Genomic DNA, 57671 nt, shown 5'->3' on the forward strand with positions numbered 1-57671 from the left:
CCCCTCCAGTACGCCGACTTCGCCCTCTGGCAGCGCCAGTGGTTGCAGGGGGACGTGCTCCAGGCGGAGCTGGACTGGTGGCGGCAGCAGCTCGCCGATGCACCTGCCGCGCTGGACCTGCCCACCGACAAGCCCCGTCCCGCCGCGCAGTCGTTCCGGGGCGCGTCCCTTCCCGTGGCGCTGTCTGCGGAGCTTTCCGCGTCCGTGAAGGTGCTGGCGTCGCGTGAAGGTGCCACGCCCTTCATGGTGCTGCTCGCGGGCTTCCAGTTGTTGCTCTCGCGCTACGCCGGCCAGGACGACGTCCTCGTGGGCTCCGCCATCGCCAACCGCAACCGCGCGGAAACGGAGGGCCTCATCGGCTTCTTCGTCAACACGCTGGTGCTGCGCGCCCGCATCGACCCTCGCGCTTCGTTCCGCGCGCTGCTGGCGCAGGTGAAGGCGACGACGCTCGCGGCGTATGCGCACCAGGACCTGCCCTTCGAGAAGCTGGTGGAGGGCATGCAGGGGGCTCGGGACCTGAGCCGCTCGCCGCTGTTCCAGGTGGCCTTCACGTTCCAGAACGCGCCCCTGGAGACGCTGGACCTTCCCGGCCTGCGCCTGGAGCTGCGCAGCGGGGAGCTCACCACCGCGAAGTTCGACCTGGACTTCAGCCTCCAGGAACGGGACGGCGCGTTCAGCGGCGACCTCCAGTTCAGCACCGACCTCTTCGAGCCCGCTACCGTCGTCCGGATGATGGCGCACTGGCAGGCGCTGCTCGGGTCGCTCACGGCCCGGCCCGACGTGCCGCTGTCGGGGCACTCCTTGCTGCACGGGGCCGAGCGACAGCAGGTGCTGGTGGACTGGAACGCCACGCACCGGCCGCTCGCGCCCCGCACCGTTCCGGAGCTGTTCGCGGCCCAGGTCGTGCGCACTCCCGACGCCGTGGCCGTGCAACACGAGGGACGGTCGCTCACCTACGCGGCGCTGGAGGCACGGGCGAATCAACTGGCCCGGCACCTGCTGGCCTCCGGGCTGCAGCCGGAGGCTCGCGTCGCGCTGTGCGTGGAGCGGGGGGTGGAGCTGGTGGTGGGGATGCTCGGCGTCCTCAAGGCCGGTGGGTGCTACGTGCCCATGGATCCCGCGTACCCCCGCCCCCGCCTCGCGTTCATGTTCGAGGACGCGGGCATCAGCACGGTGGTGGCGCAGCAGGCCCTCCTGGGAGCGCTTCCCGCGCATGCGCTGCCCACGGTGTGCCTCGACTCCGACGCGGAAGCGCTGGGCCAGCAGTCGACCCGCGCGCCCGAGAACATCGCCGTGGGGCCCGAGCACCTGGCCTATGTGCTCTACACGTCGGGTTCCACGGGCCAGCCCAAGGGCGTGGGCATCACGCACCACTCCATCGTGCACCTGGTGCGGGACACGAACTACGTCCAGCTGGGGCCCAATGACCGCATGGTGCAGGCGGGCACGCCGTCGTTCGACCTGGCCACCTTCGAGGTCTGGGGCGCGCTGCTCCATGGCGCCCGACTGGTCATCCTTCCGCGCGAGGTGACGCTGGCTCCCGCGGGACTGGCGCGGACCCTGCGCGAGGTGGGCGCCACCACCGCGCTGTTCGCCACGGCGCTGTTCCACACGGTGGCCCGCGAGGTTCCGGACGCCTTCGCCACGATGCGCGTGGTGCTGTTCGCCGGTGAGGCCGCGAACGCGGACGCCGCTCGCGCCGTGCTCCGAGCGGGCGCCCCGGGACGGCTGGTGAACCTCTACGGCCCCACGGAGACGACCGTGGGCGTCACCACGCACGACCTCGTGGACCTGCCGGAGCACGCCACGTCGGTGCCCATCGGGAGGCCGATGACGCGGGTCCAGACCTACGTGCTGGATGCGCACGGCCAGCCCGTGCCCGTGGGCGTCCCGGGTGAGCTGTACCTGGGCGGTGACGGCCTGGCGCGCGGCTACCTGGGCCGCCCCGCGCTGACCGCCGAGCGCTTCGTGCCCTCGCCGTTCGGGGATGTGCCCGGAGCCCGGCTCTATCGTACGGGCGACCGGGTCCGCTGGCTGCCGGACGGCACGCTGGACTTCCTGGGCCGCATCGACACGCAGGTGAAGCTGCGCGGCTTCCGCATCGAGTTGAGCGAGGTGGAGGCCATCCTCCGCCAGCACCCGTCGGTGAAGGCCGCCGTGGCGCGGCTGCGGGATGATGGCTCCGGCGACCCGAGGCTGGTGGCGTGGTACGTGCCCGGCGCTCCGGTGGACGCGACCGTGCTGCGCGCCTTCGTCTCCGAACGGCTCCCCGCGCCCCTGGTGCCCTCCGCGTTCGTGTCATTGGACGCCCTGCCGCTCACGCCCGTGGGCAAGGTGGACCACAAGGCCCTGCCGTCGCCGGATGCGCGGGCGGTCGCCGCCGGCCCCCCGGCTCCGGAGCGGATGACGCGCTTCCAGCAGCGCATCGCCACGCTGTTCCAGGACCTCCTCCGGTTGGAGCAGGTGGGACTGCACGACGACTTCTTCGTCATCGGGGGGCACTCGTTGCTCGCCACGCAGCTCGTCTCACGGCTGCGAACCACGTTCGGTGTGGAGCTGCCGCTGCGTGCCCTCTTCGATGCACCCACCGTCGCGCGGCTCACCGACCGGGTGGAGGCGCAGCTGCTCTCCCGCGTCGCGGGCCCCGGCATTCCGGCACTCGTCCCCGCATCGCGCGAGCGGGACCTGCCACTGTCCTTCGCGCAGCAGCGGCTGTGGGTGGTGGAACAGCTCCGTCCCGGCGGCAGTCACTACAACATCGCCACGGCGCTGCGCCTGGAAGGCCCCCTGGACACCGAGGCGCTGCGTCGCGCCCTGGAGCAGGTGGTCGCCCGCCATGAAGCCCTGCGGTCCACCTTCGCGATGAAGGACGGTCAGCCTGCTCAAACGGTGCACGCGGCTTCCGCCTGGGAGCTGCCCGTCACCGACCTGACGACCGTGGACGCGGGGACTCGCGAGGACGAAGCCCATCGGTCCTCCGAGGAAGAGGCCGCGCGGCCGTTCGACCTGGGCCGTGGGCCGCTGCTGCGCACGCGCCTCCTGCGACTGGGAGCGACGGAGCACCTGCTGCTGCTGTGCATGCACCACATCGTCTCCGACGGTTGGTCGCTGGGGGTGTTGGTGCGGGAGGTGGCCGCGGGCTACGAGGCCTTCGCTTCGGGCCGGACACCCGTGCTGCCCGCGCTGCCCGTGCAGTACGCGGACTTCGCCGTGTGGCAGCGCTCCTGGCTCCAGGGCGACGTGCTGGCCGAGCAGGTGGCGTGGTGGAAGCAACACCTCGCCGGGGCGCCCCAGGTGCTGGAGCTGCCCACCGACAAGGCCCGCCCCGCGCTCCAGTCCACGCAGGGCGCGCTCCTTCCCGTGCACCTGCCGCTGGAGGCGGTGGAGCGGCTGGTAGCGTTGGGCCGGAAGGAGGGCGCGACGCCGTACATGGCGCTGCTCGCGGTGTGGCAGGTGCTCCTGTCGCGCTACGCACGGCAGGAGGAGCTGCTGGTGGGCTCGCCCATCGCGGGCCGCAACCAGGGGGAGCTGGAAGGACTGGTCGGCTTCTTCGTGAACACGCTGGTGCTGCGTGGACGCGTGCGCCCGGGTGACACGTTCCGGACGCTGCTCGCCCAGGTTCGCACCACCACGCTCTCCGCGTTCGAACACCAGGACCTGCCCTTCGAGAAGCTCGTCGAGGAGCTCCAGGTGCCGCGCGACTTGAGCCGCAATCCGTTGGTGCAGGCCGTCTTCGCGCTGCAGAACGCGCCCACGGGGGAGCTGAAGGCGCCGGGCCTCACGCTGCGCCCGGTGCCGGTGGACAACGCCACGGCGCGCTTCGACCTGGGCCTGTTGCTGCACGAGGCGCCGGACGGCCTGCGCGGCGTCCTGGAGTACAGCACCGACCTCTTCGAACGCTCCACGGTGGAGCGGCTGGTCGGCCACCTGCGCACGTTGCTGGAGGGGGTCGTCGCCGCTCCGGACGTGGCCCTGTCCCGGCTGGAGTGGCTCACGCCCGAGGAGCGTCGACAGGTGCTCACGACGTGGAACGCCACCGGGGGGGACTACCCTCGCGATTCGAACATCGCCGCACGCTTCGCGCACCAGGCGGCCCTGCGTCCGGACGCCGTCGCGCTGGAGTTCGGCGACACGCGCCTCACGTACGCGCAGCTGGATGCGCGCGCCAATGCGATGGCCCACCTGCTGGGCGCGCACGGTGTGGGCCCGGATGCACTTGTGGCCGTGTGCCTGGAGCGCTCCGTCGAATTGATCATCACGCTCCTGGCCATCCTCAAGGCGGGCGGGGCCTACGTGCCGTGGGATGCCGCGTATCCGGCGCGGCGACTGAGCCTCATGCTGGAGGACGCACCGCCCCGGCTGCTCGTCACCACGCGCGCGCTGCGCTCCACGCTGCCGGTCTCGGACGAAGTGCCGTGTGTCTTCGTGGAGGAGCTGCGCCTGGAGGGACAGCCGACCACCGCTCCGGACGTGACGATCTCCGCGCGGAACCTCGCCTATGTGGACTTCACCTCCGGCAGTACGGGCCGTCCCAAGGGCGTCGCCGTGGAGCACCGGGGCGTGCTGCGCCTGCTGCACGGCGCCACCTGGGCCCGCTTCAGCCCGGACGAGGCCTTCCTGCTGATCGCGCCGCTGTCATTCGACGCATCGACGCTGGAGCTGTGGGGGCCGCTCTTGTCCGGAGGCCGGCTCGTCGTCTTCCCGCCCCAGCCTCCCACCGACCTGGAGCTGTTGGGGCAGGTCCTTCGCCGGCATGGCGTCACGTCGCTCTACCTGTCCGCGGGCCTGTTCGCGCAGGTGGTGGACGTGAAGCTGGAGGTGCTGCGCGGCCTGCGGCAGCTCTTCGTGGGCGGGGACGTCCTGTCGCCCACGCACACGCGCCGCGTGGTGGAGACGTTGGGGCTCCCCGTGGTCAACGGCTACGGGCCCACCGAGGCCACCGTCTTCACCTGCTGCCTTCGCATGAACAGGCCGGAGGACGTCCGGGACGATGCGATCCCTATCGGTCCGCCCCTGTCGAACACGCGGGTGTACGTGGTGGACGGTGCACTGCGCCCCGTGCCCGTGGGCGTGCCCGGTGAGCTGCTCATCGGCGGGGACGGCCTCGCGCGCGGCTACCTCTCCCGCCCCGACCTCACCGCGGAGCGCTTCCTCCCCAACCCCTTCGCCACCGCGGCCGGTGAGCGCGTGTACCGCACGGGGGACCTGGTGCGCTGGCGCGCGGACGGGAGCCTGGACTTCCTGGGCCGCATCGACAGCCAGGTGAAGGTGCGCGGCTACCGCATCGAGCTGTCCGAGGTCGAAGCTGCCCTCAAGTCCTGGCGGCCCGCCATCGCGGATGCCGCCGTGCTCGTGCGCGAGGACGCTCCGGGCGACAAGCGGCTCGTGGCCTACGGGGTGCCTGGCGAGGCCGGGGTCCTGGACGTCCAGGCCCTGCGCGAACACCTGCGGCAGCGGCTGCCCGAGTACATGGTGCCGACGGCGTTCGTCACCCTGCCCGCCCTGCCGCTCAACGCCAACGGGAAGCTGGACCGCCGCGCCCTCCCCGCGCCCGACGCCGCGTCCACCGCGCGCAAGGGCCGCTTCGTGGAGCCCGGCGATCCGCTGGAGGAACAGCTCTCCGCCCTCTGGGCTCGCGAGCTGGGAGCCCGGCGCGTCGGAGTCCACGACCATTTCTTCGAGGACCTGGGGGGCACGTCGCTCACCGTGGTCCGCGTCGCCAGCCGGTTGCGCGAGGAGCTCCAGCGCGACGTGCCTGTCGTCTGGTTGTTCGAGCACCCCACCGTCCATGCGCTCGCCCAGCGACTGGAGCGCGAGGGTGGGAAGGCGGATGCGTCGAAGCGGGAGAAGCATGCCCTGAGCGCAACGTCCACGGCAGCGATCCTACCTGTGTCATCTCCGTCCGCGTCAGTCGCCGTGACCACGATTTCTGCAGCGCCGCCGACGCCAGCACCCACGTCTTCTGTGTCCACGCCCACGCCCGCGCTGCCACCGGGAGCCATCGCCATCATCGGCATGTCCGGGCGCTTCCCCGGCGCGGCTTCCGTGGAGGACTTCTGGCGCAACCTTCGCGAAGGCGTTGAGTCCATCTCCCGCTTCACCCCGGAGGAGCTGGAGCACCTTCCCGGCCTGCCCGCGGGTGTGGAGCTGTGGCAGCACCCGGGCTTCGTGCCCGCCCACGGTGTGCTCGCGGACATCGATCAATTCGATCCCGCGTTCTTCGACATGTCGCTGCGCGAAGCGCAGTGGACCGACCCGCAGCAGCGGATGTTCCTCCAGTGCGCGTGGGCCGCGCTGGAGGACGCGGGCGTCGACCCCGCGCGCTTCCCCGGTGTCATCTCGCTGTTCGCGGGAGCGAACGAGTCGGGCTACGCGAACGAGGTCCAGCAGCACATGCCGTTGGATTCGGCGGCGTACTTCGAGCTGTTCGGCACCGCGACGTACCAGAGCCTGCCGACGAAGGTGTCCTACAAGCTGGGGCTCACCGGCGAGAGCATGCTCGTGTACACCGCGTGCTCCACGGGACTCGTGGCCGTGCACGTCGCGTGTCAGAACCTGCTGTCCGGCCTGTCGGACGTGGCGCTCGCGGGCGCGACACGGCTGTCGGTGCCACAGCGCACGGGCTACGTGCACCAGGAGGGGATGATCTACTCCCCGGATGGTCACTGCCGCGCCTTCGATGCGAAGGGCCAGGGCACCGTCTCCGGCAGCGGCGTGGCCGCCGTGGTGCTCAAGCGGCTGGAGGACGCGGTGCGCGATGGAGACCCCATCCACGCCGTCATCCGAGCCACCGCCGTCAACAACGACGGGCGCGACAAGTCCGGCTTCACCGCCCCCGGCGTACAGGGGCAGGCGGCCGTCATCACCCAGGCGCTGAAGCGCTCCGGCGTGGCGCCCCAGGACATCGGCTACGTGGAGGCGCACGGCACCGCGACCCCGCTGGGAGACCCCATCGAAGTGGCGGCGCTCCAGCGCGCCTACGGCCTGGGGCCCGAGCACCGGGGCACCATCCCGCTGGCCTCACTGAAGACGAACGTGGGCCACCTGGACACGGTCGCGGGGCTCGCGGGGCTCATCAAGGTCGCGCTGTCGCTGCGCGAGGAGGAGATTCCTCCCAGCCTCCACTTCGAAAACCCGAACCCCCAGATCGACTTCGACGCGGGGCCCTTCTTCGTCAACACCCGCTTGCGGCCGTGGCCCCGGGGAGCGACGCCCCGGCGCGCGGCGGTGAGCTCCTTCGGCGTGGGAGGGACCAACGCGCACGCGGTGCTGGAGGAGGCGCCCGTCATCCGGAGCGGCCCCTCGTCGCGCTCGCACCAGCTCTTCGTGCTGTCGGCGCGTTCGCCCGAGGCGCTGGAGGCGGCTTCGCTGAGGCTTGCCTCGCACGTGCTGGCCGACCGGTCTCCGGAGGCGCTGGAGGCAGCGTCGTCGAAGCTCGCCAACGCGGTGCTTTCGGCGCGCTCTCCCGAGGCGTTGGAGGCGGCGGCGAAGCAGCTTGCGCTGCACGTGCTGTCCGCGCGCTCGCCCGAGGCACTGGACGCGTTGTCGGCCCGGTTCTCCGTCGACGTGCCGGAAGCACGGACGGCGCTCGCCGACCTGGCGTACACGCAGGCCGTTGGACGACAGGCGTTCGAGTACCGGCGCACGGTGGTGGCGCGCGACGCGGCGGACCTCGCGAAGCAGCTTCGCAAGGCGGTCACCCCGGTACGGCTGAAGGACGTGGAAGGGGCCCGCCGCGAGCGCGTGGCCTTCGTCTTCTCCGGGCAGGGCACCCAGCAGGTGGGCATGGGACGGGAGCTGGATGAGACCGTCCCCTCGTTCCGCGCCCACGTGGACGCGTGCCTCGCGCTGTTGGATGCGTCGCTGCGTGCGCGGGTGGAAGGGCTCCTGCGTCCGGGGCCGGGCCGGGAGGCGGAAACGGCCAGCGCGCTCACGGACACCCGCGTCGCCCTGCCCGCCCTCTTCACGGTGCAGGTGGCGCTGGCGCGGCTGTGGCAGGACTGGGGCATCGTCCCCTACGCCGTGCTGGGACACAGCTTTGGCGAATATGCCGCGGCCTGTGTCGCGGGCGTGCTCTCCCTGCCAGAGGCCCTGCGTCTGGCCGTGGCCCGAGGCGAGCTGATGCACCGGCTGCCTCCGGGCGCGATGCTCGGCGTGGCCCTGTCGGCGGCGGAGGTCCAGCCGTGGCTCTCCGGTCGGCTGACGCTCGCCGCGCTCAATGCGCCGGACCGGTGCGTCGTCTCCGGGCCCGTGGTGGAGGTGGAGCGCTTCCAGGCCCTGTTGCGACAGCGGAAGGCCGGCGCGGTGCGCATGCCTTCACTCCACGCGTTCCACTCCGCGGACGTGGAGCCCCTGATGGGCGAACTGGCGCGCGTGGTGGCCTCGCTCCAGCGCGGTGAGCCTTCGGTGCGCTACGTCTCCAGCCTCACCGGCGCCCTGGCGCTCCCGGGCGAGCTGGCATCACCTGACTACTGGGCCACGCAGATGCGCCAGCCCGTGCGCTTCACCGACGCGGTGGGCGCGCTGCTGGAAGAGGGTTGCAGCGTGCTGCTGGAGGTGGGGCCCGGCCAGGACCTCACCCCACTGATGCGCGCCTGCCTGGGCGAGGACAAGGAGCGCGTGAAGGCGTTCGCTTCGCTGCGGCGCAATGGCACCACGACGGAGCAGGCCGGGCTTCTGCAATGCGTGGGAGACCTGTGGTCGGCGGGCCTGGAGGTGGACTGGGAGGCCTTCTACGCTCACGAGCAGCGCCGCCGCGTGCATCTGCCCACCTACGCGTTCCTGCGCAAGCGCTGCTGGGTGGAGCCGCGCGCCCGGGACAGCGCACCCTCCGTGGCCGAGGCCACCACCGGACGGCCCCTCCCGCCGCCGGCCAGCGTGACACCGCCGCGCGAGGTTCAGGACTCGCGACCCGCTATCGCCGATGGCCGCGAGGACGCACCGCGCGGTGATACCGAAGCCCGGATCGCCGCGCTCTGGCGCGAGCGGTTGGGCATGGACTTCGTCGGGCGCGACGACAACTTCCTGGAGCTGGGCGGCAACTCGCTCATGGCCGCGCAGCTCCTCAACCAGCTCCGCGATGCCTTCAACGTCCAGGTGCCGCTGGCCGCGCTCTTCGAAGCACCCACCGTCGCCGGCCTCGCCTCCCGCATCGAGCCCCTCCTCGGCAACGCCCCCGCCGCCGAACCCACGCGCGAGCTGCCACTCGTACCCCTCCCGCGCACCGGGCCCCTGCCCCTGTCCTTCGTCCAGGAGCGCGTCTGGCGCCTGGAGCAGTACCTGCCCGGTCTGTCCGCCTACACCATTCCCTTCGTCCTGCGCCTGGAGGGCCCCGCCGACGTCGCCACCCTGGAGCGCGCCATCCAGGAAGTCGTCCAGCGACATGAGGCCCTGCGCACCACCTACGACGCGGTGGACGGCAGGCCCGTGCAGCGCTTCCACGCCCACGTGCGCATCCCCCTTCCCGTCGTCGAAGTGGAAGGCACGCCCGAGGAGCGCGAGGAGGCCGCCCTCCAGCTCGCCCGCGAGGACGCGGCGCGGCCCTTCGACCTGGTGCGCGGCCCCGTCCTGCGCACCACGCTCGTGCGTCTGCGCGCGGACCTGCACCTGTTGGTCTGCGCCATCCACCACATCGTCTGCGACACGCTCTCCACGTCCCTCTTCCTCCAGGAGGTCGGACAGCTCTACGCCGCCTTCGTCCAGGGCAGACCGTCCCCGCTGGCGCCCCTGCCGGTGCAGTACGCGGACTTCGGTGCGTGGCAGCGGCAGTCACTCGCGGAGACCCGCTTCCCCGAGCAGGAGCAGTGGTGGCGACAGCGGCTGGCCGGCATGCCCCGGCAGCTCGGCATCCCCACGGATCGGCCCCGGCCCGCGAACTGTCCGCTGACCTCCGAGCGCAGGGTGTTGGACTTCCCGCCCGCGCTCGCGCGGGAGCTGGTCGCCTTCAGCAAGCGCGAAGGCTTCACGTCGTACATGACGGTGCTCGCCGCGTGGAACGCGCTGCTGCACCGCTACACCGGTCAGACGGACCTCATCGTCGGCACGCCCATCGGCAACCGCACGCGGCCGGAGCTGCTGCCCCTCATCGGCTACGTGGCGCACTCGGCTGCGTTCCGCACGCACGTCGGAGATGATCCGAGCTTCCGCGAGCTGCTGCACCGCGTGCGGCGCGAGGTCACCGACGTGCAGTCGCGTCCGGACGTCCCGTTCGAGCTGCTCGTCGAACAGCTCGTCCCGGGCAAGGACATCGGCCGGGACCGCATGGCGGACACGGTCTTCGTCTACCACTCGAACCTGGAGATGGGCGGCGATGCGCTGGCCGCCGTCGGGGCCCGCGGCACGTTCATCGAAGTACCGGGCACGCCCGTGCAATGGGGCGCCACGCTGTCCGACCTGACGCTCATCCTCACCGAGGAGCCCGGGCGCGTGCACGGCGCGCTGGAGTACGCGACGGAGCTGTTCGACGCCTCCACCGCGTGGCGCATGCTGGAGCACCTCCAGGTGTTGCTCGGCGCGGCGATGGCCCGGCCCGAGGAAGCCCTCTCCCGCCTGCCGCTGGCCACCGAGGCTGAACGCCTTGCCTGGCCCGAACCCCGCTCCCTCCCCGACGCGCCTTCCCTGATCACGCGGCTCCGGGAACACGCACGGCTCCAGCCGGAAGCTGTCGCCCTCGGTCAGGGCGAGCGGACCTGGACCTGGAGCGAGCTGGCCTCCCGTGCACGTCGACTCGCGACGCGACTGGTGGACCAGGGGCTCCAGCCGGGAGAGCCCGTGGCGCTCTGCCTCCGCGCGTCGCCGGAGAAGCTGGCCGCGCTGTGGGGCGTGCTCGAAGCCGGCGGCGCTCCGGTGACGCTCGGGCCCACGGACCTGGACTCGCTGCCCCTCTATGCGTTGGAGGGCAGCCTCGTGCCCCGCCTCATCACGTGGCGGGGACTGGTCACTTCCGCCCGCCTGGACGCCACGCGCGTGCTCCAGGTCGAGGAGGTGCTGGACGGTGCGTCTCCGCTCACGGAAGCACGTGCGCTCCCGCTGGCGTCACCCGAAACGCTGGCGTGGCTGCTGCCCATGGGTGCGGGCCAGCCCGCGTGGGCGCTGAGTCACGCATCGCTGAGGGGCTTCTTCGCCGGCCTCGATGCGCGCCTGCGTCCGACACCGGGGACCACCTGGCTCGCCGCCTCCGAGCCCGCTCCCGAGAAGCCCGAGCTCGAAGCGCTCTGGGCACTCTCGCGCGGCCTGCGCGTCCTCTTCCCTTCCGAGGCCATCGCCTCGCGCCTCTCCCATGCGGATGGAGGCGCCTCCCGTCCGCTGCAACTGAGCCTCTCCTACTTCGCCAACGACGAGGACTCGCTCACCGGACCCAAGTACGAGCTGCTGATGGAGGGCGCGAAGTTCGCGGACGCGAATGGCTTCTCCGCCATCTGGACGCCCGAGCGCCACTTCCACTCGTTCGGCGGCATCTACCCGCAGCCGGCCGTGGTCTCCGCCGCGCTCGCCTCCGTCACGCGCAACCTGCGCCTGCGCTCCGGCAGCGTCGTGCTGCCCCTGCACGACCCGCTCCTCATCGCCGAGCAGTGGGCCGTCGTCGACAACCTCTCGCAAGGGCGGGTCGACGTGTCGGTGGCCACCGGCTGGCACGTGCAGGACTTCACCTTCGCGCCCCAGAACTACGCGAACCGGCGCAACATCCTGCTGCGCCACCTGGAGACCCTGCGAGCCCTGTGGCGCGGCGAGCGCAGCGTGCGTCCCGGCGGCAACGGCGTCACCGTGGAGGTGGGCCTGCGCCCCAGGCCCGTGCAGAAGGAGCTGCCCGTGTGGCTCACCGCCACCGCGAACCCGGAGACCTTCCGTCTCGCGGGGGAGCTGGGCGCGGGCGTCCTCACGGGCCTGTTCGCCCACTCGCTGGAGGAGCTGAAGCCCAAGGTGGCCCTCTACCGCGAGGCGTGGCGCCGCAACGGTCACCCGGGCCGGGGACACATCACGTGCATGCTGCACACGTTCCTCGGTGAGGACGAAGCCGAGGTCCTCCGTCAGGTGCGCAAGCCGCTGCTGGCGTACTTCCGCAGCTCCGCGGACATCACCGCCTCGCTCCTCGCGGCCCAGGGGCACCAGGGCGAGCTCGACAAGGTCTCGAAGGAGGACATCGACGCGCTGCTGGAGCACACCTTCGAGCACCACGCGAAGGGCACGGGCCTCATCGGCACGGTGGAGAGCGGGCTCAAGCGGCTGCGCGACGTGCGGGCCTCGGACGTGGACGAGGTGACGTGCCTCATCGACTTCGGGCTGGAGACGCCCGTCGTGTTGCAGGGGCTCCGCCGGCTGGCCACGCTGCGTGAAGCGCTGGTGTCGGACGAGTCCTCGCGGCAGCACCGTGTGCGCGGCGAAGGCGCGGCGGGCATCGAGGAGCTCCTGACCCTGGCCCGACAGGCCGGCGCGGTGTGGGTGAACACCACCGCCCGGCTCGCCCGCACGCTGACGGCGGCACCGGGCGCCCGCGAGGCCCTGGCGCCGGTGGGCACGTGGGTCCTGGAGGGCGCATCGGTGGAGCTCGCGACGGCGCTCCAGCGCACCGCCGGGGGAGCCGTGCTGCTCGCGGGAGAGGCCCATGAGGCGGGACTCCTGCCACGGGCTCCTGGGGAGAAGCTGCCTTCAGGCCTCCAGGCCTGGGTGCTCGACGCGGCCGGTGCGCCGGTGCCCGCGGGTGTCGTGGGAGAGCTGGCGCTGGATGGCGCGGGGCTCCCCGCTGCGCTCTGGAAGGTGTCGGGAGAGGAGGCGCACCGACTCGTGCCGCATCCCCGGCACGCCTCCGCGCGCCTGTACCGCACCGGCCGTCCCGTGCGCCTGCGCGCCGACGGCCATGTCGAGCCCGTGTCGCTCCCGGCCTTCAAGCCCTTCGCGCAGCGTCCGGTGACGGGCTCCGCGGCCGGAGCGCCTGGGGTCGTCACCGCGCAGCCGGCTCCGCCACTGGGAGTCGCGCGACCGACCGCGAGCACCGCGTCCGGCGCACCTCACCTTCCTGCCGCTGAAGCCCCGCTCAGCCTGTCCACCGCCGCGACACGGACCTCCGGAGCCGCGCAGGCCATCCCGCGAGTGCCGCGCGATCGACCCCTGCCGCTGTCCTTCGCCCAGCAACGCCTCTGGTACCTCCAGCAACTGGAGCCGGACAGCACCGCCTACAACAACGCGATCATCTTCCGGCTCACGGGCTCGCTGGACGTGCGGGCGCTGCAGACGGCGCTCGACGCACTCGTGGAGCGCCACGAGGTCCTGCGCACCACCTACGCCCTGGCGAACGCGGGCGCCGTGCAGGTCATCCACGCCACGGGCTCGCTCCCGTTGGACCGGGAAGACGTCCCTGGTGACACGGCCGAAGCACGCGAGACCGCCATGCTTCGCCGCTGCCAGGCGTACACCGCCACGCCCTTCCAGTTGGACACGGGCCCCGTCGCGCGCGCCCTGCTCCTGCGGCTGTCCCCGGACACGCACGTCCTCCACCTGCTGCTGCATCACGTCGTCTCCGATGCCTGGTGCGCGCTGGTCCTCAGCCGCGAGCTGCCCGTCCTCTACGCCTGCGCCAGCGCGGGCGTGCCGTCCGTCCTGCCGCCCCTGCCGGTGCAGTACGCCGACTACGCCGTCTGGCAGCGCCGGGAGCTGGAGGGCGCGGTGCTGGACGACCAGGTGCGGTGGTGGAAGGCGCTGCTCCAGGGCACCCCGCCGCTGGAGCTGCCCACCGACCGGCCCCGCCCCGCCGTGCAGTCCTACGCGGGCGCGGCCCACCGCTTCCACCTGCCGCGCGAGCTGTCGGAGCCCCTGCTCGCCGTGGGTCGCCGCGAAGGCGCCACGTCCTTCATGGTGCTGATGGCGCTCTTCCAGGCGCTGCTCTCGCGCTACTCCGGCCAGGACGACTTCGCGGTGGGCACGCCCATCGCAGGCCGCACCCGCCCGGAGGTGGAGGGCCTGCTGGGCTGCTTCGTCAACACGCTCGCCTTCCGCGCGAAGCTCGACGGAGCCCCGGGCTTCCGGGAGCTGATCTCCCGCGTGAAGCAACAGGCCCTGGGCGGCTATGCGCGCCAGGACATGCCCTTCGAGCGACTGGTGGACGTGCTCCAGGTACCGCGCGACCTGAGCCGCACGCCCGTGTTCCAGGCGATCCTCAACGTCATCAACGTGCCGGAGGCCCAGACGACCGGCGGACAGGGGCTCCAGATTGGCGGCGTGGACGTGCCGGTGACGACGTCCAAGTTCGACCTGACGCTGGAGGTCTGGGAGGAGCGCGACGGACTGCGCTGCCGCCTGGAGTACGCCACCGCCCTCTTCGACGAGGAGACGCTGGCCCGGATGGCGGAGCACCTCACGGTGCTGGCGAAGGCCGTCATCGCCGCTCCGGACGCGCCGGTCGCGGCGCTGCCACTGCTCTCCGCCGACGCGCGCGAACAGGTGCTGCGAGCCTGGAACGACACCCGCGTGGACTTCCCGCGCGGCACGAGTCTCCACCAGCTCTTCGAGTCCCAGGCCGAGCGCGACCCGGACGCCATCGCGCTCCAGTTCGAGGAGCGGCGGCTCACCTACGCCGGGCTCGAAGCCCGCGCCAACCAGCTCGCGCATCACCTGCGCGCACGAGGGGCCGGTCCGGAGACGCTGGTCGGCGTCTGCCTGGAGCGCTCCCTGGAGCTGGTCGTGGCCCTGCTGGGCGTCCTCAAGTCCGGCGCCGCCTACGTGCCGTTGGATCCCAGCACTCCGAGCGAGCGGCTCGCCGGGATGCTGGAGGACACCGCCGCGCCCGTCCTCCTCATCCAGGAGCGGTTCCGGGACGCGCTGCCTGCTCACTCCGCGCACGTCATCGCGTTGGACTCGGGCTGGGACGCCATCGCCCGCGAGCCGACGCACCGGCCCCGTCCACTGGCCGGAGACGATGCCCTCGCCTACGTCATCTTCACGTCCGGCAGCACGGGCCGACCCAAGGGCGCGATGAACGCGCATGCGGGCGTCGTCAACCGCCTGCGCTGGATGCAGGGGCGGTATGCGCTGACGGCCGGGGACACGGTGTTGCAGAAGACGCCGTTCAGCTTCGACGTGTCCGTGTGGGAGTTCTTCTGGCCCCTGATGACGGGGGCGCGGCTCGTGCTCGCGAGGCCCGGAGGCCACCAGGAGCCGGACTACCTCACGGCGTTGATGGCGAGGGAGGGCGTGACGACGGCGCACTTCGTGCCGTCCATGCTGCGGGCCTTCGTCGAGGAGCCGGGCCTGGAGGGCCTGACGCGGCTGCGTCAGGTGATGTGCAGCGGCGAAGCCCTGCCCGCGGACCTGGTGCACAAGACGCAGGCCCGCCTGCCCCACGTCACGCTGCACAACCTCTACGGCCCCACCGAGGCCGCGGTGGACGTGACGTCCTGGGAGTGCCCGCGCGACGAAGCGCTGCGCGTCGTGCCCATCGGTCGCCCAGTGGCGAACACACGGATGTACGTCCTGGACCGGAGGAATCAGCCCGTGCCGGTGGGCAGCCCGGGCGAGCTGTTCATCGGCGGCGTGCAGGTGGGCCGGGGCTACTGGCGCCGTCCCGCGCTCACCGCCGAGCGCTTCGTTCCCGATGCCTTCAGCGACGCCCCCGGAGCCCGCCTCTACCGCACCGGAGACATCGCGCGGTGGCGCGCCGATGGCACGCTGGAGTACCTGGGCCGCGCCGACTTCCAGGTGAAGCTGCGCGGCTTCCGCATCGAACTGGGAGAGATTGAAGCCGCGCTCCAGGCCTGGACGGAGATCCGCGAAGCCGTGGCCGTCGTGCGCCAGGAGCACGCGGGAGACCCGCGCCTCATCGCCTATGTCACCGTCGAAGGAGGGAGGCTGGACACCGCCGCCCTGCGAGCGTTCCTGCACGCGCGGCTGCCCGAGTACATGGTGCCCGCCGCCTTCGTCACCCTGGAGGCGCTGCCCCTGACCTCCAGCGGCAAGGTGGACCGCAAGGCCCTGCCCGCGCCCGAGGCCCCCACCACCGCACGCGGTGAAGCCATCACCCCGCGAGACGAGACGGAGCGCACGCTGGCGGAGATCTTCGCGCAGGTGCTCGGCCTTGAACGGGTCGGGGTGAGGGACAGCTTCTTCGAGCTGGGAGGCCACTCGTTGCTGGCGACCCAGGTGGCCGCACGGGTCCGTGCGCGCCTGGGACAGAGCGTGCCCCTGCGAATGCTCTTCGAGGCCCCAACGGTGGAGGCGCTCGCCCGACGCCTCTCCGGCGATGTCTCGCCCGGGGCGGAGTCCGCGCGGGCGCTTCCGTCGCCCGTCGAGCAGCAGCGCTCGAAGCAGGAGCAGGCCCCCTCCGAAAGCATCGCGCGCTCCTCCCAGGCCCTCACGCGGCTGACGCGCCTGGAGCGGCCCGCGGTGCTGCCGTTGTCCTTCGCCCAGCAGCGGCTGTGGTTCATCCACCAGCTCGGCGTCGCGGACTCGGCGTATCACGTCCCGTTCGCGCTGAAGCTGGAGGGCACGCTCGACCTCCTCGCGCTCCAGCGGAGCTTCGACGAACTGATGCGCCGTCACGAAGCCCTGCGCACCACGTTCCGCGCACATGACGGAGCCCCGGAGCAGGTCATCCACCCGTCCCTGCCCCTGCCAGTCCAGCACGTGGACCTCACGGGCATGACCGACCCGGAGCAGCGTCGCGCCGAGGCATCGAAGCTCGCCCTCGAAGAGACCCGGAGCCCGTTCGACCTGGAGCAGGGCCCGCTCATCCGGGCCCTCCTGATCAAGCTGTCCCCCACCGAGCACGTGCTGGTGCTGAACCAGCACCACATCATCTCCGATGGCTGGTCCACCGGCGTCCTCGTGCGCGAGATGGGCACCCTCTACACGGCCTTCGCCCGAGGCCTCCCGTCCCCCCTGCCTGAGCTGCCCGTGCAGTACGCCGACCACGCGCTGTGGCAGCGCGGCTGGTTGCAGGGCGCGGTGCTCGACCACCAGCTCACGTGGTGGCGCCAGCAGCTCGAAGGCGCGCCGTCCCACCTGGAGCTGCCCACGGATCATCCGCGTCCGCCCCGGCAGACCTTCCACGGTGCGCTGATGCCGTTCACCCTGCCGCGCGCCTCCAGCGAGGCGCTGGAGGCCCTGGCGAAGCGCGAGGGCATGACGCCCTTCATGGTGCTGCTGGCGGCCTTCCAGGTGCTCCTGGGTCGCTACGCCGGCCAGGACGACGTGCTCGTGGGCTCGCCCATCGCGGGGCGCCAGCACGCCGAGTCCGAAGCGCTCATCGGCTACTTCGCCAACACCGTCGTCCTGCGCACGCGGCTGCGCGCAGAGGACACCTTCCTCACGTTGCTGACCCGCGTGCGTGACACCACCCTGGGCGCCTACGAGCACCAGGACGTCCCCTTCGAGAAGCTCGTCGAGGAGCTGCACCCCGCCCGGGACCTGGCCCGCACGCCGTTCTTCCAGGTCACCTTCACGCTGCAGAACGCGCCCCTGCCGAAGCTGGGTCTGCCCGGCCTGTCGCTCCAGCCGATGAACATCGACCCGGGAGCGATCCGCTTCGACCTGGAGTGGCTGCTGCACCGCGCGCCGGAGGGCTTCGCGGGCGGCCTCAACTTCAACACCGCCCTGTTCACGCCACGGACCGTGGCCGGCATGGCGCGGCACCTGCGCGTGCTGCTCGACGCCGCGGTGGCCTCGCCCGCGACCCCACTGTCACGCCTGCCGCTGCTCACCGCCGAGGAGCGCAGGCAGGTGCTGGAGACCTGGAACGACACCGCCACGGAGTACCCGCGCGAAGCCTCCGTGCCCGCGCTGTTCGCGGAGCAGGCCGCGCGCACCCCTGACGCGATCGCCGTGCGGATGCCCCCGGACACCGGGGCCTTCCTGCTGGACGCGGCTCCGGTGGCGGCGCGCGAGCTCACCTATGCAGCGCTGGACCGCCAGTCGAACCAGCTCGCGCACCACCTGCGGCGCATGGGCGTGCGCCCGGGAGACAGGGTGGGCCTGTGCGTGGAGCGCTCGCCGGAGCTCCTCGTCGGCATGCTCGGCATCCTCAAGGCCGGCGCGGCCTACGTGCCCGTGGAGGCGAAGTCCCCGTCCGGACGCATCACCTGGATCCTCCAGGAAGCGGGCGTCAGCGTGCTCGTCACGCAGGAGGCGCTGGCGGATGAGCTGCCGGCGGAGGCCGGGCTCCTCGTCCTCCTGGACGCGGAAGCCGACCGCCTCGCGAAGCTGCCCGTCACGCCGCTGGACGTGCGGGTGCCGGCCGAAGCACTGGCCTACGTGATGTTCACGTCGGGAAGCACCGGCCGCCCCAAGGGCGTCACCGTGCCGCACCGGGGCATCGTGCGACTCGTCCGCGGCTCCCGCTTCATCCACGCCGGTCCGGAGGAGGTGTTCCTCCAGGTGGCCCCGGTCGCCTTCGACGCGTCCACGCTGGAGGTCTGGGGCGCGCTGCTGAACGGCGCGAAGCTGGTGCTGGCGCCACCGCGTGCGCTCTCGCTGTCGGAGCTGGGCACGCTGTTGACGGCGGAAGGCATCACCACGCTCTGGCTCACCGCCGCGCTGTTCGAGCAGATGGTCCTGCACGAAGGCGCGGCGCTCGCGCGGGTGCGGCAGGTGCTGGCGGGCGGTGACGTGCTGCCCGTGCCCCGGGTGCGCGAGCACCTCTCGCGGATGGCCCCGGACGCCGTGCTCGTGAACGGGTACGGGCCCACGGAAAACACCACCTTCTCCGCCACGCACACGCTGCGCGCCGGGGACACCGTGGTGCGCACGGTGCCCATCGGCCGGCCCCTGGCGAACTCCACCGCGTGGGTGTTGGACGCCGCGCTCCAGCCCGTTCCGCCGGGAGTCCCCGGGGAGCTGTACGTCGGAGGCGACGGCCTCGCGTGGGGCTACCTCCAGCGGCCCGACCTCACCGCCGAGCGGTTCATCCCCCACCCCTTCGCCACCACACCGGGCGCCCGCCTGTACCGCACCGGAGACAAGACCCGCTGGCGCGAGGACGGGACGTTGGAGTTCCTGGGCCGCACCGACTTCCAGGTGAAGATCCGCGGCTTCCGCATCGAGCCCGGCGAAGTGGAGGCCGTGCTGCGCCAGGCCCCCGACGTCCGGGAGGCCGTGGTGCTGCCACGCGAGGACGTGCCCGGGGAGAAGCGGCTCGTGGCCTACGTGGTGCTCGGTGAAGCCGGAGCCGGCTCCGGCGCCGACCGCGTGAAGGCATACGCGCAGCAGCAGCTTCCCGACTACCTGGTGCCCTCCGCGTGGGTGGAGCTGCCGACCCTGCCGCTGTCCCCGAATGGCAAGGTGGACCGCAAGGCCCTGCCCGTGCCCGAAGCACCGAAGCCCACCGAGGCGACCCGCGAGGCCCCGCGCGACGCCAGGGAGGAACAGCTCGCGGCCATCTGGGCGGAGGTGCTGCACCTGGACGCGGTGGGCATCCACGATGACTTCTTCGAGCTGGGAGGCCACTCGCTCCTGGCCACGCAGGTGGTGTCCCGGATCCGCTCGGTGCTCGGCGTGGAGCTGCCCCTGGGCGAGCTGTTCAACGCGCCCACCGTGGCCGCGCTCGCGGAGCGTCTGTCCACCTTCGCGAGCACGTCCCAGGTGCCACCGCTCACGCGCACGCGAAGGCCGGCCGTGTTGCCGCTGTCGTTCGCGCAGCAGCGACTGTGGTTCATCGATCAGCTCGAACCGGGCAGCAGCCTGTACAACATGCCGTTCGCCCTGACGCTCCTCGGCACGCTGGACGAAGGCGCGCTGCGAGGAAGCCTGGACGCATTGATGGCGCGGCACGAATCGCTGCGCACCACCTTCCGCACGGAGGCGGGCCAGCCCGTGCAGCACCTCCACGCGGAGGCCACCGTTCCCCTGGAGCGCGTGGACCTGACGCCGCTGGAAGACCCTGCCCAAAGACAGCAGGAGGCGGAGCGGCGGGCGACGGCGGAGTCCCAGCGCCCGTTCGATCTGGAGCAGGGGCCGGTGATCCGCGCCCTGCTCCTGAAGCTCGGCGCGGAGGAGCATGTCCTGGTGCTCCACCTGCACCACATCGTGTCCGACGGCTGGTCGCTGGGCGTGCTGGTGCGTGAGCTCACCGCCCTCTACGAGGCGCTTCGCGAAGGCCGGACGCCCGCGCTCCCGGAGCTGCCCGTGCAGTACGCCGACTTCGCCCTCTGGCAGCGCGGCTGGCTCCAGGGCGAGGCGCTGGAGGCGCAGCTCGACTGGTGGAAGCAACAGCTCGCCGGAGCACCGAGGGCCCTGGAGCTGCCCACGGACAAGCCCCGGCCCGCCATCTCCACCCAGCGCGGCGACACCGTGCCGGTGCACCTGCCACGGGCCCTGGCCGAACAGGTGGAGGCCCTGGCGCAGCAGGAGGGCGTGACGCCCTTCATGGTGTTGCTCGCGGCGTTCCAGACCGTGCTGCACCGGTACTCCGGGCAGGACGACGTGCTCGTGGGTTCGCCCATCGCGAACCGGCGTCACGCGGAGACCGAAGGGCTCATCGGCTTCTTCGTCAACACGCTGGTGCTGCGCGGTAGCTTCGGGGCCCGGACGACGTTCCGGGAGCTGCTGGCCCAGGTGCGCGCCACGACCCTGGGCGCCTACGAACACCAGGACATCCCGTTCGAACGACTGGTGGAGTCGCTGCACGCGACACGAGACCTGGGCCGCATGCCGCTCTTCCAGGTGATGTTCGCGCTCCAGAACGCGCCGGTGCCGGAGCTGTCGGTGCCCGGGCTCACCGTGCGCCCGGCGCGCATCGGTGACCGCACCACGTCCCAGTTCGACTTGAGCCTGGACCTGAACCGTCAGGAGGACGGGTTCCGGGGCACGCTCGAATACGCCACGGATCTGTTCGAGCGCTCCACACCGACGCGGCTCCTCACGCACCTGCGCGTGCTGCTGGAGTCCGCGCTCGCCCGGCCGGATGCGCCGCTGCGCGAGCTGTCGTTCGTCTCCGCGGAGGAGCGGGCTCGGCTGCTGGGCCCGTGGAGCGGCGGCGTCACGGACTTCGACCGTGACGGCACGCTGCACGGTCGCATCGAGGAACAGGTGGAGCGGACCCCGGACGCGGACGCCGTGGTGTTCGAGGAGACGACACTGTCCTTCCAGCAGCTCAACACCCGCGCCAACCAGCTCGCCTGGGACCTGCGGGCCCGGGGAGTCGGACCGGAGGTCCCGGTGGGGCTGTGCCTGGAGCGCTCGGCGGACGTCATCGTCGCGCTGCTCGCGGTGCTCAAGGCCGGGGGCGCCTTCGTCCCCCTGGATCCGGCGGCGCCTTCCGCGCGCAAGTCGCTGCTCCTGCGCGACTGCGGCGCCTCCGTGCTGCTGACCTCACGAGCCCTGGCCGAGGCGTGGCGACCGGAGGTGCCTCACGTGGTGCGGCTCGACGTCGAACGCGAGCGGCTGTCCACCCTGCCCCGCGAAAACCCGCCGCCGTCAGCAAGCGCCGGCAACCTCGCCTACGTCATCTACACGTCCGGCTCCACAGGCACGCCCAAGGGCGTGATGGTGCGACACCGCTCGCTGCTCCACCTGCACCGGTCCCTCCTTCGCACCGTCTACGCGGGGCAGCCGCCGAGGCTGCGCATCGGCGTCAACGCGCCCCTGTTCTTCGACGCGTCCATGGATCAGATCCTCTGGCTCCTCGACGGCCACTGCCTGTGTCCCGTCCCCGAGGACACGCGCCTGGATCCGGAGCGGATGCTGCCGTGGTTGGAGGCGACGCAGGTGGACACGATGGATTGCACGCCCGCGCAGCTCAAGCTCCTGCTGGATGCGGGGATGCTGGAGCGCGCCCGGATACCGTCGCTGCTGCTCGTGGGCGGCGAGGCGCTGGACGAGGTGCTCTGGCGGCAACTCGCCGCGACGACGCGCACGCGGGCCTTCAACACCTATGGCCCCACCGAGTGCACCGTGGACGCCACGGCCTGGAACATCCAGGGCACGCCCCACGCGATGCCCGTCATCGGAAGGCCGCTGGACAACCTGCGTGCGTACATCCTCGACGAGCGCCAGGAGCTGACGCCCTTCGGCCTGCCGGGAGAGCTGTGCTTCGCCGGAGAGGGCGTCGCCCGGGGCTACCTGGGCCGGCCGCACCTGACGGCGGAGCGCTTCATGCCGGATCCCTTCGGCACCGAGCCCGGAGCGCGCCTGTACCGCACGGGCGACAAGGCGCGCTGGCGCGAGGACGGCACCCTCGACTTCATGGGCCGCCTCGACTTCCAGGTGAAGCTGCGCGGCTACCGCATCGAGCTGGGCGAAATCGAAGCCACCCTGCGCACGCACCCGGGAGTCCGGGACGCGGTGGCCCTGGTGCGAGACGCGAGCCTCGTGGCCTACGTCACGCCCGACCTGGACACCGCGCCGCTGCGGGAGCACCTGCGCCAGCACCTGCCCGACTACATGGTGCCCGCGGCCCTCATCGCCCTGCCCGTCCTGCCCCTGACGCCGAACGGCAAGCTGGACCGCAAGGCGCTGCCCGCGCCGGATGCGTCGCACCTCCCCGAGCGCACCTACGAAGCCCCGGCGACGCCCACGGAGGAGCGCCTCGCCGCCCTCTGGAGCACGTTGCTGCGCGTGCCCGCCGTGGGACGCCACGACAACTTCTTCGAGCTGGGAGGCCACTCGCTGCTGGCCACGCAGGTGGTGGCCCGCGTGCGTGCGGGCTTCGGCGTGGAGCTCGCGGTCCGGGCCCTCTTCGAGTCCCCCACGGTGGCGGCCCTCGCGCAGCGTCTACCGACCGCCGCGACCGTCAACGCCCTGCCGCCCCTGACCCGCGCCACGGTGGAGGGCCTGCCGCCGCTGTCCTTCGCGCAGCAGCGGCTGTGGTTCATTGATCAGCTCGAACCCGGCAGCCCGCTCTACTCCATGCCCTTCGCGCTGCGCCTGTCCGGCACGGTGGACGTGCCCGCGCTCCAGGAGGCCGTCGACGCGCTGGTGCGAAGGCATGAGACGCTGCGCACCACGTACGAGGCCCGGGACGGAGAGCCCCGCCAGCGCATCCACCCGGCCCTGCCCGGGACGTTGCGCGTGGAGGACCTGGGCCACCTGCCCGCGGAAGAGCGCGAAGCCGAGGCCGCAAGACGCGCGGAAGCAGAGGCGCAGCGTCCCTTCGAGCTGGGCACGGGCCCCCTGGCGCGCTTCACGCTCCTGAGGCTGGAGGAGCGCGAGCACATGCTCCTCCTGTGCCTGCACCACACCATCTCCGACGGCTGGTCCTTCGACGTGCTCGTGCGCGAGCTGGTGGCGCTCTACGAGGCCTTCCGCCAGGGCCAACCGTCCCCGCTGCCCGACCTGCCCGTGCAGTACGCGGACTACGCTGTCTGGCAGCGAGCGTGGCTGGAGGGCCAGGTGCTGAACACGCAGCTCGACTGGTGGCGGCAACAGCTCGCCGGGGCACCGCACGCCCTGGCGCTGCCCACCGACAGGCCCCGTCCGCCGAAGAGCTCCGCCCGGGGCGCCCTGCTGCCGGTGTACCTGTCCCCCGCGTTGAGCGGCGCGGTGGAGTCCCTGGCGAAGCGCGAGGGCGCCACGCCCTTCATGGTGTTGATGGCCGCGTTCCAGACGCTGCTGTCCCGGTACACCGGGCAGGACGACGTGCTGGTGGGCACGCCCATCGCGAACCGCCGTCACGCGGAGACGGAAGGACTCATCGGCTTCTTCGTCAACACGCTGGTGCTGCGCGCCCGCTTCGACGCGAGCACGTCGTTCCGGAAGCTCCTCGCGGAGGTGCGCGCCCGCACGCTGGGCGCGTATGAACACCAGGATCTCCCCTTCGAGCGACTGGTGGAGGCGCTCCAACCGGAACGCGACCTGGGACGCACGCCGCTCTTCCAGGCCCTCTTCGCGCTGCACAACATGCCCGCGTCGGAGGTGAGCCTGCCCGGCCTGACGCTGAAGCCGGTGCAGGAGGCCTTCCCGACGGCGAAGTTCGACCTGGACCTGGCGCTGACCCGACTGCCCGAAGGCTTCCAGGGAGCGCTGACCTACAGCACGGACTTCTTCGAAGCGGCCACGGTCGAGCGGCTGATGGAGCAGTGGGCCCGGCTGCTGGAAGACGTCCTCGCGGCGCCAGACGCCCCCCTGGACAGGACGCCCCTGCTCACCGCCGATGAGCTGCGCCACAAGGTCGTCCCGGAGAAGCCCCGGGGGCCGGACGCGCTGGCAGGCCCGGAGCCTTTCATCGCGCCGCGAGATGCATTGGAGCGGGAGCTGGTGGCCCTCTGGGAGGAGCTGCTGGGCACCCGACCCATTGGCGTCACGCGTCCGTTCTTCGACCTGGGCGGACACTCACTGCTCGCAGTGAAGCTGATGGCGCGCATCCGGGAGCGGCTGCACCGCGACCTGCCGCTGGCCGCGCTGTTCCAGGCGCCCACGGTGGAGCAGCTGGCCCGGCTGCTGCGTCAGGCGCCTACGGCCTTCTCACCGCTCGTGCCCATCCAGCGCGAGGGCACGCAGCGGCCCTTCTTCTGCGTCCACCCGGTGGGAGGCAACGTGCTGGCGTACGCGGAGCTGGCGAAGCAGCTCGGGCCGGACCAGCCGTTCTACGGCCTCCAGTCCCAGGGGCTCGATGGCACCCTTCCGCCGCTGGACACGGTGGAGGCGATGGCGGCGCTCTACGTGGCCGCCCTCCGGACCGTCCAACCGACAGGCCCCTACCGCCTGGGAGGCTGGTCCATGGGAGGCGTGGTGGCCTTCGAGATGGCCCGCCAGCTCCAGGCCCGGGGAGACACGGTGGAGCTCCTGGCCCTCATCGACCCCAGCCCGGCGACGGATGACCGGGTGCCGCAGGACGTGGACGACGCGCGGCAGGTCGCCACGTTGTTCGAGCTCGACCACGGACAGCTCGCGGCACCGGAAGCGGAGCAGGCCCAGGGGCGCACGCTCCTGCGTGTCTTCACCCACAACCTGCGAGCCTTGAAGCACTACCGCCCCGGGCTGTTCACGGGGCGCGTCCTGCTGCTGCAAGCCACCGGAGGCAGGGACGAAGGCTGGGGCGCCGTCATCCGAGGCGAGCTGCTGCGTGAGGAGCTGCCCGGCAACCACTACACGCTGCTGCGAGCCCCGAACGTCCAGGGGCTCGCAGAGCGGCTGGCGGCGTGGCTCCGGGCCCTGCCGCGTTAGGGCGAGGGCTCCAGGCCCGCGCCGTGCTTCACCAGCACGGCGCGGGCGTAGGCCATCAGGAAGCCCATGCGCATGGCATTGCGCTCGGTGGGGATGCCGGGCCCGGACATGATGGCCGCCACGTCGCTGCCCAGCTCCACGGCGCGTGCCAGCCGGGCGGCAATCAACGCCTGTTGGATGCCGCGTCGGCGCCACGCGGGCAGCACCGACGTGCCGAACAGGGACGTGAGCCCGTCGCTCGTCTCGCAGCCTCCCGCCCCGACCGGGACGCCGTCGAGCCATGCCACGAACGCATCCGTCCCCGGGGTGCGAGCGCCCTTGATGCCCATCGCCAGGAATCCCTCCGACAGCGTCTCGCCCTCGGGGACGAAGCCGCTGCCGGAGACCTGGGCGAACCTGAGCACCGCCGCGTCGTCGGAGGGGTCGATGCGCTCGATGGTCAGTGCCGGGGGCGTGCCCTGGCTCAGCTTCCGCAGGTCCTCGGTCTCGCGAAGCGGCCGGTACAGCACGGTCTCGAACTCACGCAGCACGAACCCGCGCTCCGCCAGGGCGTGGAGCAGCGGCACGGGCGTGTACGGACTCAGCTCCGCCTTCGGCTCGACCCCGCGCGAGGAGAAGAAGTCCACCAGCGCATCCAGCTGCGCCCCGGTGACCTCCTGGCCGAGTCCATACCCGCACGACTTGTTCACGTAGGAGCCCACACCCCCGAAGGCCATCCACCCGTCCGCCAGCGGCGCGGATTCCGTGGCCAGGCCCACCGCGACCTGCGCCTGCTTGCGCTCGAACCGCCGCGCGATCTCCACCAGGTTCACATCGTTCATTCCGCCTCTCTACACCGTAAGTGTGGGTTCAGGGGACAGGTCGGCCAGCCGGCTGCTTGTGCACGCGGCCTGTGCCCTGGCGGGTCGCATGCCCGGGGGTGACGCCACGAGAGCCCCCTTTCGGGAAGCGCCAGCACGTCGGCCTCGAACGCGTGGCACGCAGCCGGCCAGCCGCGCGCCCGCCCATGCCTGCCGTGGACGCAGTGCGCACGCTGTGCCGGGTAGCGCTCAATTCCGACGCGCCTGAAGAGCTCAAGGGACGCCAATGCAAGCACTCACGTACGAAGGACCGTGGCGGGTGGCGGTCAAGGAGAAGCCGGACCCGCGCATCGAGCACCCGCAGGACGGCATCGTCCGGGTGGAGACCGCCGCCATCTGTGGCTCGGACTTCCACATCATGCACGGCCTCATCCCCGACACCCGCATCGGCTCCACGTTCGGCCATGAGTTCGTGGGCATCGTGGAGGAGGTGGGCCGGGGCGTCACGGGCGTGAAGCGCGGCGACCGGGTGGCGCTGCCATTCCAGATCTTCTGCGGCAGCTGCTACTACTGCCAGCATGGCCTGACGTCGTGCTGCCTGAACACCAACCCCGGCACGGACGCGGCGACAGGCATGTATGGCTATTCGCACACGATGGGCGGCTACGACGGCGGCCAGGCCCAGTACGTGCGCGTGCCCTTCATCGGCGTGGACGCGGAGCACGTGCCCGAGGACGTCTCCAGCCTGGACGCGCTGCCCATCACCGACGCCTTCCCGACGGGCTACCAGGCCGCCGAGATGTGCAACATCCGCGGCGGGGAGACGGTGCTCGTGCTCGGCTGCGGGCCGGTGGGCCTGTTCGCCATGTGGTCGCTCTGGGCCATGGGCGCCGGCCGCGTCATCGCGGTGGACCACGTGGACTACAAGCTCGACTTCGCGCGCCGGTGGCTGGGCGTGGAGACGCTCAACTTCCGCGACGTGGACCTGGTCACGATCATCAAGGGCATGACCGAGGATCTCGGCGCGGACGCGACCATCGACGCGGTGGGCGCCGAGGCCGCCGGCAGCCCCACGCACCGCGCGCTCGGCATCTACGCGAAGCTCGAGGCGGGCAGCCCGCAGGCGCTCAACACCGCCATCCACGCCACGAAGAAGGGCGGCACCCTCTCCGTCATCGGCGCGTACGGCCCGCCGTTCACGGGCGTGGACATCGGCACGTTCATGAACAAGGCGCAGACCATGCGCACGGGCCAGGCGAGCGTGAAGCGCTACATGCCGCACCTGTTCGAGCACATCCGGGCCGGCCGCATCCGCCCGTCGGAGGTGTTCACGCACCGGGGTCCGCTGGAGAAGGCCCCGGAGTTCTACCGCACGATGGCCCGGAAGCAGGACGGGTGCATCAAGTGCGCCCTCTTCCCCAACGGCCCCATCGTCCACTGACCCGGAGACGACCCACATGGAAACGACCAACACGACACGGGAGCCCCGGTTGAGCAGCGCCGAGGACATCCAGCACCACTCTGGCTACAAGGCCGTGCAGGCCCCGCGGCGCCCGTCCTGGTGGGGCGTGGACCAGGACCTGTCGCGCCGCCCCGGCGTGCCGATGATGCGGACGCCCGAGCCCTGGCCGAATGCGCGCATGGACATGGAGCGCATGGATCCCGCGCGCTCGGCCGTGTTCAAGCACGGCCGCCCCAACCGGGAGTGGCCGCCCGTCTTCGGCACCGCCTGCCCTCCCAAGGGGCTCTCAGGTCTCATCCGCAAGTGGGCCGCGAGCATGCCGGACCACAAGCCCCAGTTCTGGCTGCTGAAGCTGCTGGCCGACCGCGTGGACAGCGCCGAGCACCGCCTCAAGAAGCTCGCGCCCGTGGCCCTGCCGCTCGCCGCCGTGGGGTTGCTGGGCAGCATGTACCTGCGCGATGAGCGCGGCGACACGAGGCGCAGCAGCACCGCGCACCTGCGCAACGCGTACGGGCATTAGGTCCTGGAGCTCAACCCGCTCACGTGGAGGGAGGCATCCATCATGAGCCGGGTGAGTTGGCAGGGGCTCGTCGCCCCTGTCAGCGTCTCGCGACCTGTGGAAGGGACGGGAGCCCCCCATGCAACTCCACGTGTGCTCTTCCGCTCGAAGGCGATGGCGCCCTTGCTGGCTCTGGGATCCACCACGAACTTGAAGTATCCGAGCAAAGGGAGCCCATCGATGGAGATCAAACCCCAGGCCATGGTCATACCCAGGTCGACCGAGCACCTCGAAAGGGGGAAGTACGGTCCGATTTTTCCGAAGACGCCTGCCTGTTATGGCTTCACGATCGTCGCCAACGTCAAGCCGGGGCGCGCCGATACGATGCGCGGCTACGGCCAGAGGTTGGCCGAAGCGCTCAAGGCCGACTCCGAATTTCTCGCGCCGCTCAAGCTCCATTACCTCCGCTGGGTGCTCTTCGATGACGACACCCGGTTCATGTATCAGGGCATCTTCGACACCGATTTCGACAAATACACCGAGGACGCGGTCGTTCTCTTCACCAGGTCCGGAATCAACACCGCCTTCGAGAACCTCGAGGGTTTTCCCATGGACTGGAAGACCAATGCGCCTGCGTTCGTCAAGTTCCTCCGAGACCACCAGTGCAATAGCTTTCTTGAGTATGGCGAATACCCGTACTTCACGAGCGATGAGATCAAGAAGGCTCTGAAGATCAAGGCCGCGCTCACCGAGATGCTCGAGCAGATGCAGTAGGAGCCAGTCATGAGCGAAGCGTTCGGGCGGACGTACAACCAGAACCACACGCCGAGGAAATACTCGAGGGGGCACCGGCGGGTCAGTGTCTACACGTCCTGGAGCTACCCCGGAGAAGCCAATCGAACTCCTGACGAAATGGACAATCGTTTTTCCACGATGGCCGAGGTCCGCCGGGTACTCTGGCCCGACTACGAGTCCCCCCAGTGGGCGGACCCACGGAGGTTCCAGCAGGGAATCGCGGGCTCCCTGGAGCTCTTCTTCTGGGCGTGGGTGAAGTTCCAGCAGGTGATGGAGGAGGTCACCGGGAACAAGGTCCCCATGTTTCAGCGGGTCGACCAGGCGGGCTTCACCCTGCCGCTCGACGAGAGGGTCCTCGCCGATGCGGACACCCTGCTCATCTTCGGTCTGGACCACAACGTCACCGAGCAGGAGGCTGCCCCGGAGGAGATAGAAGCGGTCCGCGCATTCCTCGAGCGCGAAGGAACCTGTCTGGTGATGGGCCCGCACCACGACGTCGGGCACTCGCCGGACCTGAAGGAGCGCGCCCAGGAATACGCCCACCATGGCGACGCGCTGGTGCCTCGTCAGCAACGCTTCGGCGGCTATACGCGCTCGCTGATGAAGGGGCTGGGAATCCCTGTCGAGAATCGCTGGGGTCTCCGCCCCGCCGTCGTCGAAGGAACGAACCGGAGCGCCCCATTGACGGTGATGGGAGAGCTGGACACGCGCGGCTGGCTCACCGGAGTCCAGAACTTCAACTTCCACATGCACCTGCCGCACTACGCGGTCACGACGGAGGATTCCCGTTCGGTCCGCGTCCTGGCGAAGCAGCCGATCGACCGGACCCGGCCCCACCCCTTCACGGACGCGGGAAACACCGAGTTCAATGCGTTGGTGTGGCTGCCGCCGGGCAACGGCAGGGCTGGGGATGTGCTGGTGGCCGACTCCACCATCTTCAGCACCTTGTTCGGGGCGGACGAGAGCCTCGTGCGCTTCTGGAAGAACCTCGCCACGGCCCATTGAGATGCTCGAACTTGACGACATCCAGAGCGGAGTGCTGCGGCCCCGGCCTTCTCCGTACGTCGCGACCTACATCCTCCTCCGCATCGACGACCGGAGCGCGGGACGGGAGTTGATGCGGCGGCTCGGCTCGGCGGTGACCGCGGCCGCCCATCCGAACAGCCCGACCTCCAATTGCTCGCTCAGCGTCGCGCTCACGTATCACGGGCTCGAGGCGCTGGGCGTACCGCGGGACTCCCTGGACACCTTCGCGTGGGAGTTCCGGCAGGGAATGGCCCCCCGGGCGAAGGCGCTGGGAGACGACGGCGAGAGCAGCCCCGAACATTGGGAACCGCCGCTGGGAACGAGCGACGTCCACGTCGTGCTGACGGCGCTTTCGCCGGATCAGGTTCAGCTCGAAGCCGCGCTGGAGCGCGCGCGCAATGCCCTGAGCGAGCTTGGCGGCATCACGGCGATCTGGCGTCAGGACTGCCACGCCCTGAGCACCGGCAAGGAGCCGTTCGGATTCAAGGACGGCATCAGCCATCCGGCCGTCGAAGGGAGCGGCATTCCAGGAAGCAATCCCCACGAGGAACCGCTCAAGGCAGGCGAGTTCGTCCTCGGCTACCCCGACGAGACGGGCGGCGTGTCCCCGATGCCACAGCCCGACGTCCTGGGGCGCAATGGGACGTACGTCGCCTTCCGCAAGCTTCATCAACGGGTGGCCGCGTTCAGGCAGTACCTGAAGAACACCGCGAGCAGCCCGGAGGACGAAGGGCTCCTGGCCGCGAAGATGATGGGGCGGTGGCGGAGCGGCGCGCCGCTGGCGCTGTGCCCTCGCCACGACGCTCCCGACCTGGGCGCCGATTCGTCGCGCAACAATGACTTCCACTTCGCGGATGACCCGACCGGCTACAAGACGCCTCCCGCGTCGCACGTCCGGCGAGCGAACCCCCGCGATGCGTCCGTCGCCGGCGTGGTCAGGCTCCATCGGATGATCCGGCGCGGAACCGCCTACGGGCCCGAGCTGCCCGAGGGAGTCCTCGAGGACGATGGCGCCGACCGGGGGTTGATGTTCGCCTTCATCGGCGCGCACCTCGGACGGCAGTTCGAGTTCGTGCAATCCGAGTGGGTCAACGGTGGTGATTTTCTCGGGTTGGGCGATGCGAAGGACCCCCTCGCCGGCGCGAACGACGGGACGGGCGTGTTCTCATTCCCGAAGCGGCCCATCCCCAGGCGTCTGCAAGGCCTTCCGCGGTTCGTGGTCACGCGCGGAGGCGAGTACTGCTTCATGCCCGGGCTGAGAGCGCTGCGGTGGCTGGCGGAGCTGCGGACATGAAAGGCCCGGTGAGCATGGACGTCGTGGTCATCGGTGCCGGCCCCGCGGGACTGCTCGCGGCGCTCCGCGCCGGCGACCTGGGCGCCCGGACCGCCCTCGTCACTCGCGACGAGTTCGGCGGCATGGCGGCCCACGACGGACCGGTACCGGTGAGGACGCTGGCGCAGGCGGCACGGTTGCTCCGCGACGCCCGGCAACTGGGGCGCTATGGCATCTCGGTGACCGAGCCTGTGCTGGACTACGCGCGACTGCTCACCCGCGTGCGCGAGGTGGCCGGCGACGTTCGCGATCAGGCGGCCCTGCGCGAACAGATTGCCGCGGCGGGGGTCACCGTGCACGAGCACGCAGGCGCGGCGCGCTTCGTGGACCCCCACACCGTCGAGACCCAGGGCGGGCTGCGATTTCGAGCGGAGAAGTTCATCCTCTGCTCCGGCGGCGTGAGCCGGCGCCTCCCGATCCCGGGATTCGAGCTCACGGCGACCCACAGCGATGCGTGGAGCCTGACCGCCGTTCCGCCGACGATGGTGGTCGTCGGCGGTGGCGCCACGGGAGCCCAGGTCGCGTCGATCTTCACTGCGTTCGGCACGCGGGTACAGCTCTTCGAGGCGGGAGCGCGCATCCTGGCGACCGAGGACGAAGATGTGTCCACCGCTGTCGCGGAGTCCTTTCGTCAGGCCGGCATGGTGGTGCGCGAGGCCTTCGGTTCGATTGAGCGCTTTGAAAGGACGCCAGGGGGTGTGCGGATGGTCTTCTCCCGGGACGGCGTGCGAGACAGCGCCGAGGCTGCGCTCGTCGTCGTCGCGGTGGGCTGGACGGCCAACACCTCCGCGCTCAACCTCGCGGCCGCGGGCGTCGAGACCGACGCGCGAGGTTTCGTGCGCGTCGACGCCCATCTGCGAACCTCCGCGCCGCACATCTTCGCCGCGGGAGACGTGACCGGGCGCATGATGTTGGTCCCCCAGGCGTTGCAGGACGGGTTCGTCGCAGGATCCAACACGGCGAACACGCCGATGTTCGCCGTCACGGACGCGGTGTCTCCGATTGGCAGCTTTACCGATCCCGAATACGCGCAAGCGGGCCTGACTGAAGCGAAGGCGCGTCAAACGCACGACGTCGTCGTGGCGGTGGTGCGCTTCGACTCGACGACGCGGACCCTCATCGATGGTCGGACGAACGGGTTCTGCAAGCTCATCGTCGACCGCGCCACGCGGACGATCCTCGGTTGCCACGTGGTGGGTGAGCGGGCGGTCGACCTGGTCCAGACGGCGGCGATCGCCATCGCGGCGGGGATGCGGGTGGATGAGCTGGCCCGCGTTCCGCTCTCGTTCCCCACCTATACCGGGGTCCTGGGGCGTGCAGCGGCCATCGCTGCCCGCCAGCTCCAGGTCGATGTGGATCGAGCACGCCTCGCGGAGCTTCTTTGAAGTGACCTTCCAGGGCCTCCACCGACGCCGCGACGTGCGAGGCCGCCAGGGGCAGCGGGTCGACCTGGAAAAGGCGCGGCTGCGTCCGGCCAGAAAACGCAGCGGATACCACCCGCAGGCAATGCCAGGTGCATCGCGGACATCCAGCCGATGGGGAGCTCGAACCCGACCTCGTTCCTGCGGATTGGCACCCGCATCTTCTTCGTCGCCAACGGAGGGCCCCCGGGCAACGCCCTGTGGTCCATGCCCGCCAACGTCACCTGCCCCGATCCCGGGGGCGGCTCCTGCCTCCCCGCTGCTAAAGGCGGCTCACTTGCCTCTTCCGGCTTCGGCTCTGCCCACGCTTGAGGGAGGGAACAACCGCTGTGTGCCTTGCGTCGCGAAGTGGCGGCGGATGCGGTGGGGGCCGTGCGGTGGGTGCTGGCCTCTACTTGAGCAGCAGATTCTGCAAGACGGCCGGCGTGCCATCGATGAAGGCCTTCGCCTTGTATGTCGTAGGGCGGAGCTTGCCTGGCGCCTCGTACTTCACCTCGAAGTCATTGCTCAGCACGACTCCCTTCTCGACCATGAGGCTGATGGCCTTCATCAAGCCGTCCACCTGCGGCTGGTAATGACCGCTGCAGTTGCTGATGTAGAGCAGCTTTCCATTCTTGATGGCGATGAACCCGGCGCAGATGACATCCGCGCCCGCGAGGATGGACGAGTGGTGGACCTTCAAGCTGCCGTTTGAGCCACCCATCCCCTTCGTGTAGACAAAGAAGTTTCCTTTGACGTCCACCGCGAAGAGATGCGCGACCTGCATCTGGGGACTGGACTCGTTGGGCATGCCCGACGTGAAGGGCTGGCCCCCCAGCAGGAACCTGCCGTTGTCGATGGTCAACTTGACCTGGCCGCGCTCTTCCTCGGAGAGGTATTTGACGCCGCTGTTTTTGTCCTCCCCTTTGTATTTGGGCAGCATGTAGAAGACACGGGACTTGACGTAGTCCTCGGCCTCTTCCTTGGCGCCGTTGTCCAGGAGGCGCACGCCGTTGAGGATGCTGTCCAGGTCCAGGAACGGCAGGACGAACTTCCAGAGCTCTTTCGGAAACATCGGCCACCGTCCTCGTCAGTGAATCAGCTGGCCGGTGAGTATAGGGGATCGCGCCGGACTACTTCTTCGGCATCCGGATGCTGGGATTCGCCGCGACGCGGGGCGCGCTCTTCGCCTTGAAGCTGCCACCGGCCGCGGCCTTCATCGTGGGCCCCTTGGCCGCGGTTCCCAGTTGGGCCCTGGCTGTGTCCGTCCTGGGCTGCTGCGACGGCGCGATGGCCTTGTTCATGGCGGGCAGAGTGGGCCTATCCCGGCTGCGTGTACTCGTAGTGATCGCGCGATTGCGTGAGCAGGACGTGCCGGATGGGGCGGTCCTGCGGGCCCGTCTGCTCGACGGCGCCATAGTGCTGGGGGCTCGTCGCCCCGTAGAAGACCAGCGTGAAGTTGTTCGCGATGGAGAGCCGGATGAGGTCGAGGTGCTGAAGGTAGTAGCCCTGTGTTTCGGTGCACCTCGCGTAGGCGTCGAAGACCTCCACGGCCGAGCGTTCGATGAAGGTTGTGAGAGGATGCTGATTCGCAAGCCCGACCGCACGACGGTAGGCGGGCTCGATTCTGGAGACGTCGACTCCTGACCCTGTCAGTGCCTCCCACACCTGCCCGAGATGGGCTCTGAGGTTGTTGAGCGCATAAAGGGGGACCTGTCTGAACCGCTCGCGGAGCAGCCGCCGCTTCTCTCCGGCGAGGCCCGCCGCGCTCGCGCCCCGCATCCCCGCCGTCATGGTCGCCGCGGCGAATGCAGTGCGGACATCCTGGTCCGTGGCGGATGGCGCACGGGCGCCTTCAATCTGAAGAACGAGGACGTCTATCGCGGCATCGCAGGGGGTCACGTACGGCAGCAGCGCAGGGACCAGCTCGCGCATGGCGGCGGTTGCCTGGGCTTCCACCTCACGGTGCATCCCGATGGCTTTCCATGCCTGACTTGCGAGCGAGAGGCCGAGGTTCTTCCAGAGTGGGTTGTCTTTCGCCGCATCCGCGAGCCGGAGGCGCTCAGCGATCATCTGGACGTAGGCCGCTCCCATGCGACCGCGCATGCCTTCTGGATCCCTGGACAGGGCGCGAATGGAGGCGCCGATGGTCTTCCGGTGCCTCGCCACGTCCTCGGCCGGGCAGCCGTACTCGCCCGACGGCTGCGGCTTCCCGTAGATCGCGTGGATCCCGCAGTCGCCATGGCCGGTGGTCGTGTAGCTGACGATGGGATTCCTTCCGCTCCGGTCGGTACGCCGGGTCGCCACCGGCGCCACGGGAGAGGACGACCCGAAGGCCCCCAGCCCCTTGGCGAACGACGGCGACATGGAACTGGAGGAGAAACCCGGGGGCATGGCTCCGAAGCCCGACATGGGTGCAGCCGAGGCGGAGGGCACGGCTTTCTTCGCGGCACTGAGCGTCACGTTGAATGCGACGGGCGCGTGGTCGGACATCGTCGCGCGCAGCGCGCCGTAGGTCCTGGGCGTCTGCTCCAGGGGATGCGCCGACGTGACGTTGTACCCCAACACCGGGCTGGCGCCGGTCGCGGACCAGAGATAGTCGAGCGTCGACCACTCCTTGAGGTCCGCTGCGCTCTCCTTCGAGGGGCAGTGGGTCACCACACCGGGATGCCAGGCCCGCCAGCGGATGGGGCCGTGCTGCTCGCTCCAGAAGGAGTGCTCACGAACGGCCGAGAAACCGGCGGGGGCGATGCGCGGGTCTGGCGGCTCGGTGTTGAAGTCGCCAATGGCGAGCGCCAGTGAGGTGAGGCTCCCATCCGCGAGCCTCCAGTGCTCGGTGCACTCGGAGAGCAGGAGGGCGAGATCCGCCTGGGTCTCGTGGCTGCCACCGGACTTGGCGTGGCATCCGAAGATGACCACGGGAAGTCCGGTGGGAACGGCCATCTTGATGCCGCGCACGGCCTTCTTCGCCAGAGACATGAACGTGAAGCGCCGCACCCGGGCGACCGCCATGATGCTGCAATGTCCGCTGTCGTCGTCCCACGTACTGTGGACGAGATCGCTGGCGGCATGGGCCGTGAGCAGCTTGCCCACCTCGGAGAGCTCCCCACGAATCTCGGTCAGGAAGACGATATCGACGCCGGGGTTCTGGATGCGGAGCCCATGGGCCGTGAGCTTGCTCTCCGGAGCCTCATCGAAATACCGGTGCGAGGGGAAGGCCAGGTGGCTCACGCCCAGCGTGGGTTGTTGCAAGAGCAGGCCGCTCTCGACGAAGCGACCGCCGAGCGAGTCCTCGGGTGCTCCTCCACTCGACGGCAGCAGGACGAAGGGGCTGGCCGTATTGGACGCGATGTTCGACGCCGCCTCGGCTCCCGCCTTGGCCTTGACGTTGAACCAGTCGAGGACGAACTGGACGATCCGTCCCGCGCGCCCCTTTGCGGCGCCCCCGCGCATGAGGTTCCAGGTGCCGATTCGCAGCGTGATGGGATCCACGGTTCCTCCGCCGAGGCTCGTCCACGAGAAGGTGCCGTGAACGCGCAACTCGCAGGGGCCGTGCCGCACCCACGCCTCATCACGAATCCGCGACTGCTGCACCGGGCCGTGACGTGCGTAGGCAAGAACAACGAAAGCGGAGCCATCCTCCATCGGGATGCAGGTGAGACGCAAGCCGCCGACGCGTGGACGACCGCGCGTCGGTCTGCGGATCTCGTGGCCTACGGCGTGCCGTTCCTCGCCAACCCGGACCTGCCGGAACGCATACGCATAGGGCGAAGAGAAGGCCTGTTGAGGGTGAGGGCTGGTGCAGAGGAGGGACGAATAGGGCCGCGCTCAGCCCCGGGCGCCCCGCTTCGTCTGGAGGTCGTAGGCCTCGCGGAGATAGGGGCGCAGCAGCCGGAACGTCTCGTGGCTGGGATTGAGAACGCTCAGCCAGAACACCCGCGCGTAGGTCGGATGCGGCAGGAGCACGTCCAGGGCCGTGAAGTCCACGTCCAGGTCGGGCTCCGGGAACAGCTTCTGGAAGCTGTCCTTCCCCACGCACAGGTTCAGCCGGAACACGTCGTCGCGGTCCAGCTCCGAGCGGTGGTCCAGCTCGGTGTCCCGGGTGACGATGGTCGCGAAGGGGGACTTCCGCTCGTCCCCCGCGAAGAAGAAGAGGTCCGGTGTGGTGACATCCAGGTGCACGTCCTTGAACGCGTCCCGGATGTACTCCGCCAAGGCTTCCAGGCTGATGGCTCCCGTGATGACGTCCTCCCCCGAAGTCGTACTGGTGGGATCTACCACGCACGGAAACAGCTGGGGTATGACCGCACTCCAACTTTTCCAGAGTTACCCGCAATGCAATTCTTGAACAGGATTGAAGCCGCCTGGATCTGCGTCTACGCCGGTGGCGGTTCCAAGCTGGCGCAATGGCTGCGCCAGAGCACCCGCATGCGCTGGTTCAACCGCGCGGCGGGCAGTGCGTTCGTCGGCGCGGGTATATTGCTGGTCGGCTTCCAGCGCTGACGGGCGAGGGCCCCTTCCCATGATCGTGAATCTCGAAGATCTGCGCCGCCATGCTCGCCGGCGTCTCCCCCGAGCCATCTTCGACTTCGTCGATGGAGGCGCCGAGGACGAGTACACGCTGCGGGCCAATCGGCTGAGCTTCGAGAAGTACGCCTTCCGCGCGCGCGCCCTCGTCGACGTGAGCCAGTGCGACCAGTCGACCACGCTGCTCGGCAAGCAGCTCTCCACGCCGGTGCTCCTCGCCCCCGCGGGCCTGACAGGGCTGGTCGCGCCCCGGGGTGAAGTGCTGGCGGCGCGGGCCGCCGCGAACAAGGGCACGCTCTTCACGCTGAGCACGATGTCGGTGTGCTCGATTGAAGAGGTGGGCGCGGCGGTTCCCGGCTCCTCGCTCTGGTTCCAGCTCTACGTCTGGAAGGATCGCGGCATCACCCGGGCGCTGATGGAACGGGCGAAGGCGGCCGGCTACCACGCGCTCTGCCTGACGGTGGACGTGCCGGCCATGGGCCGCCGTGAACGCGACAGCCGCAACGGCTTCACCGTCCCTCCCCGGATCACGCTCTTCAACCTGCTGGACGCCCTGATGCACCTGCGGTGGGGGCTCTGGATGTTGTCGGCCCCACGTCCCACGTTCGGCAACTTCGTCGGGACCGGGAAGGTGGAGAAGGAGGACGCCATCTCCGTGGCGAGCTTCACCAACAAGCAGTTCGACCCGAGCGTGACCTGGGCCGACCTGGAGTGGATCCGCTCGCTCTGGTCGGGGCCGCTGCTCCTCAAGGGCATCTCCTGCGGCGAGGATGCGCGGCTGGCCGTCCAGCACGGGGTGGAGGGCCTCATCGTCTCCAACCACGGGGGCCGGCAGCTCGACTTCCTCCCGGCGGCGTTGGACCTGCTGCCCGAGATCGTCGACGCGGTCGAGGGGCGCGCCGAGATCATCTTCGATGGTGGCATCCGGCGCGGCTCCGACGTGGTGAAGGCGATTGCCCTGGGGGCACGCGCTTGCATGGTCGGACGCCCCTTCCTCTACGCACTCGCCAGCCAGGGTCAGGCGGGGGTGGAGCTGATGCTGGACCTGCTCCGCGTGGAGATTGATCGCACCCTGGCCTTGATCGGGCGCCCCAGGCTGAGCCAGCTGGACCGCTCGGCGCTCCGGTTCGAGGAGCGTCCACGGGCGGCCGAGAAGGGCCTGGAGCTCCTGGCCGCCAATCACATGAAGTGACACACGAACCGTCGCGGGTCCTTCCCTTCAAACGACCAGGCAGGGCAGGCCAGTCCGTTCGGGCCACAGGCGTTGCGCTTCATGCAGCCCGCGGGCAATGCCAGGTGCTCCAGAATGGCGTGTACTTCACCGGGGGCCGTCAGGTATGCCAGCACCCGCCTGCGGCCTCCACAGCGGCAGAGCGCAGGGCGAGTGACGGTTCCAGGGGCCAGGGGTGTTCATCATCCCGATACGGCCCCACGGGCGACCGCCGTCACTCCGCCATGAAAGGGGGACCCCTGTGTTTCCTGGATTCGGGCTCAGCCACCTCACTGCCGTCGCCCTGACGACCGTCGCGACCCTGGCCTCCGCGGCCGGGGCGCCCCTCCCCTCGCAGTCCGCCTTCTTCCTGTCCCGGAGCGAGAACCGGAACCAGGTCCACTACGCCCTGCGCCTGGACGAGACCTGCCGCCCCGTGGGGACGCGTCCCGTGCAGGTGTACTGGCGGATGTTGGAGCGCGGGGCGTCGGAGGTGGAGGAGCTGCTGGAGGTCGAGCAACCCGCGTATGGGCTGGAGGACCCGCAACCGGTCGACGCCACCGCGGATGGCTGGCGGGTGCGGGTGCGCCTGCGGGCCTTTCCCTCGCGCCTCATCGACATCACCACCGCGCGGGTCGACGGAAAATGCCAGGTCCAGGCGTGGACGAAGCTGGGCAACAGCGTCTGCCGACTGGAGCATGTCTTCGTGAAGACGTCCTGGCCCTTCTCGGTCGACTTCGTGCGGCTGGATGGCGTGGGACCGGATGGGCAGCCAGTCAATGAGCTGATTCGCGAGTGAGGGGTGGCCTGGCCACCCCCTGCACACGCCGATGCGTTGGGGCGCATGCCGTCAGGTCGTGAGGAAGGAAGGGAGCGGACTCCCTTCCTTCCCAGGACTTCAGCGACTACGGGCTGAACATGCCGGTCAGCACGCTGGCGCGGCCTCGAGGCAGCGAGCGCTTGAACGGGCTCGTCGCGAGGTCAGAGCCGGGCTGGTACCAGCTCTGGATCTCCGCGAAGTACGTCTGGCCCGCCTGCAGCACGCCCGGGGGCAGGTACACGCTCTGGAGGTCCGTGTGCAGCACCGCCACCCGCGTCGCGGTGGTGGCACCGTTGCTCGTGCCCAGCCGGTAGATGTTCACCACGTAGTTCGTGGCCGTGCCGACCAGCGGCTTCGACCAGCGCAGCGAGGCGTCAGCCCCCACGCCCGTGAGGTCCTGGAACGCGCCGCGCGTGTTCACCTGGGGCGCCTGCACCGGCCCGACGAGGGGCTGCACCGGCGCGGCGGTGAACGCGCTCGCCTCCTGATCCACGCGGATGTCCACCCCCATGGTGTAGGGCGTCGCGGTTCCCAGCTGGTAGCTCTTCGTGAAGCCCGCGGCGGCGAGCGCCACCTTCTGCCACGTCGCCGGGAGCGGGTTGTTGTAGCTCATGCTCCCCGTGACGAGGTCGGTCCGCTGCGTGTCAGGATTGAGCTTCACGAGCAGTGGCTGCCCGCTGATGGACGCGAGCGCCGTGCTCAGCGCGGCCGGCCGGGCGGACATCCATATCTCGTTGTACGTGCTGAGCGCGCCCGGGTTCACCTGGGTGCGCAGGGCCTCGAAGGCCGAGCGTCTCCAGTCCACCGCGAAGGTGCCTGTCGCGACGGGCTGGGTGAAGGTGCCGCTGACGGTGACGGGCTGGCCCTCCACCTGCGTCATGCTCGTGAGGAGCACCTTGTGCATCGCGCGGTAGGGCACTCCATTCGCGCTCGTCTGCAACCGCATCTGCGCCAGGGAGAACAGATCCCCGCGGCTGCTGTCGAGCAGCACCGGGTTGAGCATGTCGGCGTAATTGAAGCTCAGCCCGGAGAGCGACGTGGCGCCCGCCAGGGGGAACCCCGTGACGCCGCTGTTGACGTAGCCGAACGCGCCCGCGTTCAACGAATACACCTCCAGGTAGTCCCCCGACTGCCAGGGAGACAGGCCGGTGGCGGACACCGTCACGGGGGTAGGCAGCGAGACGAAGGTGCCATCGCGGCCCCACTCCGTGGAGCCCAAATCGAACGCGCGGCCGGTGCTCACCAGGTAGCGCGAGCCCAGCTTCAGGTAGATGCGGCCGGAAGGGACGTTCGGCACGGAGATGGTGCCGTCCGCGGAGCCCGTGCCCGGATAGGCCGTGAACGCCCCGGTCGTTGAATCCCGCATGTAGGCCACCACCGACGTGGCGGACTGATTGTAGGGCTTCGTCTCGTTGCCCGACATGGCGACGAAGGTGACCGGGCTGGTGCCGGTGACCTGGGTGATAAGGCTCTGGGTGACCTGGGAGGTTGCGTCCGCCGACACGGAGGAGTCCACCGCCTCGGCCTCGTCGAGCCCCCCGCAGCCGACCCCTGCCATGCCGACCAGAAGCCCGAGGGAGATCCATGACTTATGCATTGTGAAGGCAACCCTTTCGACGGCGTCCTGAATGGCGCCGCGCAGGGAGATTCATACCGGGTCGGTCTGACATTTCCGGAAGCGCTTCGATTCCAATTTTCTCTCGGGGCCGTGAAGGTAACCGCGCTTGTATGATGCGGGGCCATGTACCCGACACGCCGTCTTCTGGCCCGTGGACCGTGGTTGTTCGATCTCAGCCCACACCGACTCATCGTCCTCCACGGAGCCGAAGGCGTGCGCCGGGAGGTCAGCGGAGACGTGCTGAATCATCCGTCCGCGCCCGTGATACTCGCCGCGCTCGACGAGGCAAGGGACGTCTGGGTGGGAGGCGGGGATCGGCGTGTCTTCTCCGTGGGGGCCGGCGCGAGCGCTCCCGTCCAGGCCTTTCCGGGGGAGTGCTTCGATCTCACCACCGATGGGAACCGGCTCATCGGAACGAGGGTGGACGGCGCCCTCAAGCTGACCACCCTCTTCACGACCGATGGGTCCGGGCAGCAGTGGAAGCCCATGACCTTGCCCAAGCCCGTGCCCGCCACGCACGGGTACGGGTATTGCGAGGGGCGCCCCCTCCGTCAGTCCCCCGATGGGGCGTTCCTCGACACGAGCCCCTTTGGCATCACCGTCGTGGAGAAGGGCCGGGGCCGCGTCTACGTGCTCCGCGCGGGGGCGGCTCAGCCGGAGGGAGCACTCCAGGTGGAGCCGGGCCATGAGCAGGACACCTGGCGGGCCCTGGCCACGCCCCACGGCGTGCTCCTCCTGCTCATCATCAACTACCGGCAGACGGCGCTCCTCCACTTCGCGCTCGACGGCACCCTGCTCGGCTCCATCCCGGGGAGCGATGAGGATGATGAGGAGGAGGATGATGAGCTGACCTGGGGCGGTACCGGGGTGTGCGTCCTCGACGCGGCCCGGGCGCTCCTCTTCGTACAGGACAAGGTCCTCCTGGTGTCCCTGCCCGGGCTCCAGGTGCTGGAGACGCTCGTGGAGGAGTGGCCTGGCTTCGTGTCCGTGACGCCCGCGGGCTCTGACCGGTGGTGGGTGGGCGCCGAGGACAGTGACGCGCTCTTCCTGCTCACCGCCGAGCCCGGACACCCCTTGCGCCTCCACGCCGCGAACCGTCCGGTGAGCCCGGGCACGCCACTCATGCACATGGGTTACAAGACGCCCGCGATCCACTGGACCGAGTACACCTCGGCGCCGCTGACCGTGTCCGCGCCGGTGGCCGAGACGTGGCGGGCGGTGGTGCGCAATGACGGGACCGCATGTGAGGCGGTGCGGGTCCGGGTGTCCGGGGCGCTCGTCGGCGCTCGCGTGGTGGACGTGAGCGTGCGGTATCGCGGCCAGCCGCTCCCGATGGTGGGTGAGAACCGCGTGAACGTCGTGGGGGATACCGCCGGACTGGAGGGAGGGGCCACTGCGGAGCTGGAGGTGACCTTCACCCCCCGCGGCGAGGGCTCGGGACCGCTGACCCTCACCGTCGAGCCGTGCTCCTGGCAGTTCCAGGGCAAAGAAGAGCCTCGCGTCCTCGCTGTGACGGGCCATCCGGCATCCGCCCGGTTCCCGCTCACGGTGGAGTAGCCCGAACCGCGCCGCCTGTCCTCGAGCAGCTCATGACGGGCGAGGTCACTCGAGGGCGGGCTCCGGAGCGATGACGGTCGGGTCGTCGCTCGCGGTCACTTGCTGGATGAGCCGGGCCACCTGCCGCGGGGTCACCGGCTCCCCCACCGAGAGGATGAACTCCTCCAGGTCCGCCTGGAGCGCGCGGCAGTCCGGGTAACGCTGGTCCCGATCCCTGGCGAGCGTCCGGGCGAGGATGGCTTGCAGGGCACCCGGCAGGTCCGGCCGGAACTGCTCGGCGGGCACCGGCGGCTCGGAGACGACGACCTGAAGCAGGTCCCAGCCGGATGTGGACTCATAGGGCCTGCGCGCGGTGAGCAGCTCGTAGAGCACCAGACCGAGCGCGTATACGTCCACCCGCCGGTCCGCCGACCGGCCCTCTACCTGCTCGGGCGCCATGTACGCGTACTTGCGCAGGTTGGGGGTGAGATGTTCGTGGGTCCATCGGGCCCGGAAGAAGTCGACGCCGAAGTCCACCACCCTCGCCGTCCCCGGGTGCGACAGGAGGATGTTGTACGGCCTGACGCAGCGGTGGATGAGCCTCAGCGGCTTGTTCGTCTGGGGGTCGGTGAGGTCGTGGGCGTAGGCAAGCCCCTCGCAGGCCTGCGAGATGATGCGCGCACACAGTGTCGCCGGAAGGGTCATCCGCTGGGCCGCCATGTGCTTGATCAACCTGCTCAGGCTGGGCCCATCGATGTGCTCCCTGGCGAGGAAGTACGTGCCATCCACCACACCGAAGTCGAAGACCTGCGCGAGGTGCGGGTGCGAGAGCCGGGCGGCCTCCATCGCCATGTCGAGGAACACCTCCCGGAGCTCCACGTCCTCGGCCATGTCCGACCGGAGGCACTGGAGCACCAGCGTCTTCTCGAAGCCCCGCGGGCCGGCGGCCTTGGCCAGATGATCCTCGATGATGCCTTCGGTGAGCAGGCGGATGCGCTGGTATTTGCCGACGTGGGATGTCACGAGGCGTATGAATAGCAGATATCGCCGGTCTCAACGAGCGCGGGGGGGGCGAACTCAAGCAGGAAGCGGTCGAATGAATATGACTCATTTTTCTGCTCCTCAGAGCGTTTGCGCCTTCTCGGAGAAAGCCAAGAACGAGTGCCCGCAGGGCCCCGGCTGATGCACTCCACTCCTCCCTATGTCGGAGTCGACCTGGGTCGAGGACGGAACGCGGCCTTCGACCCGGTCACGATGCATTGCCTGTACTCGCTGCGGCTCCAGTACCCCACGCTCAGCCAGAAGCAGCTGGAGGGCCTCGCGGGCGCCAACATCTACCAGGCGTCGCTCGACAACATGGACTCCCTGAATGGCCAGCGGGACGCGCTCATCCAGCGCATCAACGCCAATGGGGTCCGGTACGATCCGGCCACCGGCTCGCAAGCGAGGCTGACGGCCACGGAGACCCGGCAGCTCAATGCGCTGAACGTAGACATCCTCCAGGAACAGATGCGGGCGCGGCTGTTCTCGTCCGAATCCTACACCGAGCATTCCACCTTCATCGACGTCGTCTCCAACACGCAGCGGGGCAGCGGATTGCCGCTTCCAGCGAATCCTCGACGACCCGGAGCACGGCCTGGGCGAGCTGCTCGCCATGCGCAAGGCCAGCCACCACACGGCGGACACGCTGCCGGCGGGAACGGCCGACACCGCGCAGCAGGCCACCGACGCGCTCGACCGGCAGCTGACGCAGGTGCTCGAGGCGCTGGGCACCGACACCCGCACCCTGCCGTCCACCCACACCCGGGACCTGCTGCTGGCCCTCTGGGTGCAGGCGGCGAAGTAGCGACAGGGGCGGATTCCGCTATCAGTTAGACGTCGAAGCACATGGCAGCTGCCTCATCCCAGGAGCACCCATTCTTGGCGCAGAGCCACCAGGACACGAAGCCTGAGCATCTCACGGCCGCGGTCGTGGACTGCTCCACCTCCCTCTGCTCTTCGGTGCAGGTCTGCGTGGAAGCGGAGAATGCGAAGGACGCGTGGACGGGCTGCTCGCAATAGCCCGCATGGCCCGAACTGGATGCAACCGGGCCGATGGCGCTGCTTGGACTGCAGTGCGTCGTGTCGATACAGATGTCGGAGCACTGGGTCGGCAGCGCGATGGCCGCCGCAGGAGCCAGGGCGAAGACAGCGGTGACGGCCAGCAGGCGATTCCTCAGCACGTTCATGGGAACTCCTTCTGCGAGGGGACAAACCCCACCTTGGGGTGCCACGAGCCTAATGCCTTCTCAGCGTTCAGGGATACCCGCAATGGACATGACACGGGTGAGTGCCGCGCGGGAGCCTGCTTGGCGAAGAACGACCCTCCGGAAGACGGCGAACCGGAGGAGTCCGGCTGCGGCTGCACCACCGGCCCTGGCGCCGCGGGCTGCCAGCCGCGAGCGGTCAAGGCTTCAGGAAGCCAAAGGCCTTGCAGCTCTCATTCCGGACGTACCTGAAGCGCTGGAGGGGCATGCGTCCGATGTTGGAGTGCGGCTCCGGCGAAGCAATGCAAAGCGACCTGGCTCTCAACACCATGCCATCTGCGCAGGCCCCTGCGCCGGGGCGAGTTGCGCCGGCCACGTGGGGAGCTCCAGGTGCTCCAAGATGGCGCGCACCCCGCCGGGTGCCGTCAGATACGCCTGCACCCGGCGCCTGCCTCCACACCTGCCGCACGCGAACACGTCCAGCGCTTCACCCTCGGCGAGCGGCTTGCCCGGCAGCAGGAGGCTGCAGGGGCAATCGACGCGTCAGTCACTGCAGCCTCCGCCGGAGTCTCCACCCTCTCCGCAGTCGCCGCTGCCGTCGCCTGCACTCAAGGAATCGCCGCCTCCCGTCTCAGCAAAGGAATCGAAGCGGTCGCCGAGCCATCCGCGGAAGCCGCCGATCGAGTCCGAGATGAGGATTTCGACGCCGGCTTCTGCGGCGCGCGCCCGGTGGGCGTGCACCCAGCGGAGGAGACGGATGGCGCCCCAGACGGAGGCGAAGAGCGTCAGGGGAACGGCCAGGATGACTGCCAGCTGAAGCGCCCAATTCATGGCCACCTCCGTGCTGCGGTGACTTCACTGTGGGCCTGCTCCGTGACAGGGGTGTGTCCAAGACGTGAACGGAGGGTGACTTCCGCCGCGCGATGCCAGCCCGACCGTACCACGGCCTCTGCCGCACCACGACGCTGGCCATCAGGGTGTAACGGCTCTACGTCGCCTTCACAACGCCGAGCTGGCAGGACCGAACCGTCGCTGCGCCGCGTAGGTGATGCCGGTCAGCACAAGCAGTACGCCAGCGGGCGCACTACTGGCGACGGTGTCACTGGAGGCTACGTGAGAGATGATGGCACCGCTGAGCTCGAAGAACAGGCCCGCGAACGCCCATTCCTTCAAGCGCGGCCAACGCGAGCCGAACACCAGGGTGACCGCGGCGAGCAGCTTCCAGACTCCGAGGATCGTGGCCACGTAGCCGGGGTAGCCCAGACGCGCCAAGACCTGCATCACGTTGGGCTGGTGCGTGACGTTGAAGGTGCCGGACATCAGAAACAGCGCCGCCAGCAAGCCGGTAGGCATCCAGTACAGGAGTTTCGTTCTCATGGCGCTGACCTAAGCCTTCGCGCCGACCTGAGACAACGATGCAAAAATTGGAATGATTGGCTACGATTTGCTCCAAATGGACGACTTACCGGAGACAGCCGAGCTGATCGCCTTCGTGCGTGTGGTCGACACGCACTCGCTCTCGCGCGCCGCGAAAGAGCTGGGCCTGCCACGCTCGACCGTTGGACGGCGCTTGCAACGGCTCGAAGAACGCCTCGGCATACGCCTCCTCAAACGCACGACCCGAAGACAGGCGCTCACCGACGCGGGCGCCGAGTTCTACCAGCACGCGCGCCACTCGGTCGAAGCACTCGAGCGTGCGCGCGCCATCGTGCAGCGACCGAGTGGCAAGGTAGAGGGCCGGGTGCGCATCTCCGTTCCTACCGGAGCTCCCGACTTCCTGGGGGAGCTCTTCGGTCAGTTCTCGTTGCGCCATCCCGACGTTGTACTGGAGGTGGACGCCAGCAATACGCACGTCGATTTGATTCACGGCGGATTTGACCTCGCGCTGCGCGCGGGTCCCGTCGCGTCGACGCCGCTCAACCTGGTGTCACGCAAGTTGGGTGCGAGCACGCTGGTCTGCGTGGCGACGCCTGCGTATCTGGCAAGAGCAGGAACTCCCAAGCGCGCCACGGACCTGCGCAGGCACGCTTGCTTGAGTCCGTTCGTGCGCGGAGAAACGCCCTCGCTGAGCTGGCCGCGCCTCAAGGGGGGCAGCGTGCGCATTCATCCGCGCATGACTTCCAACGACATGTTCGTGCTGCTCGGCGCGGCACGCACCAGCCTTGGCATCGCGCTGCTCCCCGATTTCCTGGCGCAGGCAGAGGTCGCTGCCGGCACTCTGGTGCGGGTTCTCGCCAGGCACATCGGCGCGCAGACGCCCATCTCGATTGTCTACCACGAGCGCGAGCTGATGCCGTTCGCCGTGCGCACGCTCATCGACTTCATCGTCGAAACGGGGCTCCCCACCCGCCAATGTGAAGTGGCAGGTGTCGCGCGCGCGAAAGACCCGCAACGCCCGCGACAGCGCTGAACGAGCTCGGCCTTGGCCTTCGGCCGTACCACGGCGTCTGCCGCACCATGACACTCTCCGTCACGGAGCAATGTCCCCGACAGCGCGGCGAGCCCAGACACATCAGCGTGACGGACAACGTCAGCGCGGACCGTCGGCCCCGGAGGTCCGCGTAGAGCCCCATCAACCAGCAGCCCACCGGCCGGATGAGGAAACCCAGCGCGAACACCCCGATTCAGAGCCTCGCTGAAGCGATGCGGCTCCTGAGGAAGGAAGGGAGCGGGCTCCCTTCCCTCCCAGGGCTTCAGCGACTACGGGCTGAACATGCCGGTCAGCACGCTGGCGCGGCCTCGAGGCAGCGAGCGCTTGAACGGGCTCGTCGCGAGGTCAGAGCCCGGCTGGTACCAGCTCTGGATCTCCGCGAAGTACGTCTGGCCCGCCTGCAGCACGCCCGGGGGCAGGTACACGCTCTGGAGGTCCGTGTGCAGCACCGCCACCCGCGTCGCGGTGGTGGCACCGTTGCTCGTGCCCAGCCGGTAGATGTTCACCACGTAGTTCGTGGCCGTGCCGACCAGCGGCTTCGACCAGCGCAGCGAGGCGTCAGCCCCCACGCCCGTGAGGTCCTGGAACGCGCCGCGCGTGTTCACCTGGGGCGCCTGCACCGGCCCGACGAGGGGCTGCACCGGCGCGGCGGTGAACGCGCTCGCCTCCTGATCCACGCGGATGTCCACCCCCATGGTGTAGGGCGTCGCGGTTCCCAGCTGGTAGCTCTTCGTGAAGCCCGCGGCGGCGAGCGCCACCTTCTGCCACGTCGCCGGGAGCGGGTTGTTGTAGCTCATGCTCCCCGTGACGAGGTCGGTCCGCTGCGTGTCAGGATTGAGCTTCACGAGCAGTGGCTGCCCGCTGATGGACGCGAGCGCCGTGCTCAGCGCGGCCGGCCGGGCGGACATCCATATCTCGTTGTACGTGCTGAGCGCGCCCGGGTTCACCTGGGTGCGCAGGGCCTCGAAGGCCGAGCGTCTCCAGTCCACCGCGAAGGTGCCTGTCGCGACGGGCTGGGTGAAGGTGCCGCTGACGGTGACGGGCTGGCCCTCCACCTGCGTCATGCTCGTGAGGAGCACCTTGTGCATCGCGCGGTAGGGCACTCCATTCGCGCTCGTCTGCAACCGCATCTGCGCCAGGGAGAACAGATCCCCGCGGCTGCTGTCGAGCAGCACCGGGTTGAGCATGTCGGCGTAATTGAAGCTCAGCCCGGAGAGCGACGTGGCGCCCGCCAGGGGGAACCCCGTGACGCCGCTGTTGACGTAGCCGAACGCGCCCGCGTTCAACGAATACACCTCCAGGTAGTCCCCCGACTGCCAGGGAGACAGGCCGGTGGCGGACACCGTCACGGGGGTAGGCAGCGAGACGAAGGTGCCATCGCGGCCCCACTCCGTGGAGCCCAGGTCGAACGCGCGGCCGGTGCTCACCAGGTAGCGCGAGCCCAGCTTCAGGTAGATGCGGCCGGAAGGGACGTTCGGCACGGAGATGGTGCCGTCCGCGGAGCCCGTGCCCGGATAGGCCGTGAACGCCCCGGTCGTTGAATCCCGCATGTAGGCCACCACCGACGTGGCGGACTGATTGTAGGGCTTCGTCTCGTTGCCCGACATGGCGACGAAGGTGACCGGGCTGGTGCCGGTGACCTGGGTGATAAGGCTCTGGGTGACCTGGGAGGTTGCGTCCGCCGACACGGAGGAGTCCACCGCCTCGGCCTCGTCGAGCCCCCCGCAGCCGACCCCTGCCATGCCGACCAGAAGCCCGAGGGAGATCCATGACTTATGCATTGTGAAGGCAACCCTTTCGACGGCGTCCTGAATGGCGCCGCGCAGGGAGATTCATACCGGGTCGGTCTGACATTTCCGGAAGCGCTTCGATTCCAACTTCCCCTCGAGGCAGTGAAGGCGCAGGTGAGCCCGGCAACGGCCTCCGTGATGGGCGCCTTCCTCCTGGTGACGGCGAGGAGCGTGCTCGGCCTTCATCAACTTCGGCACGCGTGAGGAGGAGCACGGCCTCATCGCCGGCGACCTGATGTCGTTCCTTCGGCTCATCGCGGCAGCACTCCTTCAAAAATGAGAAAGAAAGGATTCCTGCATCAATCCGCACCTCACGGGCTCTTTGGATTCGAGGCGGTAGCAGCTCGGCTTCAGGAGCGAGCCCTCCACCTTGCCTCAAAGCGTGGAATCACCCCCACACAGGAGCGAAAGATGTCTGAACCCTCGAAGCGCCCCACCCTCTCATTGCTCACAAGCCTCATGCTGGTCCTCTTGCCCGTGGCTGGCGTGCCGGGGTGCGCCAACGACGCCTCGGACGAAAGTCCGGCCGTGGAAGAGGTGCGCGAGCAGCGCATCACCGCGGAGACGATTGCCAGCCTGAAGCCGGGAGAGCAGCTCGTGCTGGATCAGCGGGCCCCGGGAAAGACGTACACCTTCGACTTCTCCCAGGCGCCCATCGACTTCAGCCGCATCACGGTCATCAATGCCAATGGCAATGCCCAGCCGATGGACAAGTGGCTGAGCGCGGCCAAGCAGACGGGTCATGACCTGCTGGCCTCGCCGGACCACACCTTCCGGCTGTCCTCTTCTCCCCAGGGCCTTGGAAACCTTTCCGAGACGGAGCTCGCCAGGCTCCACTCCACCGGCAAGGTCATGAGGGAGGCCGCCCCCGGCACGTTCTCCTCGGGGGACACGTCGGCGAAGGACTGGTACTGCGAATACCGCTACTACTACCTGTTTTTCTGTGACGCGAACGGGTGGTGCTACGAGTACGTGTACGAGGAGTGGTACTGCGAGGAAAGGGAGTGGTGAGAAGGCGTTGAGCCGCGGTGAGCGGCCCCCCGGCCCGCACCCGCTCGCGAGATAAGCGCTGTGCAGGTGCCCTCCCGCTGTTCGAGAGGGCACCTGCGCACATCGGAGTGTTGAAGGAACCGTCCCATGACAATCCAGCCGCTCCACCGACTCGGGCTCCCGCCAACGGCGTCGCGCGCCTGGAAGGTCGCCGCCGCATCCTCCCCCGCCACGCTCTGGGCCCTGCTTGCCGCCGTCGTGGGAACCGCGCTGGCCGTCTCACCGGAAGCGGCGAGCTCACCGCTCCGGAGCGGCGGGCTCCTGCTTCCGAAGCACCTCGTCTTCGCCACCGGTGCCCTGGCGTGTGCCATTGCTTGTACCGCCACCTGGCGCCATCACCGGGTGGGTGTCACGACCTTTGACCTGGCGGCGCTCGGCTACCTGGCGGTCGGGTTTCTCGCCATGGCGGTGAACGGCTTCAGTGCGCCCTTCAGCCTTCCCTGGATTGCACTTCACCTGGGTGCGTTCGTCATGGTGGCAACGGCCTGCGAGGCCGCGGGCCAGCGCCGCGAAGCGCTCGTGGACGGGCTCATCGGTGCGGGAGTCCTCATCGCGCTCATCGCGCTCCATGAGTCCGCCGGTGGCCAGCTGCCGTGGGACATCGTGCGACGTCCGGGCGCGACCTTCGCCAACCGCAACGCCGTGGGTGGCTATTGCGCGATCCTGACGCCCCTGGCCCTGGCACGCGCGACGATGAAGCCACATCCCCTGCGGACGTTCGCCGCTTCGGCGCTCCTGCTGACAGTCGCGCTCTGCCGCGCACGGAGCAGCTGGCTGGGGCTGCTCGTCGCGGGCTTGCTCTCGGTGGCTGCGTGTATCGAGCTGAAGCGTCGAGGCATGCTGCCCGCGCTTCCAAGGCGTGGGCTCATCGGCGCGTGCGTCGCGGGGCTCGCCGTGGTGGTGGCCTTGAACGCGGGGTCCTGGGCCGGGCTCAACTGGAAGGAGCCCACGCCGCTCAAGTCGTCGTTCTCCCGCCTGCTCGAGCATGACGCCGGGACGGGACTCAGCCGCGTCGAGCAACATCAGGTCGGGCTGGCCATGCTCTCGGTCAAGCCGCTCATCGGCTTCGGACCGGAACTCTGGCGCCGCGAAGCCCCGCGGTTCGCGCATGCGGCCACGGGGCAACACGCCCGATTCATTGCTCCGCTCTGGAGCCCTGCCTCTGACCTGCTACGCCACGCGGTCGAGACCGGGCTGCTCGGCCTGGCCGCGGCCGGGGCCATGGCATTCTCCCTGCTGGCGGGTGCACGTCGCCGCGTCACACAGGCGGGAGAACTGGTGACCCTGGCGGCCATGGGCAGCCTGGTCGTCGCCCTGGTCATCAGTGGCTTCGATGCGCTGCTGACCCGGCCCGCCTCCGTCGCGCTGGTGGCGGCGCTCGCGGGCCTGCTGCGGAGCGACTGCGAGCGCCGAGCTGAGCTCGCTCCTGCCTGGGCCGGCGGCGCCGCCATCTCGCTGGCGGCGCTCCTGGCCCTGGGCATCTCCGCCCCGCGGTACCTTGCCTTGAAGTCGCTCACCGAGGACTTCTCCGCCACGGCCGTGCTGCGTGTAAGCCCGTTCCAATTCCACCCCTACGAGGCATTGCTCACGGTGGTCATGAGCGAGCGCAGGGAACGCTGTTCGACCCTGGCCCCGGCCGCGACCCTCGTGGACACGTACCTGCCGAATGAACCCGAGCTCCTGCGGTTGCTCGCCCGGTGCGCCGAGCAGCAGGGAGACTGGAGCGCCGCGGCGGACCATCTCCGCAGGGCACGGGTCATCGAGCCCCATGACACGAACACGGAGCTCGCGCTCCGGGCCGTGCTGTCGCGCCAATCCACCGGGCTCGGGGACGGCGAGGCGCATCCATGACGCGCCCCCCGCTGCGTCTCCAGGCGGGTGCCGAGGTGGCGTCCCTCGGCCGTCGCCGGTTCATGGGCGGTGCGCTCGCGGGACTCGCGGTCCTGGGTGGCACCCTGCTGGTTCGTCGTGCAGGGCTGCATGGGGCCCCGGGAAGAGGGACGGCCGAAGGCGGTGTGCGGGAGGTGCTCTCGTTCCTGGAGGAGCATGGGAAGCTGCCGGTGACCGCGTCCGGGGACGGCCGCTGGCTGCTCGAGAAGCGCTTCCTGGCGGATGCCTTCGAGCTTCGGGTCGTCGACCGCGCGACCGGCGCAATCGCGGCTGGCGCGCTGTCCGCCGACACGCAGCTCGCACTCGCCTTCTGCCCGAAGGGACGGACGGTGGCGTTCCTGGCCTGCTCGGGCGGCGACCGGCGCTTCGCGCTGCAGTTCCTGGACATCGACACGGGAAGGGTCACCGCCGCCCCTACTCCTCGCACGCGCTCCGCGGCCGCCCCCATCCTCTGGGCCCCCGATGGCCAGCGCCTGCTCTACACCCTGGCCGAGGGCCCATCACAACACGCCGTCGTCTTCGACCGCGGAAGTGGGCAATGGCAGCGCATGGAGCCTCCCCTGGCCGAGCGCTGCGAGCCGGCGTGGAGCCCGGATGGCCGACGGATTGCCTTGGCTTCTGGACAGCAGCCGGGAGCGTTGGCACTCGTGTCGCTGGACGACCCGCCGGGCGTTCGGACCCTGGTCATCGCCGATCGGGGCGAGCTGCGCCATCTGTCCTGGCGGCCCGATGGCGGCGCGCTGGCGGTGACCCTTCGGAGGCAGGCCGATGAATATTTCTCCCTGCTCGAAGTGGACTGCCTCACCGGACGTCAGAGCGTGGTGGCCCAGCCGCCGGGGGACGTGAGCGAGCCAAGATACCTCGGCGCCTCGGAGCTCCTGTTTCGTGTGGGCTCCGGGGGAGATGCGAGGCTGATGCGCGCGCGGACGGACCCGGGGGAGACGCTCCCCGTGGGGCCGGCGAGCGGCGTGGTGAACCTGAGGAGCGGGGCCGCCGAGGCAGGACGTGTCTTCGCGCTGCACGTGGGCCGGACGAGCCCGCCGGCGCTGCTCGAGGTGTCGTCCGGTGAGGAGCCCGGGGTGGTGGGGCGCGCGACGTCCGCGTGGACTTCCGGGTGCACGGACGTCGCGCTTCGCGCGAGGGATGGCCTGGGTCTGCCAGGCTTCCTGTGGCGCCCGGGTACGCAGTCCGCGCTGGGGCCCTCCGCGGTGGTCCTGGTCCATGGCGGTCCCGCGCTGCAGGAACTGCCGGTCTGGGACGCGAGGGTGCAGGTGTTGCTCCGCGCGGGCTGTCATGTGCTGAGCTTCAACTACAGAGGCTCGACAGGGTATGGGGCGCGCTTCGAGCGGGCCGGGAACGACGCGGAGCGCACCCTCGACGTCCTGGCCGCGGTGGACTACTGCGTCGACCGTGTCGGCGTGCCGCGCGAGCGCGTGGTGCTGCTGGGTTCCAGCTATGGGACGTCGCTGGTGGCCGGAGCGATGGTCGCCGAACCGGGCTGCTGCGGCGCGGCCGTCCTGGTGTCAACGGTGAGGCTGTCCCGCATCGCCCGGCGCCAGCTCCCGGCGCCGCCGCGCGTGGTGGCTTTTCACGGCGAGAATGACAACCTGCTCGCCCCCGCCCAGGCCCGACGGGAAATCGAAGGATGCCTGGGCCCCGCCGCCCTCGCACACGAAGGGGCGTGGAGCGTCTTCGAGCACGAGGGGCATCACCTTCACCGCCTCCGCTCCTGGGCTCGGGTCTACGCGTCCGTCATCGCGCTCGACGGTCGAGCCCAGCAGCGCGACCCGGACCACGGCTGACAGTACGCCAAGACCCTTGAGCCTGCCTCCACACCTCACGCAGGCGAACACGTCGAGGTCGAACGTCCTCCTGAGCAACTCCGCCCAGTCCACTCGCGGCGTCCGCCCTGATGGCGGATGACCGCCGGCGGCGCGTCACACCCCAGGCGAGCATCATCAGTCCCCCCCAGCTGAGGCCCGCGGAGGTTCCGCTGCTCGCGCCACAGCCGCAACCTCCGCTGGGGAGCGGTTCGTCGGGAGGCGGCTGGACGCGCGCGGCCACGCTCACCGGGAAGGTGCAGGTGGCGCTGTTGCCCGAAGGGTCCATGGCGGTGACCGTCACCTGCGTCGTGCCCACGGGGAACACCGTGCCGGAGGCGTGGCTGTAGCTCAGCGTGGGGGTGGAGGCCGCGTCCCGCGCGATGGCCGCCGGGTAGTCCACGGCCAGGCCCTCCGGAGGTGCCTCCGCCTTCTGCACCGGCGAGGGACAGGTGAGCACCGGGGCGGTGGTGTCCTGGAGGGTGATGGTGAAGGAACAGGACGCCGTGTTGCCCGCGTCGTCCGTGGCGGAGAGGACGACTTCGGTCGTGCCCAGGGGGAAGTGGCTTCCGGGGGCTTGACTCAGCGACACGCTGGGAGACGCCGTCACCGTGTCACGAGGAGCGGGCACGGAGAAGCTGACGCTGGCACCCGTGGCGTCCTGGGCCTCGACGGTCAGCGGAGCGGGGCAGCCCACATCCGGCGCCGTGGTGTCCCGCACCGTGACGGTGAAGGCGCACTGGCCGATGTTGCCCGCCACGTCCGTTGCCTTCGCGCTGACGCGGGTGACGCCCAGCGGGAAGAGCGCCCCGGGCTCATGGCTGACCACGAGCGCCGGCCCGGACGTGACCGCGTCCACGGCCGTGGGGGTCGCGAAGTCCACGGCGGTACCGGTGCGGCCCGTCGCCTCGACGACGACGTCCGCGCCACAGGTCAGGACCGGGGCCGTGGTGTCGCGCACCATGACGCTGAAGGCACACCCGGAGGTGTTGCCGGCCGCGTCCATCGCGGTGACGGTCACCCGCGTGAACCCCACCGGGAACACGGCGCCACTGGCATGGCTGAGCGCCACCCGGGGCTCAGCCGTGACCGCGTCCGTGGCCGTGGGCGTCGGGAAGGCGACCGTGGCGCCGGAGGGGCCCGTCGCCTCGGTCACCACGTCCGTGCCACACACCAGGGCCGGCGCCTGCGTGTCTCGCACCGTGACGGTGAAGGCGCAGATGTCCGTGCGGCCCAGCCCGTCCGTGACGGTGGCGCTCACGGAGGTCGAGCCCAGGGCGAAGTTCGTCCCGGAGTCCTGGCTGTACGCCACGGCGAGCGGCCCACGCCCGGAGGGCGTCGCGGGCGGGTAGACGACGGAGGCGCCCTGGAGGCTCGTGGCTTCCACCGCGAGCGACGCGGGACAAGTGACCGTGGGCGGAGGCGGCAGGGACACGGTGACGGTGAACGTGCATGAGGCGCCATTGCCCGCGCCGTCGGTCGCGAGGACCCGCACCTGCGTGCCGCCCACGTCGAAGTGCGAGCCCGACGCGACGCTGTACTCCACCGTGACGTCCGACACCGGATCCGCGGCGCTCGCGGCCGCGTAGGTGACGGTGGCGCCCTGGAGGCTCGTGGCCTCCACCGTGACGTCCGCCGGACACGCCAGCGAGGGGGGCGTCGTGTCTCGCACCGTGACGGGGAAGGAGCACGAGGCGGAGTTTCCCGCCGCGTCCGTCGCCGTCGCCGTCACCGACGTGGTGCCTGGCGGGAACGTGCTGCCGCGCTCCTGGCTCAACGACAGCGTGGGCGCGGCCGTGACCGCATCCGTGGCCGTGGGGGCCGGGAAGTCCACCGCGGCCCCGGTGCGTCCCACCGCCTCCGCCACGACCTCCCCCGGACACGTGAGCCGCGGCGCGGTGGTGTCCCGCACCGTGACGGAGAAGCCGCAGGAGGCCGTGCGCCCGAAGCCATCCACCAGCCTGGCGGTGACGGAGGTCCTGCCTGGCGCGAACTCACTCCCGGACGCCTGGCTGTACGTCACGGAGAGCGGGAGCACGCCCGTGGCACTGGCGGCCGGGTAGCTCACGGGCGCGCCCGAAGCACGGGTGGCCTCGGCCACCACGTCCCCCGGGCAGGTGATGCTCGCGGACGGATAGGTGCACGTTCCACCCCCGCACGTTCCACCCTCGCACGCGCTCTCACAGCAGACGTCCTCCACGCAGAAACCGCTGGTGCAGTCCGGGCCGTTGGCGCACTTCGCCCCGTTCACGGGGTCGGACACGAGCCGGAACTTCGCCCGGAGCTGGGCGTACCGCGCCTCATGGGGCTCATACGCCACGAGGAAGCGTCCACGGCCCCAGGAGGCCACCGCGAGCGGCGTCGTGCTCATCAAGGACGTGTCGAGGTCGGAAATGAGGAACCGCGTCGCATCCACCGCGGAGAGGTCGGGCGCCAACCGTCCGCCCCCGAGCTGCAACGCGGTCGCCGTGGATTCCCTCCAGACGAGCAGATGGGCCTTGCCGTCGAAAGCCAGGGCGGGCGTCCCCTTGGAATTGCTGGCGTTCGTGAAGAACGCGCGGCCACCGCCATCCAGGACCGCGCCGTCCTGGGCCCGGACCCGCGCGCCATAGACTTCGGAAGGAAAGCCGGTCCTCGAGTCCTGCCAGACCGTCAGGAAGTGGCTTCCGTCGAAGGCCACGGCCGGTGAGCGCTGCGCTTCGGCGCGGGTCGTGAGGGGAAGGCTCTGGCTGTCCGCCACGGTGCCGTCCAATGCGCGCACCCGCACGGCGTGGATGTCTGGATTCAAGGTCCCATTGCGGTAGTCCGCCCAGGCCACCAGGAAGTAGCCCGCGCCGAAGGCCGTCGCGGGACTGTTTTCGTTGGCACTCGCCTTCGCCACCGCGATGCCGTTGGGATCCAGCACAGCACCGTCCAGGGCCCGGACCCGCGCGCCATACACGTCGGTCGTCGCCCCCGTCCCATTCCGGGCATCCTCCCAGGTCACGAAGAAGAGCCCGTCACCCGAAGCCACCTTCGGGTTGGACTGGGACCGGGCCGCGGCGCTGACGACGATGTCCGGGGAGTCCAGCACCACGCCATCCGACTCGCGGATGCGCACGCCGTGGACGTTCACGTCCACGCTGGAGCCGGGTGCGCTGTCCATCCAGGTCACCAGGAACCGGCCCTCCGCGAACCCCACCGCGGGGTTGGTCTGGGTGTGGTCCCCCGTGGCGATGGGAATGGCCACCGGGTCGAGCACCACGCCATCCGACGCCCTCACGCGCACGCCGTAGAGGTCGTAGAAGGCAAGGCGGTCGCGGGTGTCGTGCCACACCACGAGGTAGCTGTCCGTGCCCGCGGCCACGGCGGGAGCGCCCTCGGCGTTGATCACGGCGGAGAGCAACAGCGGAGACGCATCGAGCACCGTCAGGTCCGAAGCCCGCACCCGGACCCCGAAGATGTCCCGGCGGGTTCCGAACAGGTCATCCCAGAGCACCGTGAAGCGGGTCCCGTCGAAGATGGCGGACGGAGCCAGCTCCCCATGCGTGGTGGACGCGGTCAGGGCCACCCCTCCCGGCTCGAGCACCGTGCCATCCGCCTCCACCCGCGCGCCCCAGACGTCGGCCAGCGAGGCGTACCCCCGCTGCCACACGACCAGGAAGCGGCGTCCATCCGAGGCGACGGAGGAGCTCGTGCTCTGAAGCGGTGTGCCGGAGCCCAGCGCCAGCCCCTGCGGGTCGAGCACCGCCCCATCCGACCTCCTCACCCGTGCGCCACGGATACCGTACTCCCCGGTGCGCCTGTCATCCCAGGTCACCAGGAAGGTGCCGGCCACGGAGGCGATGGACGGATTGGCCTGGTGGTTCGTCGCCGTGCAGATGGCGATGCCCGCCGGGTCGAGCACCGTTCCGGCCACACTGACGCGGGCACCATAGATGTCGTCGGACGTATCGTTCCGGTTGTCGCCCCAGGCCACCAGGAACTGGCTGCCATCGAAGCTCACGGCGGGCGAGGACTGGAAGCCCGTCGCGGTGCTGATGGGGATGCCCGAAACGTCGAGCACCACGCCGTCCGACGCCCTCACGCGCGCCCCGTAGATGTCCGTGGAGAAGTTGCTCCGGGAGTCCTGCCAGACCACGAGGTACTGGGTGCCATCGAAGGCAACCGCTGAAAACCCCTGGCTGCTGGCGGCGCTGGAGATGGAGAGGGTGGAGCCCAGGCGCTGGCCGGTGGCGCCGCTCACCCGAACCCCACTCACGTTGTTGCCGTCGTCCCAGGTCACCAGGAAGTCGGTTCCGTTGGAGGCCACGGCGGCGTAGTTCTGGAAGCCGGTGCCCGTGGCCAGAGGCAAGC

General features: G+C 70.0%; 28 protein-coding genes (1 of these 28 running past the window's edge). 16 read left to right on the top strand and 12 right to left on the bottom strand.

Annotated features, from left to right (window positions below; genetic code table 11):
- The coding region (locus D7V93_RS00530; RefSeq protein WP_120641442.1) for a non-ribosomal peptide synthase/polyketide synthase at positions 1-25083 on the top strand (25083 nt) is incomplete at its 5' end.
- Here D7V93_RS00530 and D7V93_RS00535 read toward each other — a convergent pair.
- Entirely contained in the window at positions 25080-25904 is an 825-nt protein-coding gene (locus D7V93_RS00535; protein WP_120641443.1) for a GNAT family N-acetyltransferase, read from the bottom strand. The genes D7V93_RS00530 and D7V93_RS00535 overlap by 4 nt on opposite strands.
- Positions 25905-26169: 265 nt before the next feature.
- Between D7V93_RS00535 and D7V93_RS00540 the strand changes: the two genes are divergently transcribed.
- Genes D7V93_RS00540 through D7V93_RS00565 form a run of 6 tightly spaced genes read left to right on the top strand, consistent with a single transcriptional unit; the run spans position 26170 to position 32383 of the window.
- Positions 26170-27324 carry a zinc-dependent alcohol dehydrogenase gene (locus D7V93_RS00540; protein WP_120641444.1) on the top strand — a complete coding sequence of 385 codons (1155 nt, stop codon included), beginning with the start codon at positions 26170-26172 and terminating at the stop codon, positions 27322-27324.
- A 16-nt stretch (positions 27325-27340) separates the two neighbouring features.
- Positions 27341-27865, top strand: a complete 525-nt coding sequence (locus D7V93_RS00545) for a hypothetical protein (protein WP_208722879.1) — start codon at positions 27341-27343, stop codon at positions 27863-27865.
- 42 nt (positions 27866-27907) lie between these two features.
- Positions 27908-28618: a hypothetical protein gene (locus tag D7V93_RS00550; protein ID WP_244237037.1), complete on the top strand. Its 711-nt coding sequence runs from the start codon at positions 27908-27910 to the stop codon at positions 28616-28618.
- 9 nt (positions 28619-28627) lie between these two features.
- Positions 28628-29644, top strand: coding sequence for a hypothetical protein (locus D7V93_RS00555; RefSeq protein ID WP_208722880.1), 1017 nt, complete (start codon positions 28628-28630; stop codon positions 29642-29644).
- Position 29645: 1 nt separating this feature from the next.
- Positions 29646-30959, top strand: a complete 1314-nt coding sequence (locus D7V93_RS00560; RefSeq protein WP_120641446.1) for a Dyp-type peroxidase — start codon at positions 29646-29648, stop codon at positions 30957-30959.
- The gene (locus D7V93_RS00565) at positions 30956-32383 is read left to right on the top strand and encodes a dihydrolipoyl dehydrogenase family protein (protein WP_147450977.1); all 1428 of its coding nucleotides are present in this window, start codon (positions 30956-30958) and stop codon (positions 32381-32383) included. The genes D7V93_RS00560 and D7V93_RS00565 overlap by 4 nt, the downstream gene beginning before the upstream one ends.
- A gap of 427 nt (positions 32384-32810) precedes the next feature.
- Here D7V93_RS00565 and D7V93_RS00570 read toward each other — a convergent pair whose 3' ends face one another.
- From D7V93_RS00570 to D7V93_RS44705, 4 genes are all read right to left on the bottom strand, one after another.
- The gene (locus D7V93_RS00570) at positions 32811-33473 is read right to left on the bottom strand and encodes an IQM protein middle domain-containing protein (RefSeq protein ID WP_120641448.1); all 663 of its coding nucleotides are present in this window, start codon (positions 33471-33473) and stop codon (positions 32811-32813) included.
- Between the two features lie 58 nt (positions 33474-33531).
- Positions 33532-33702 (bottom strand): hypothetical protein, encoded by a 171-nt coding sequence (locus tag D7V93_RS44700; protein ID WP_158623595.1) that lies wholly within the window; start codon positions 33700-33702, stop codon positions 33532-33534.
- A 16-nt stretch (positions 33703-33718) separates the two neighbouring features.
- Positions 33719-35890: an endonuclease/exonuclease/phosphatase family protein gene (locus D7V93_RS00575; RefSeq protein ID WP_147450978.1), complete on the bottom strand. Its 2172-nt coding sequence runs from the start codon at positions 35888-35890 to the stop codon at positions 33719-33721.
- A 336-nt stretch (positions 35891-36226) separates the two neighbouring features.
- Positions 36227-36613 carry a DUF6194 family protein gene (locus tag D7V93_RS44705; RefSeq protein WP_158623596.1) on the bottom strand — a complete coding sequence of 129 codons (387 nt, stop codon included), beginning with the start codon at positions 36611-36613 and terminating at the stop codon, positions 36227-36229.
- A gap of 120 nt (positions 36614-36733) precedes the next feature.
- On the opposite strand from D7V93_RS44705, the gene D7V93_RS44710 reads away from it, so the two are divergent.
- From D7V93_RS44710 to D7V93_RS00595, 3 genes are all read left to right on the top strand, one after another.
- Positions 36734-36901 (top strand): hypothetical protein, encoded by a 168-nt coding sequence (locus D7V93_RS44710; RefSeq protein WP_158623597.1) that lies wholly within the window; start codon positions 36734-36736, stop codon positions 36899-36901.
- Between the two features lie 19 nt (positions 36902-36920).
- Positions 36921-38117: an alpha-hydroxy acid oxidase gene (locus D7V93_RS00585; RefSeq protein WP_120641451.1), complete on the top strand. Its 1197-nt coding sequence runs from the start codon at positions 36921-36923 to the stop codon at positions 38115-38117.
- 280 nt (positions 38118-38397) lie between these two features.
- Entirely contained in the window at positions 38398-38934 is a 537-nt protein-coding gene (locus tag D7V93_RS00595) for a DUF4833 domain-containing protein (protein WP_120641452.1), read from the top strand.
- 106 nt (positions 38935-39040) lie between these two features.
- On the opposite strand, the gene D7V93_RS00600 is transcribed toward D7V93_RS00595, so the two are convergent.
- On the bottom strand, positions 39041-40552 hold the full coding sequence (locus tag D7V93_RS00600; RefSeq protein ID WP_120641453.1) for an ABC transporter substrate-binding protein: 1512 nt from the start codon (positions 40550-40552) through the stop codon (positions 39041-39043).
- Positions 40553-40810: 258 nt separating this feature from the next.
- Between D7V93_RS00600 and D7V93_RS00605 the strand changes: the two genes are divergently transcribed.
- The gene (locus D7V93_RS00605) at positions 40811-42130 is read left to right on the top strand and encodes a hypothetical protein (protein WP_147450980.1); all 1320 of its coding nucleotides are present in this window, start codon (positions 40811-40813) and stop codon (positions 42128-42130) included.
- 45 nt (positions 42131-42175) lie between these two features.
- Here the strand turns inward: D7V93_RS00605 and D7V93_RS00610 are convergent, their stop codons facing one another.
- Positions 42176-43132: a serine/threonine protein kinase gene (locus D7V93_RS00610; protein WP_120641455.1), complete on the bottom strand. Its 957-nt coding sequence runs from the start codon at positions 43130-43132 to the stop codon at positions 42176-42178.
- A gap of 631 nt (positions 43133-43763) precedes the next feature.
- Between D7V93_RS00610 and D7V93_RS00615 the strand changes: the two genes are divergently transcribed.
- On the top strand, positions 43764-43955 hold the full coding sequence (locus tag D7V93_RS00615) for a hypothetical protein (protein WP_120641456.1): 192 nt from the start codon (positions 43764-43766) through the stop codon (positions 43953-43955).
- Positions 43956-43980: 25 nt separating this feature from the next.
- Here D7V93_RS00615 and D7V93_RS00620 read toward each other — a convergent pair whose 3' ends face one another.
- The 3 genes from D7V93_RS00620 to D7V93_RS00635 form a co-directional block, all read right to left on the bottom strand.
- Positions 43981-44337 (bottom strand): hypothetical protein, encoded by a 357-nt coding sequence (locus D7V93_RS00620; RefSeq protein ID WP_120641457.1) that lies wholly within the window; start codon positions 44335-44337, stop codon positions 43981-43983.
- Positions 44338-44898: 561 nt separating this feature from the next.
- Entirely contained in the window at positions 44899-45186 is a 288-nt protein-coding gene (locus D7V93_RS00630; RefSeq protein ID WP_120641459.1) for a hypothetical protein, read from the bottom strand.
- A gap of 168 nt (positions 45187-45354) precedes the next feature.
- Positions 45355-45732 (bottom strand): DoxX family protein, encoded by a 378-nt coding sequence (locus tag D7V93_RS00635; RefSeq protein ID WP_120641460.1) that lies wholly within the window; start codon positions 45730-45732, stop codon positions 45355-45357.
- A 52-nt stretch (positions 45733-45784) separates the two neighbouring features.
- On the opposite strand from D7V93_RS00635, the gene D7V93_RS00640 reads away from it, so the two are divergent.
- Complete coding sequence (locus D7V93_RS00640; protein WP_120641461.1) at positions 45785-46765, top strand: LysR family transcriptional regulator; 981 nt, start codon at positions 45785-45787, stop codon at positions 46763-46765.
- 290 nt (positions 46766-47055) lie between these two features.
- Here the strand turns inward: D7V93_RS00640 and D7V93_RS00650 are convergent, their stop codons facing one another.
- Positions 47056-48567 carry an ABC transporter substrate-binding protein gene (locus D7V93_RS00650; protein WP_120641453.1) on the bottom strand — a complete coding sequence of 504 codons (1512 nt, stop codon included), beginning with the start codon at positions 48565-48567 and terminating at the stop codon, positions 47056-47058.
- A 420-nt stretch (positions 48568-48987) separates the two neighbouring features.
- Here D7V93_RS00650 and D7V93_RS00655 point away from each other — a divergent pair, with 420 nt between their 5' ends.
- The 3 genes from D7V93_RS00655 (at position 48988) to D7V93_RS00665 (ending at position 53318) form a co-directional block, all read left to right on the top strand.
- Complete coding sequence (locus tag D7V93_RS00655) at positions 48988-49587, top strand: hypothetical protein (protein ID WP_147450981.1); 600 nt, start codon at positions 48988-48990, stop codon at positions 49585-49587.
- 381 nt (positions 49588-49968) lie between these two features.
- Positions 49969-51477: an O-antigen ligase family protein gene (locus D7V93_RS00660; protein WP_158623598.1), complete on the top strand. Its 1509-nt coding sequence runs from the start codon at positions 49969-49971 to the stop codon at positions 51475-51477.
- A complete protein-coding gene (locus D7V93_RS00665) occupies positions 51474-53318 on the top strand; it encodes a S9 family peptidase (RefSeq protein ID WP_120641465.1) in 1845 nt (614 codons plus the stop codon). Before D7V93_RS00660 ends, D7V93_RS00665 begins: the two co-directional genes overlap by 4 nt.
- Here D7V93_RS00665 and D7V93_RS00670 read toward each other — a convergent pair.
- Positions 53269-57671: the 3' portion of an HYR domain-containing protein gene (locus tag D7V93_RS00670; protein ID WP_120641466.1), read on the bottom strand. Its footprint extends 931 nt past the window's final position; 4403 of the gene's 5334 nt are visible here — the last part of the coding sequence; its start codon lies off the right edge, out of view; its stop codon occupies positions 53269-53271. The two genes, D7V93_RS00665 and D7V93_RS00670, sit on opposite strands and share 50 nt — an antisense overlap.

This window comes from Corallococcus llansteffanensis (assembly GCF_003612055.1).
GTDB lineage: Bacteria > Myxococcota > Myxococcia > Myxococcales > Myxococcaceae > Corallococcus > Corallococcus llansteffanensis.

Bases quoted from the DNA above. Each gene is read 5' to 3' on its own strand.
- D7V93_RS00535 (WP_120641443.1), bottom strand. From the start codon at position 25,904: ATGAACGATGTGAACCTGGTGGAGATCGCGCGGCGGTTCGAGCGCAAG.
- D7V93_RS00540 (WP_120641444.1), top strand. From the start codon at position 26,170: ATGCAAGCACTCACGTACGAAGGACCGTGGCGGGTGGCGGTCAAGGAG.
- D7V93_RS00545 (WP_208722879.1), top strand. From the start codon at position 27,341: ATGGAAACGACCAACACGACACGGGAGCCCCGGTTGAGCAGCGCCGAG.
- D7V93_RS00550 (WP_244237037.1), top strand. From the start codon at position 27,908: ATGAGCCGGGTGAGTTGGCAGGGGCTCGTCGCCCCTGTCAGCGTCTCG.
- D7V93_RS00555 (WP_208722880.1), top strand. From the start codon at position 28,628: ATGAGCGAAGCGTTCGGGCGGACGTACAACCAGAACCACACGCCGAGG.
- D7V93_RS00560 (WP_120641446.1), top strand. From the start codon at position 29,646: ATGCTCGAACTTGACGACATCCAGAGCGGAGTGCTGCGGCCCCGGCCT.
- D7V93_RS00565 (WP_147450977.1), top strand. From the start codon at position 30,956: ATGAAAGGCCCGGTGAGCATGGACGTCGTGGTCATCGGTGCCGGCCCC.
- D7V93_RS00570 (WP_120641448.1), bottom strand. From the start codon at position 33,473: ATGTTTCCGAAAGAGCTCTGGAAGTTCGTCCTGCCGTTCCTGGACCTG.
- D7V93_RS44700 (WP_158623595.1), bottom strand. From the start codon at position 33,702: ATGAACAAGGCCATCGCGCCGTCGCAGCAGCCCAGGACGGACACAGCC.
- D7V93_RS44710 (WP_158623597.1), top strand. From the start codon at position 36,734: ATGCAATTCTTGAACAGGATTGAAGCCGCCTGGATCTGCGTCTACGCC.
- D7V93_RS00585 (WP_120641451.1), top strand. From the start codon at position 36,921: ATGATCGTGAATCTCGAAGATCTGCGCCGCCATGCTCGCCGGCGTCTC.
- D7V93_RS00600 (WP_120641453.1), bottom strand. From the start codon at position 40,552: ATGCATAAGTCATGGATCTCCCTCGGGCTTCTGGTCGGCATGGCAGGG.
- D7V93_RS00615 (WP_120641456.1), top strand. From the start codon at position 43,764: ATGCGCAAGGCCAGCCACCACACGGCGGACACGCTGCCGGCGGGAACG.
- D7V93_RS00620 (WP_120641457.1), bottom strand. From the start codon at position 44,337: ATGAACGTGCTGAGGAATCGCCTGCTGGCCGTCACCGCTGTCTTCGCC.
- D7V93_RS00630 (WP_120641459.1), bottom strand. From the start codon at position 45,186: ATGAATTGGGCGCTTCAGCTGGCAGTCATCCTGGCCGTTCCCCTGACG.
- D7V93_RS00635 (WP_120641460.1), bottom strand. From the start codon at position 45,732: ATGAGAACGAAACTCCTGTACTGGATGCCTACCGGCTTGCTGGCGGCG.
- D7V93_RS00640 (WP_120641461.1), top strand. From the start codon at position 45,785: ATGATTGGCTACGATTTGCTCCAAATGGACGACTTACCGGAGACAGCC.
- D7V93_RS00650 (WP_120641453.1), bottom strand. From the start codon at position 48,567: ATGCATAAGTCATGGATCTCCCTCGGGCTTCTGGTCGGCATGGCAGGG.
- D7V93_RS00655 (WP_147450981.1), top strand. From the start codon at position 48,988: ATGTCTGAACCCTCGAAGCGCCCCACCCTCTCATTGCTCACAAGCCTC.
- D7V93_RS00665 (WP_120641465.1), top strand. From the start codon at position 51,474: ATGACGCGCCCCCCGCTGCGTCTCCAGGCGGGTGCCGAGGTGGCGTCC.